General features: G+C 63.9%; 32 protein-coding genes (1 of these 32 running past the window's edge). 19 read left to right on the top strand and 13 right to left on the bottom strand.

Going from position 1 to position 57,671, the window contains the following annotated elements; genetic code table 11:
• The 5 genes from A5750_RS04985 to A5750_RS04970 form a co-directional block, all read left to right on the top strand.
• Positions 1 to 278, top strand: partial view of a glycosyltransferase gene (locus A5750_RS04985; RefSeq protein ID WP_067261456.1) — the 3' portion only. The gene continues 1,000 nt to the left of window position 1, outside the view; the window shows 278 of its 1,278 coding nt (coding positions 1,001-1,278); its start codon lies beyond the left edge, outside the window; the stop codon is at positions 276 to 278.
• A gap of 209 nt (positions 279 to 487) precedes the next feature.
• Positions 488 to 2,218 (top strand): glycosyltransferase family 2 protein, encoded by a 1,731-nt coding sequence (locus tag A5750_RS25185; RefSeq protein WP_082959046.1) that lies wholly within the window; start codon positions 488 to 490, stop codon positions 2,216 to 2,218.
• Positions 2,219 to 2,425: 207 nt separating this feature from the next.
• Entirely contained in the window at positions 2,426 to 3,373 is a 948-nt protein-coding gene (locus tag A5750_RS04980; RefSeq protein ID WP_067261421.1) for a daunorubicin/doxorubicin resistance ABC transporter ATP-binding protein DrrA, read from the top strand.
• Positions 3,370 to 4,110, top strand: coding sequence for an ABC transporter permease (locus A5750_RS04975; protein ID WP_067261418.1), 741 nt, complete (start codon positions 3,370 to 3,372; stop codon positions 4,108 to 4,110). Before A5750_RS04980 ends, A5750_RS04975 begins: the two co-directional genes overlap by 4 nt.
• 3 nt (positions 4,111 to 4,113) lie before the next feature.
• Positions 4,114 to 4,902, top strand: coding sequence for an ABC transporter permease (locus tag A5750_RS04970; protein WP_082959045.1), 789 nt, complete (start codon positions 4,114 to 4,116; stop codon positions 4,900 to 4,902).
• A gap of 96 nt (positions 4,903 to 4,998) precedes the next feature.
• Here the strand turns inward: A5750_RS04970 and A5750_RS04965 are convergent, their stop codons facing one another.
• Positions 4,999 to 5,754 (bottom strand): class I SAM-dependent methyltransferase, encoded by a 756-nt coding sequence (locus A5750_RS04965; RefSeq protein WP_231989137.1) that lies wholly within the window; start codon positions 5,752 to 5,754, stop codon positions 4,999 to 5,001.
• Positions 5,755 to 6,151: 397 nt separating this feature from the next.
• Here A5750_RS04965 and A5750_RS04960 point away from each other — a divergent pair, with 397 nt between their 5' ends.
• The 5 genes from A5750_RS04960 (at position 6,152) to A5750_RS04940 (ending at position 11,849) form a co-directional block, all read left to right on the top strand.
• Positions 6,152 to 7,354, top strand: a complete 1,203-nt coding sequence (locus A5750_RS04960; RefSeq protein ID WP_197505358.1) for a class I SAM-dependent methyltransferase — start codon at positions 6,152 to 6,154, stop codon at positions 7,352 to 7,354.
• A gap of 16 nt (positions 7,355 to 7,370) precedes the next feature.
• Positions 7,371 to 8,450, top strand: coding sequence for an NAD-dependent epimerase/dehydratase family protein (locus tag A5750_RS04955; protein ID WP_067261411.1), 1,080 nt, complete (start codon positions 7,371 to 7,373; stop codon positions 8,448 to 8,450).
• 47 nt (positions 8,451 to 8,497) lie between these two features.
• Positions 8,498 to 9,307 carry a Gfo/Idh/MocA family protein gene (locus tag A5750_RS25180; protein WP_197505357.1) on the top strand — a complete coding sequence of 270 codons (810 nt, stop codon included), beginning with the start codon at positions 8,498 to 8,500 and terminating at the stop codon, positions 9,305 to 9,307.
• A 191-nt stretch (positions 9,308 to 9,498) separates the two neighbouring features.
• Entirely contained in the window at positions 9,499 to 10,845 is a 1,347-nt protein-coding gene (locus tag A5750_RS04945; RefSeq protein ID WP_067261405.1) for a UDP-glucose/GDP-mannose dehydrogenase family protein, read from the top strand.
• Positions 10,846 to 10,901: 56 nt separating this feature from the next.
• The gene (locus A5750_RS04940) at positions 10,902 to 11,849 is read left to right on the top strand and encodes a methyltransferase type 11 (protein WP_197505356.1); all 948 of its coding nucleotides are present in this window, start codon (positions 10,902 to 10,904) and stop codon (positions 11,847 to 11,849) included.
• Positions 11,850 to 11,936: 87 nt separating this feature from the next.
• Here the strand turns inward: A5750_RS04940 and A5750_RS04935 are convergent, their stop codons facing one another.
• Positions 11,937 to 12,614: a bifunctional 2-polyprenyl-6-hydroxyphenol methylase/3-demethylubiquinol 3-O-methyltransferase UbiG gene (locus tag A5750_RS04935; protein ID WP_231989138.1), complete on the bottom strand. Its 678-nt coding sequence runs from the start codon at positions 12,612 to 12,614 to the stop codon at positions 11,937 to 11,939.
• Between the two features lie 342 nt (positions 12,615 to 12,956).
• Between A5750_RS04935 and A5750_RS04930 the strand changes: the two genes are divergently transcribed.
• Positions 12,957 to 13,718 (top strand): hypothetical protein, encoded by a 762-nt coding sequence (locus tag A5750_RS04930; RefSeq protein WP_067261402.1) that lies wholly within the window; start codon positions 12,957 to 12,959, stop codon positions 13,716 to 13,718.
• Positions 13,719 to 14,250: 532 nt separating this feature from the next.
• Positions 14,251 to 15,285, top strand: coding sequence for a sulfotransferase family protein (locus tag A5750_RS04925; protein WP_082959042.1), 1,035 nt, complete (start codon positions 14,251 to 14,253; stop codon positions 15,283 to 15,285).
• A 114-nt stretch (positions 15,286 to 15,399) separates the two neighbouring features.
• Here A5750_RS04925 and A5750_RS04920 read toward each other — a convergent pair whose 3' ends face one another.
• A complete protein-coding gene (locus tag A5750_RS04920) occupies positions 15,400 to 16,683 on the bottom strand; it encodes a glycosyltransferase (RefSeq protein ID WP_067261400.1) in 1,284 nt (427 codons plus the stop codon).
• A gap of 388 nt (positions 16,684 to 17,071) precedes the next feature.
• Between A5750_RS04920 and A5750_RS04915 the strand changes: the two genes are divergently transcribed.
• Together A5750_RS04915 and A5750_RS04910 are read left to right on the top strand one after the other, a co-directional pair.
• Positions 17,072 to 17,779, top strand: coding sequence for a class I SAM-dependent methyltransferase (locus A5750_RS04915; protein ID WP_082959041.1), 708 nt, complete (start codon positions 17,072 to 17,074; stop codon positions 17,777 to 17,779).
• A gap of 60 nt (positions 17,780 to 17,839) precedes the next feature.
• Complete coding sequence (locus A5750_RS04910; RefSeq protein ID WP_369829478.1) at positions 17,840 to 18,850, top strand: Gfo/Idh/MocA family protein; 1,011 nt, start codon at positions 17,840 to 17,842, stop codon at positions 18,848 to 18,850.
• A gap of 38 nt (positions 18,851 to 18,888) precedes the next feature.
• Here A5750_RS04910 and A5750_RS04905 read toward each other — a convergent pair whose 3' ends face one another.
• Positions 18,889 to 20,529: a GMC oxidoreductase gene (locus tag A5750_RS04905; RefSeq protein ID WP_082959040.1), complete on the bottom strand. Its 1,641-nt coding sequence runs from the start codon at positions 20,527 to 20,529 to the stop codon at positions 18,889 to 18,891.
• A 236-nt stretch (positions 20,530 to 20,765) separates the two neighbouring features.
• Here A5750_RS04905 and A5750_RS04900 point away from each other — a divergent pair, with 236 nt between their 5' ends.
• Positions 20,766 to 21,848, top strand: coding sequence for an acyltransferase (locus tag A5750_RS04900; RefSeq protein ID WP_067261398.1), 1,083 nt, complete (start codon positions 20,766 to 20,768; stop codon positions 21,846 to 21,848).
• A gap of 175 nt (positions 21,849 to 22,023) precedes the next feature.
• On the opposite strand, the gene A5750_RS04895 is transcribed toward A5750_RS04900, so the two are convergent.
• The 9 genes from A5750_RS04895 to A5750_RS04855 all read right to left on the bottom strand — a co-directional run bounded on the left by A5750_RS04895 (position 22,024) and on the right by A5750_RS04855 (position 35,974).
• A complete protein-coding gene (locus tag A5750_RS04895) occupies positions 22,024 to 22,926 on the bottom strand; it encodes a class I SAM-dependent methyltransferase (RefSeq protein ID WP_082959039.1) in 903 nt (300 codons plus the stop codon).
• A 159-nt stretch (positions 22,927 to 23,085) separates the two neighbouring features.
• On the bottom strand, positions 23,086 to 24,354 hold the full coding sequence (locus A5750_RS04890) for a glycosyltransferase (protein ID WP_067261395.1): 1,269 nt from the start codon (positions 24,352 to 24,354) through the stop codon (positions 23,086 to 23,088).
• A gap of 143 nt (positions 24,355 to 24,497) precedes the next feature.
• Entirely contained in the window at positions 24,498 to 25,331 is an 834-nt protein-coding gene (locus A5750_RS04885) for a TylF/MycF/NovP-related O-methyltransferase (RefSeq protein ID WP_197505355.1), read from the bottom strand.
• Between the two features lie 311 nt (positions 25,332 to 25,642).
• On the bottom strand, positions 25,643 to 26,746 hold the full coding sequence (locus A5750_RS04880; RefSeq protein ID WP_067261391.1) for an NAD(P)-dependent oxidoreductase: 1,104 nt from the start codon (positions 26,744 to 26,746) through the stop codon (positions 25,643 to 25,645).
• A gap of 158 nt (positions 26,747 to 26,904) precedes the next feature.
• Positions 26,905 to 28,128 carry a class I SAM-dependent methyltransferase gene (locus A5750_RS04875; RefSeq protein WP_067261389.1) on the bottom strand — a complete coding sequence of 408 codons (1,224 nt, stop codon included), beginning with the start codon at positions 28,126 to 28,128 and terminating at the stop codon, positions 26,905 to 26,907.
• A 220-nt stretch (positions 28,129 to 28,348) separates the two neighbouring features.
• Positions 28,349 to 29,623, bottom strand: coding sequence for a glycosyltransferase (locus A5750_RS04870; RefSeq protein ID WP_067261387.1), 1,275 nt, complete (start codon positions 29,621 to 29,623; stop codon positions 28,349 to 28,351).
• A 59-nt stretch (positions 29,624 to 29,682) separates the two neighbouring features.
• Positions 29,683 to 32,598: an RND family transporter gene (locus A5750_RS04865; RefSeq protein ID WP_067261385.1), complete on the bottom strand. Its 2,916-nt coding sequence runs from the start codon at positions 32,596 to 32,598 to the stop codon at positions 29,683 to 29,685.
• Between the two features lie 68 nt (positions 32,599 to 32,666).
• Complete coding sequence (locus A5750_RS04860; protein ID WP_067261382.1) at positions 32,667 to 35,558, bottom strand: RND family transporter; 2,892 nt, start codon at positions 35,556 to 35,558, stop codon at positions 32,667 to 32,669.
• Complete coding sequence (locus A5750_RS04855) at positions 35,555 to 35,974, bottom strand: MmpS family protein (protein ID WP_067261439.1); 420 nt, start codon at positions 35,972 to 35,974, stop codon at positions 35,555 to 35,557. The genes A5750_RS04860 and A5750_RS04855 overlap by 4 nt, the downstream gene beginning before the upstream one ends.
• A gap of 1,009 nt (positions 35,975 to 36,983) precedes the next feature.
• Here A5750_RS04855 and A5750_RS04850 point away from each other — a divergent pair.
• The 4 genes from A5750_RS04850 to A5750_RS04835 form a co-directional block, all read left to right on the top strand.
• Complete coding sequence (locus tag A5750_RS04850) at positions 36,984 to 37,214, top strand: MbtH family protein (RefSeq protein ID WP_066950804.1); 231 nt, start codon at positions 36,984 to 36,986, stop codon at positions 37,212 to 37,214.
• A gap of 40 nt (positions 37,215 to 37,254) precedes the next feature.
• Entirely contained in the window at positions 37,255 to 47,511 is a 10,257-nt protein-coding gene (locus A5750_RS04845; protein WP_067261437.1) for a non-ribosomal peptide synthetase, read from the top strand.
• Positions 47,508 to 55,154, top strand: a complete 7,647-nt coding sequence (locus A5750_RS04840) for a non-ribosomal peptide synthetase (protein ID WP_067261379.1) — start codon at positions 47,508 to 47,510, stop codon at positions 55,152 to 55,154. The genes A5750_RS04845 and A5750_RS04840 overlap by 4 nt, the downstream gene beginning before the upstream one ends.
• A gap of 390 nt (positions 55,155 to 55,544) precedes the next feature.
• Positions 55,545 to 57,671: AMP-binding protein (locus A5750_RS04835; protein WP_156664268.1), on the top strand; the 2,127-nt coding region annotated here is incomplete at its 3' end.

The following is a 57,671-nucleotide window of genomic DNA, read 5'->3' as shown; positions in this document are numbered from 1 at the left end:
CCGCTGGTCTCCGTGCCGGACTTCCGACGTTGATCTGGTGGACGTCGGGCGATCAGCCCTTTTGGGCAATGGCGGTGAGACGATTGAAGGTCGGGACCGCACGGCGGTTCGCGGCCACTACCCGTGAATCGTTGGTCCAGGACCTGCGCCGGATCCTGGCACCCGAATATGCCGCTCGCGCTCGTGATTTCGCCCACCACATGACGAAACCCGCCGAAAGCGCCGCCCGAGCCGCCGATCTTGTGGAAGAGTTCGCCCGTGTGAAGCGTCTTGTCTGATCGCGGCGGGGCACTACGCGATGGTCGCCGACGCCTCCGGAGTCAAGGCCATCGGCGCCAGACCGCCCCCTCAGGCCCAAGAGAGCGAGGCAGCCGTTATATTGCTCTTCGAGCATGAAAGTGGCCGCCACGATTCGGCCTGCTCGCCAGTGAAACATCCAATTCTCTGCTTTGTCTTGACGGAATGTGAACGTGAGTAGGCCACACGCATGATTGAAGCGCTGGGCATAGCGATGGTGAAAAACGAAGCCGACGTCATCGAAGCATTTGTTCGGCACAATCTGAGCTTGATGGATGCGTTGGTGATCATCGACAATGATTCGGTCGATGACACTCGTGGAATTCTCGTGCAGTTGCAACGAGAAGGACTTCCAATCCTCGTATTCGACGATCCAGTGGTAGGCCACTTTCAAGCGGAAATTGTAACCGCGGTGTACCGAAAGGTAGTGCCGATATTTGGGCCGCGCTTCGTGTTCCTGCTAGATGCTGACGAGTTTATTGTGGCGCCGTCACGAGAAACGTTATACACCCAATTGCGTGCCCTGCGTCCGGGTACTCAGGCGCAGTACTCTTGGCGCACCTATATACCTGCGCCAACTGGGCCCGAAGATGGCATATCGGATCCGTTGCGGAGTATTACTCATCGGAGGGTTGACGAGAAACCTTGGTATAAGCCAATAATCGTCACGAAGCCCAAACTCGATATGAAACTCAGCATCAAGCAGGGCAACCACGGGGCTAGCTACGCAGGCTTGCCGTTGCGCAAAGTGAAGCTGCACGATGTGACTATCGCTCACTTTCCTGTGCGAAGCGTCGAGCAGTTCACCAGCAAGATATTGGTCGGGTGGATCGCCAATTTAGAGCGGAATCGGTATCGGCTTGACGTCGCACATGGTATCCATTGGAAAGTGGTCTATGACCGCATCATTCGTGGCCCCGCCTTTACCGCCCAAGACTTGACGCTGGAAGCGCTCAAATATGCGCAGCTATCGAAGTCCGACTTCGAGTGGCCGCGCGACGTCGTCCACGACCCTGTTGCGCCGGCTTATGCAAGTTTGACTGCACAACCGGCGACCACCACCACATCACTACAAAAAGTTGTTAGGTCGATCGACAGAATCTTCAACCCGGAGGCCCATCTTTCTGGTCTCGCAGCGGACGTTCAATTCTTGCATGATTCGGATCGCAAAAAGCGGCCACAGCGGCATCGAAGATGGTTATTTACAAATAATAGTAGCCACCGGAGTGCCGAACTGTACATTGACCTGCCCCCATTCCGCTATCTCGCAGACCGCCATTGTCCCAGATCAGTACTGCAAATCGGTCCTACGTCCGGCGCCTACCTTAAGTACTTCGCTTTTCATGGAACCAGTCAGATAAAAGGAGTCGATTGTGTCGAAACACGGCCGACGTACCTCGAAGTTGACGAATACGTGGAGGCCGATCTCGGAAAACCCCTGGACCTAGGGCAAACCTTCGATCTTGTGATTTATGCGGGGCTAAACTATAAAGCTGCGAAGTTCGATAGCACGGTGGTCGAAAACATAACGCGGCATGCGCAGGACCGGATAGCTCTTTTACGTTCGCCGGACACACAGTCCGAGTCCGCCGAAACGCTTCCACACATGCTCGACTTGTTTGCCTCAGCTGGCTGGTACCCATGCTATTTCGAGTCTTTGGTGCTGCGGTCTCTTTCGACTTTGCCGTGGCTTCGCGGAGGTCTCGTGGTGCTCACGCGAGACAGCGCAGACGCCACGGCCGCGCGTAATCGCCTCATGGAGCTTGAGCCACGATCGATCAATCGGAAGAAGCATTGGCCGGCCGTGATCGCTCACCCACTCACGGAGACCGAAGCCAGGCTGTCGGCTCACCGAGATTCCCGCGCCGTGGCGATGGCGAACAAATTGCTGCGAGCAATCATTGCCCGGGCTTTTCATTGATTTGACACCCGCAGTCGACGATCGGCTGGTCACTGTGACCCGAAATACGTTGAGGCGCAGCGATTCTTGTAGGCTTGTGGGAATGCAGCGCATATTGGGACGCTCGGCCCCCGGCGGGGCGACGCCGACGAAGGCTTCCCCATCCGCGAAACGTCGGCAACTGGCCATACGGCAACATCGAGACATGCACCATGAAATACTCGGACGGTGAGCCCACTGGCGATCGAGGTTGTCGGCCTCACGAAGACATTTGGGGGGAAAACATCTGCGCTCAAGGGCGTGAACTTCTCGGTTCCGGCTGGGACGGTGTGCGGCCTGCTCGGCCACAATGGCGCCGGTAAGACCACCACCATAAATATCCTGTCCACTCTGATCCGCCCCACTTCGGGCCGTGCCTTCGTCAGTGGATACGACGTCGTCCGTCAGGCCGGCCAGGTGCGCGCCAGCATTGGGATGGCCGGACAGTTCACCGGGATGGACCCACTCCTTACTGGGCGAGAAAATCTGGTGCTGTTCGGCAGGCTGCGCGGCCTGCGTCGCCAGCAGGCCAAGACTCGCGCCGACGAGCTTCTCGAGCAGTTCGACCTCGTCGAGGCAGCCGATCGGCGGGTATCCACCTACTCCGGCGGGATGTGGCGGCGCGTCGATCTCGCCAGCGCCCTGGTGGTGCTGCCCAAAGTCCTTTTCCTCGACGAGCCAACCACCGGGCTTGACCCACGCAGCCGCCGAGCCATGTGGTCATTCGTCAGTTCGTTGGCTCTGCAGGGCGTCACCGTGCTGCTGACCACACAGTATTTGGAAGAGGCCGACGTGCTGAGCGACTCCATCGTGGTCATCGACCACGGACAGGTGATCGCCAGCGGCACCGCCGAGGATCTGAAGCGGAGGGTGGGCAGCAGCTACTGCCAGGTGACCCCGGCCAATCCCGCCGACCTGCCAAAGGTTGCGGCGGCGCTGAACGGGCTCGAAGGGATCGATATCGACACCGACATGAATTTCGTCTCCGTGCCGGCCCCCGACGGGGTAGCCACTCTGGGTGAGGTGCTTAGACGGGTCGACGCAATCGGCGTCGAACTCATCGACATCTCGCTGCGCAAACCTTCGCTCGACGAGGCGTTCCTGCACCTCACCGAGCGGCCCGTTGCCCAACCATGACCGCCCTGGGCGCCCTTACCGAACGCGCGCTACTCGCCGCGGCGCGAGACGGCGGCCTGATGTTCGAAATATTCTCGCCCGTCGGATATCTGGCCGGCTTCTCCCTGGCGCTGCACGGCCTGGTCGACACCGGACACGTCAGCTATTCGCAGTACCTGGTCCCGGCGGTCGCCATCCAGGCAGTGGTTCTGGTCGCGATGCTCACCGCGGATCGCGCAGCACGTGATCACCTGCATGGGATGGGGGAGCGGTTGCGGACGCTGCCGATCGCCGCGGCAGTTCCGGTGAGTGCCCGAATAATGGCGACCTTAGTCCGGGCCGCGCTCGCCCTGGCGGTGGCGATCGCCGCCGGCTACGCCTTCGGATTCCGGATCACCGGCGGACTGGTGTACGCGCTGGCCTTTATCGCCATCGCGTTGCTCCTGGGCTTAGCCGTTGCACTGGCCGCCGACGCACTCGGCTCCAGCACCAGTAGCCCCCAAGGCACCAGCCACGTACTGTTTGTCCCCCAACTGTTGCTGTTCATGCTGTCCACAGGGATCGCGCCCGAAAGCACCTTCCCCGCGTGGTTGCGCCCGTATGTACGCAACCAGCCGCTGTCAGTGGTCGCCGAAACTCTGCGCGGGTTGGGCTCGGGCCATGTGGCGCTCGACAATCTGGCGGCCAGCCTGGCTTGGTGTGGGGGAATGGTGCTGGTCTTCGGCGCGATCACGCTACGTCTGCAAAGGCGGAAATAGTAGATGCCGCGGCACCGAATACAGGGCTCGCTGCTGGCCGAAAGCTGGGTGCAGGCCGGTCGACTCCTCACCGAGTGGCGGCGTGAGCGAGCGGTGCTGGTGGGGTCCCTGATCGTCCCTGTCTGCCTCTTATTCGTCTACGTCGTTGTGCTGGACGAGCGCGTGCACAAGCTCACCGGTGTTGAGAGTGTCTACAGCCTGGTTCCGGTGTGTGCGATGCTGTCCGGGGTGTTCGGCGCCCTCAGTACTTCGCTCGGCATTGCGATGGAGCGCGATTCCGGACTGCTGACACGGATGTGGGTGCTGCCGGTGCACCGCGCAAGCGCGCTCGCCGGACGACTGACCGCCGAGGCCGTGCGCGCGCTGCTGGGAACCGTCTTGATCACCGCCCTCGGGGTCGCGATGGGACTGCGTTTCACGCACGGCTGGGCCACCGTACTGGTGTACGTCCTGATCCCCCCGATCATGGTGGTGGGGTTCACGGTGCTGGTCATGGCGTTCGCCATCCGCACCAATGGCGTCGCCCTCATGACCTGGCTGGCGGCCGGGACCGTTGCGCTGGCGTTCCTCAACCCCGGTACGACGCCGATCATGCTCTACCCCGACTGGCTGCGGCCTTTCGTTCGCATGCAACCGATGTCGACACCCATTGAGGCAATGTGGGGACTCGCCCACGGTGGTCCGCTGTTGTGGCCCCTTGGGCTAACGCTTGTCTGGGCCCTGGTGCTGTTCGCGGTGTTCATCCCGATCGCGGTCCGCGGCTACCGCAGCGCCGCGGAGTCCAGCGCCTAAGACTGCCGTAGGTTGCGGTGTGTTGCGCGTGTGTTCGGCCTCGTAGGTGAGGCGGCTGTCGCGCGTCGGATTTCTTGGACGAGAAAGCTTTGAACCTCAACTGACAACTGGGGCAACATGATCGTCGAACCCAGCAGTTTTTTGCAGAATTATCTGGTAGTAAGCACCCAAAATCCTGTATTCCCTGCTGTGATAGTGCAGGAAGCTGACGATTGCGTGCCTTGGGTTCGCCCGAGCACGCGGGTATGCCTCCCATAGGAAGTCATCGAAGATCACCACCCCGCCCGGTTTCAAGAGCCGCCACGTCAAAACTGCGTCTACGAGAACGTCATCTGCGAGATGTGAACCGTCCACATAGATGAGGTCGTACAGCTGCCCCTCCTCCACCAGTCTTGGTAGCACGTCAAGGGACATGCCCTTTCGTTTGGTCAACCGCCCGGTACACGCCGACAGGTTGTGGTCGAAACGGGCCTCCAAATCACTCAAATTTGCGGTCGCGGTATACGCATATTCTTCGCTCGCGGCCCAGGTATCGACTGCGGTCAATGTGGCATTTCGGAAGTAGGTCAGCAGGAACAAGGCGGAGCGGCCCTCCCACGACCCGATCTCCAGGATGGAGATGTCATCTGAGCGGTCGAATACCCGCCCTAACGCGGCACACCAAGGGACGATGTTGACGTCGAACCAGTGCTCTTTGAACTGTCCTTCGGCGGCGTACTTTTCATAGTCGGCCCGGACATCGGCTGTGCGTCTGTATGTGCGTAGATGTCGTAGGTAGGTCGCGGGATAGTGCCAGAGCAAGGAGGGGTGCTGTGTCCAAATGCGGGATCGCAACATGGGGAAGCGGTTCACGCCCGCCACTGTAGCGTCCTGGCCCTTGCGTCACGCCGGGATTTCTCCATCAACGTCAGGTCGCAACGAGCTTGACAGGGACGGTGGGAGAGCGGCGCCGTCCCAATGAATGGTCGGGCCGGCTGCTGGGCTGAAGCATGCGCCATCCAAAGGGGCTAGCACCCAGGGCGACAGACGCGATGAATCTCCGGGGTATGCGGTCGTGAGGGATCAGAGCTTGCGGCGCAGCGGCCAAAATTCGTGTCAAGTTTTCGGCGTGCGATCCCGAAAGTGACTGCGAAGTCTGCAAGTAACGTACTATCGCCCTACTACCTCGTCGTGGAGATGATCGTGATTCCGAGGACGAACACCACGTAATGGGTAGTGATCTGCACACGAGGCAAAGGGGAGCCTGTCTATGCCCGCACCGCCAACTGCGACGATGGAATGTCGATTGTGCGGCGAGCCCGCCGCGATCGAGTTCCTCAACCTGGGACAGCAACCGCTCGCGAACAAATACCCTACCGAGGCTGAATTTGCCGCAGAGGATTTCTTTCCGCTGCAGGTCTTCTTCTGTCCCACCTGCAAGAACGTCCAGCTGGGCACAATTGTCTCCCGCGAAAGGATGTTCGAAGATTACTACTATCTTTCCTCTGTAAACCAGGGACTGGTAGAGCATTTCGAGGATCTCGCCCAACAACTGGCGTCGGCCCGTTTTGTTGTCGATGTCGGCTCGAATGATGGGATCCTTCTTAGGCCCCTTCAGAAGCTGGGTGTCAAAGCGCTCGGCGTCGAGCCTTCAATCAATGTATCGAAAATCGCCAACGATCAAGGCCTCGAAACGCTGACGTCCTTCTTCGATCTGTCGGCCGCCGAGAGAATCGAGGAGTCGCATGGCAGGGCGGATGTTATCGTCGCGAGCAGCGTCTTCACCCATCTCGAGAACCCGAGCGGGTTCATCGACACCGTGAAGCGACTGCTGACGGACGACGGCACCTTCATCGTCGAGGTTGAATATATCGGCGCGATTTTAGCGTCTACACAATTCGAGCGTTTCTATCTGGATCGCATTTTCTACTACTCGCTCACCTCGCTCGCGAAGTTGTTCGACGCGCACGGCATGTCGATCACCCACGTGCGCGAGATTGCGCCGCATGGCGGCTCATTGCAGGTGTTCGTGCAGCGAGCGGGCCGGCAACCCGCCTCCGACGCCACGCGTCAGCTCATCGCGCGCGAGGAGAAGGGTTTGACGGAGGAGACCTTGCGCGAATTTCGACGTAATGTCGACCTTCAAGTATCCGCTTTCAAAGACCAGCTGGCCGAGTACCACCACGCCGGATTGCGAGTTGCTGGATACGGTTCGCCGGCGCGGGTGGCGACGATTTGTAATTACGGTGGAATCGGGCCCAGTGAAATTCCGTTTACCGTCGATGACAGCCCCTTGAAGCAGAATAAATTCACCCCGGGAACGCACATCCCGATAGTGCCCAAAAGCTACTTGGACGAACACAAGCCGGACGTACTCGTCGTCTTTGCATACGAGTACTTCGACGATATCAAGAAGAAGACCGACGGAGCGTACCGCTATCTGAAGCCCATTCCGCCCGCCGAGCTGACGTAACAGAAGGGTCATTTGCATGGCTGAACACTTCATTCTTCGCCGCGATACCGAGGCAATCGTCCAGGGGCTCGGGGACGACGCGCACTTGCTTTCAGGGAAAACCGTACTGTTGAGTGGTGGTGCGGGTTTTCTAGGCAAGCACTTTCTGCGAGTATTCAAGCGGCTCAACGATACGATCCTCGAGCGGCCCGTCCGCGTGCTCTCTGTCGATAATTTCATTACCGGCGATCCGAGCACCGCCGAGCGGGACGAGAATATTGCCGAGGTGTGGGCGGACGTGACCTATCCGCTGCCCGTACGGGAAGACATTCACTACATCATGCATGCGGCTGGCCTGGCTTCGCCCGTGTACTACATGAAGTATCCGCTCGAAACCATCGAAAGCGCAGTATCGGGCATCAAGAATCTGCTCGAGTTGGGACGCCGGAACCCGTCGCTGGAAGGTTTTTTGTTCTTCAGTTCGAGCGAGATCTACGGCGACCCCGATCCGCGATTTGTGCCTACTCCCGAGACCTACCACGGTCACGTCTCGAGCGTCGGCCCCCGGGCTTGCTACGACGAGTCGAAACGGCTGGCAGAGACGATAGCGACGGTCTATCACCAGAAGTACGGCTTGCCGGTAACGATCGTCAGGCCGTTCAACGTGTTCGGGCCCGGGATGAAGCACAACGATCGGCGCGTCGTTCCCATGTTCACCTATCAGGCGCTCACCGGCGAGCCCATCCCGGTCCATGGCGACGGACTGCAGACGCGAACGTTCTGCTATACGACGGACGCGATTACCGGATTCTTGAAAGTACTTCTCAAGGGTCGCGCCGGCGAGCCCTATAACATCGGCAATGCCGCCAACGAAATCTCGATGCTTGAGCTGGCCGAGTTGTACGCAAAGCTCGTGCCGGGAGCGACATTTCAGCAAATCGACTACCCGGACACCTACCCGGCGGGCGAGCCTCAGCGACGCTGTCCGGATCTCTCCAAAGCCTCTGAAGAGCTGAATTATCAACCGAAGGTCGATGTTAAAGATGGCCTCGCACGATTCATCGATTGGGCCAAAGACCAGGATTCTTACCGGAAGGGTGTATGCGACTCGCTGTAATCGGGCGGGGAAAGTGGGGCGCGAACATCGCCCGCACGCTCGCGGCGATGCACGACGTAGAGCTGATCGAGGAGTCGAAGAATTTCGCTGTCGTTGCTCGCCAACGACCCGATGGTGTTCTGATTGCAACGCCCTCCGTGACGCATGCCAGAATCGCGATCCCATTTATCGAAGCGGGCGTACCTACATTCATCGAAAAGCCAATGGCGACAACGGTGGACGATGCGATCCGCATCCACGAAGCGGTAGTAGCTTCTGGGGCGCCCGTTGTCGTGGGGCACGTGCATCTGTATAACCCCGCGTTTCAGGCTGCGGAGAATCTTCTAGCTGACGTTGCACCCATGCGGGCGGTGTTCTGGGAGGGAATGAATCACCATCCGCGTGCCGATTCGTCGGTGCTATGGGATTGGCTCCCTCACGGTCTCTCGATGGCCCGGGCGCTCTTCGGCGCTAATCCGATTTCGGTCCAGGCCCGCGGCGTCGGCGGAGCGTCGGGATTCCAGGCGGCAATCGCGAGATTTGTGATCGCCGGCGTCCCGTTCATCGGCAGCGTCAGCTGGATGTCGCCGCGGAAGCGTCATCGCATGACGATTCTGGGCGAAGAGAACTCGCTCACCTTCGACGACACCGCAGAGAGGAAGCTTTCGGTGAGCGTTTCCGGGCGTACGTCGTTCCCGACCTATGGCAAAGAACCTCCGCTGACGCGCGAGCTTCGGACGTTCATCGACGTGGTGCGCACTGGGAAGCCGGATACGACTGGGCTAGAAGACGAAGTTGCGATCGTGCGGGCGATCGCCGCAGCGGAAGAATCTGCTCAGAATACTGGTCGGTTGGTCGCGATCAAACTGTCGACATGACTGCTGATGTGATGTGCTCGGGGATAGTGTGCGCTTCGATCGATCTGGACGACTTGTGGCCTTCCGTGAGGCAACTGCCAGCAAGAGTGCTTGCGATCATCTAGGAATTCGAACATGCGAATCGCGCATGGACTTCGCGCGCATCCGGCAATATGGGCGTCGACCGTCCAGGACATGAAGGGGGGGCGATCGTGAAGATTTCGGTAATCGGGTCGGGTTACGTCGGCCTCGTTACGGGCGCCTGCCTCGCCGACAGCGGCAACGACGTCGTCTGCGTCGATATCGACAAGGCGAAGATCGACCTACTTCTTGCAGGAGGAACCCCGATCTTTGAGCCCGGCTTGGAGGAACTGATCGCCAGGAATCGGGAGAACGGCCTGATCGACTTCACCACCGACAAGCAACGCGGAATCGAGCACGGAGACGTGATCTTCATCGCGGTCCCAACTCCGATGTCCGAAAGCGGTGCTGCCGACCTCAGCCACGTTTACTCCGCAGCCGCCGACATCGGGTCTCACATGGATCGCTACAAGGTCGTCGTCGACAAGTCGACGGTCCCCGTCGGCACCGCCGACGAGGTTCGAGCGATCATCGGCAGCACGACCAAGCATGATTTCGACGTCGTCTCTAACCCGGAATTCTTGAAGCAAGGCAAGGCGATTGCTGACTTCATGCACCCCGACCGCATCGTGGTAGGAAGCGACTCGCAGCGTGCGCTCACCATCATGCGCGAGCTCTATGAACCCTTCCTACGCACCTTCCATCCGCTGATTGCCATCGACATCAGAAGCGCCGAGATGGCGAAATACGCGGCTAACTGCTTTCTCGCGACAAAAATTTCCTTTATCAATGAGATCTCGAATCTCTGCGAGAAGGCCGGCGCGGATATCTCGGCGGTGCGGGAAGCCATCGGAGCCGACAACCGCATTGGCTATGAGTTCCTGTTCCCCGGGATAGGTTACGGCGGGTCCTGCTTGCCGAAAGACGTTCAGGCCCTGCTACATACCGCCGACAGCTTGGGCTCAGATATGCACCTGCTGAATGCCGTCGAACATGTTAACGGCGAGCAGAAGTCTGTCCTCGTCTCCAAGATCGTTACCCGTTTCGCCGCAGGGGCGCCCGCGAAGAATCTTGAAGGCCGGCGAATCGGACTCTGGGGTCTTAGCTTCAAGCCACAGACCGACGACGTGCGTGCCGCGCCGTCTCTCGTCGTGGCGCGTAGGCTCGTCGAATTGGGAGCTACCGTGCGTGCCTTCGATCCCGAAGCGACCAAGCAGGCGAAAATGATGCTCGGTAGTTCGATCGAGTATGCCGGCAATATGTACGACGCTGTCGAGGACGCCGACGCGCTCTTGCTCCTCACGGAGTGGAAACAGTTTCAACGGCCGTCTTGGAAGCGCGTCAAAGCGGCCATGCGACAACATGTCGTGTTCGATGGGCGAAACATCTACGACCCTGAGCGTTTGCGAGGCGAGGGCTTTGAGTACTACGGCATGGGCAGGACGTATGGAGTAATGAATACAAAGGAGAACGAATAAGTGAGGGCCACCCGCATTACGCTGACTCCTCTTAGTGCGCTCGCAAAGGTAAGACGTTGACCTCGACGCCCCCGATTATCTTCGTCATCTTCAACCGGCCGGACTGCACGAGGCAGGTCTTCGAGACGATCAGGGCCGCTAGACCGAGCAAGCTCCTGGTAATCGCGGACGGTCCCCGTGTGAACAGGCCTGGAGAGCCCGAGAAGTGCGAAGCGGCGCGCGCGGTCATCGAGGAGGTTGACTGGGAATGTGAAGTGCAGAGGAATTACTCCGAGACTAATTTGGGGTGCCGGCTCCGGGTCTCATCAGGCCTAACCTGGGCCTTCGGACTCGTGGAGAAGGCGATAATCATCGAGGACGACTGTATACCCTCCGCCTCGTTCTTCCCCTATTGCACCGAGCTCCTCGATCGATATGAGAGCGACGAGCGCATCATGATGATTACTGGAGATAATCATCTTTTCGGGCGTGCCGAGACGGCGGATAGTTACTACTTCTCGAGATATCCGCACCTGTGGGGTTGGGCGACTTGGCGACGCGCCTGGGCGAAATACGATATCAACATGACGTACTGGCCGGAGATTAAAGAGAGGAAACTTTTCGATCAGTACTCGGCGAAGAGGAGCGAGCGCTTCTTCTGGGAATCCGTGATCCAGTGCGCTTATGATGGCAACGTCGACACCTGGGACTTCCAATGGGTCTACAGCATATGGGTGAATTCGGGCCTTTGCATCACTCCCGCTCGAAACTTGGTCCGGAACATCGGGTATCACTCGGAGGCGACACACACGGTGAAAGACGCTGTCTACTCTTCCCTGCGCGCGGAAGAGATCGAACTGCCCTTAACCCACCCGGCGACGGTCCTGGCGAGTTCAGATAAGGATGAACTAGAGGCGAGGCTCCGATTTGCTCATGACCAGGTCTTGCCGTACCCCTTGAATCGGTACGCGGCATCCGCGTTCGGCAGACTTGCGCGACTGCAGAAAGCTTTGATCGAGCGGTAATACACTCGGATCAGCCGGCCCGTCCGTAAAACCTGTCATGGGCAGAAAGCACACCTCAGGGCCTAATGCCCGGATAAAAAGGCGACTTTACGTTGACGGCGACGCCACGCACGCGTATTGAAGGTAGATGCTATCGCGGAAATATCCGAGGGTTATGAGAGTCAGCAAGAGTCCGAGGGGTCCATAATAAGCGTTGATCCCCTTCATGCGCTGCATGCCGAAGCCCGCCGATTCGAACAGTCGCACGATGCTTTTGCGTGTGAAAAAGCGTAGGTGGGTGCGGTCGAAAATGCCTTGGTCGTCTTGCGGGAAATCCTTCCGAAAAACGATCTTGCTCAGAGCAGGCGCATAGCGGATGTTAGGGATCGAGGCAACGACCACACCCCCGGGCCTAAGTTTCGCTCGAAGCTGTTTAAGGGTAGCGGTCGGATCGACGAGATGTTCGAGTACGTCGTTGCAGACGACCGCATCGAAGTAGCTATCGGGTAGCTCGGCAATCTGAGCATTTGCATCTCCAACGAGGACACGGTCGATGCGTTTCCTCGCGTGTTCGGCTGCCTGAGCGCTGAACTCGATGCCCCATACTTCCGCGCCAGTGCGCTCTTTGACTGCAGCTGCGAAAACCCCCTCCGCGCAGCCCAGTTCTAGTACACGTTGTGCATCTGTCGGCATGAAAGGCAGCATCTCCTGCCGCGTATAGCGGTAGTACATGCTGGCACTTGTTGGGTCTGTCGCATTTTGCATGGGTTTCCCATCCTGTGTCACCAACCGCCTCAGGATAGCCCCCCCCGCAACGGATCTGATCACATTGCACAGGAACAGGCAAACGGAATCGGGCAACAGGTGATGCTGCATGGGTGGACGACCCGGCCAGGCTGTACGCGGCGACGATGGCCACTGGCTGCATACGAACGTCATAGCGCGCGACACGCGGCTGGCGGCGTGTGTTCGGCATGGGCGCAAACTTCGTGGACCAAACGATCGACTCTAGCCCCGGTCATGAGCGATCCCTGTGCCCTGGACTAAGTGGGAGAATTGCGAACGCGCCCCGGCATCGCGCATCTCGGAGGCGGCTCACGGAAACTACTGCCGGTGTACGGTTAGCTCGTGTCTCTGCTGATTACGGTTCCGGTGTTCGGAGGACATGAGTACACCCACGCGCTTGTAGGGGACTTAGTGCGCGAGGGCGCCGAGTATCTGATTGTGGACAATAAGGGCGACTATCCCAAAATCGGAAACGAACGGGTCACGACGCCCGGCGAAAACCTCGGATGGGCTGGCGGCAGTCAGCTTGGATTCCAAATTGCGTTCTCCGAGGGCTACTCCCACGCAATGACACTCAACAACGACACCCGCATTTCGAAGGGATTCGTGGCTGCCCTTCTCGACACGCGCTTGCCCAGCGACGCAGGAATCGTTGGGCCGATGACCGACCTGGGGTTGCCATGGGCAGTAGCCGATCAACAGCCAGACGCTGCGGACTACATTCCTCGGCCTCGGTACCGGGTAGTGCCTGCTGTCGAGGGAACGGCGCTCATGCTGTCCCGCGAATGCTGGCGGGCTACGGGTGGAATGAACCTAGAATATTTTAAACGTTATGGGTGGGGAATCGACCTTGATCTCGCGTTACGTGCGCGTAAGGCTGGATATGGCGTGTACGTAACCGAAATGGCCTATATCAACCACTTCGGACGCAAGACCGCCAACATGCACTTCGGCCGTTGGCGGTATGACCTGGGCGGACGCCTGGCAATGGTGCAGGGATTGCGGCGAATCCACGGCTGGGGCCCGACTATGGGAATATTGGGCAGGATGTCGATAGTCCTTCATCGGGAGTGGCCCCAGCAATTCCCGCTGGACTCCGCCTAGAGTCGCCCGTTTACGAGGGTTCTTGTTTCTCGGAACGATGCGCTGCAGATTACTCTGCTTGGTAGGCTCCTCGCGAGGCGTGAGCGCCGATCGAGTGGGGCTGGATTCAGCAAAGTTATTGCTGCCCGGGGTGTTTGGTGCCGCCCCTGCCTGTGCTCGCTCCGTAGCGAAAGTAGCTGGGGTTCAGTTGACACCACGAATTGATGGTCGATTGCAAGTTTGAGCAACGCCCATCGAGCGAATGGTCCACAAGCCGGCCCAAGGGGCACCGCTGGCCGCCATGGGCATATCCATCCTGAGTCATCCCGGGGGCGGCGGTTGAACGGGAACTCACCAGTTGACGAATGTCCATGTCGATCATGTGGCCGTGCCGGTGGCTCTGCGCCAGCGATCCGGGGGAGCGAAGGGGAGGCCAGCGGGGGTTGCCATCGGGCTCGGGCTGCAGGAATCCCCGCAAAGCCCGCGAAATCACGACGATCCTGGGATACCATCGCGGCCTACGCAGAGGAGAACTGGAAGGCTTCGATTCGTTATGAGATCCAACCGGCGGGCCAGGCCCATCGAAAGCGTTGTCGATACCTACCACGAAGGCCTCAGCAATGCCGATGCCCCTGGGGCTGGTACCCGCCCGGTAGTTCTGTTTGTGCTGGGGACACAACGCTCGGGAACCTCAGCCATCACACGCGTCCTCTCGCTGTGCGGTGGAACGCTGCCGGCCGGAATGTTGGGCGCCGATTCCGGCAATCCACGGGGCAACTGGGAGCCGCGCAAAGTCATCGCCATCAACGAAGCAATCCTGCACCGCCACGGCAGCGCCTGGTTCGACCCGTCACTGCGATTACTTGAAGACGGCGCCTTGACCACCGAAGAGAAGGGCGCCTGCGTCGCCGAGATTGCGGCTTATCTCAACACGCTGCCGGCAGCACCGCTCGTAGTGATCAAGGACCCCAGGATCACGACGCTCTCGGACTTGTGGTTTGAGGCCTCGCGTCTGGCCGGCTTTGACGCAGCAGCCGTAATTGCCGTCCGCCACCCGGAAGAGGTGATCTCATCGGTCGCCGCTTCGTGGGGCATCGCGCCGGAGCTCTCAAGTGCCTTGTGGCTGAAATACAATCTGCTGGCCGAGCGGCACACGCGTGGCATCCCACGAGTCTTCGTCGAGTACCCCAACCTCCTCGACGATTGGCGCCGGGAGATTAAGCGGATTTCCATGGCGCTGCCAATCGATCTCGCTACCCAAGATGCCAGCGCGATCGAAGAGTTTCTCACACCGGATCTTCGTCGACAGAAAATCCGCGGGCCGGTGACAAACCGTTTTGGTACAGACTGGATTTCTGCGGTCTACGATGCGCAGTGCATGGCCGCGCGAGACGAGTGTCCCGACGAGGGAATGCTCAATCGCGTTTTCGAGTCCTATCGGGCGAGCGAGCACGACTTTCGTTCTGCCTTCGAGGGTTATCGCAAACTTTCCGGTGGTGTGCGTACCCGGATCTTCCGGCCGGCCGTCGTGAAACCGATGATCGAGATCGTGGCGATGGCTCACCGGCGAAAAGGCACCTGGGCTTAGCGATTTGTCTTTGGCGTTGTCCCGCAGCGGGTTTAGTTGCGCTTCAGCCTCGGGCTCATGCGGACCGCACTCGTGCAGGAGGCCGGTTCTCGTCCGACGGTTGGGTGTACGCGATCAGTCGACACGCCTGGAGCGGGCGAACTTCTCGACGAGATCAGCAGTGATGGAAACGCTTTCGGCCGGTTTGGTCACCCGGGCTGCGAGCTCGCGTGCGCGGACGGCATAATCAGGCGCGAGAATTTCGCGCAGATCCTTGACCAACGTTTCGCGGGTAGTGGTCGAAAACCGCCGAGACGCCCCGACCTTCAAGCGTTTGAACTGGGCCCCCCAGATCGGCTGATCGGGCATCGTCCAGAGAATCAGTGTGGGCACTCCGGCGCGAAGACTTGCGGCCGTGGTGCCGGCACCCCCGTGATGAACCACCGCGCGGCAAGCGGGAAAAGTCGCCGCGTAGTTGACTGCGCCCACCACCTTGACGTGGTCGAAGTGGGGGACATCGCTGAAGTCGGTCCAGCCCGAGCAAATCAACGCCCGTTCGCCCAACTCCGCGCAGGCACCGCTTATCATTTCGACAGTGGCGGCGGGGGATTCGACTGCGAAGCTGCCAAAGCCGAAGCAAATCGGCGGCGTTCCCGCGGCGATCCAAGACGCGACCTCGTCATCGGCGTCCGTGGTGAGCTCCATCGTGAGTGGGCCCACGAACGGCCGGCGGCCATTCCATTTCGCCCACTCGGCCGCCAACCCCGGGAAACAGACCTCGTCATAAGCCTGGATTTCCAGCGAGCCGCGGCTGGCAATCTGTCGCCACGAGGTGCCTTTTGCCTTCGGCAGGCCCAACTGGCGACGCTGCAGATCGTCGAGTTTCTTCGTCAGGAGGTGCCAAGACAACAAGCCCATCGCGGTCATGCCGAGCTTGACCAACGGCGCCGGCAGGGGCCCAACCAGTTGCCCGTTCGGCCGAATCGGGAAGAAGTGCAGCGTGGCGAACGGAATGTCGTAATACTCCGCGACGTTGAAAGCGGCCTGCTCGAAATTGAGGCCGGTCAGCAACAGGTCGGCGCCATCCGCCAACGACACCAACGTCGTGTTCATGTGCGCCCACATGTCGGCGACCGGATCCCAAAGTCCGTGCCATGCATCCCGCAGCTCGTTGACCTTCCAAAAATTATGGAACAGCAACGTCCAAAATTCGCGGTTGGCGTCGAGCCCCTCCTGGAGCCCGTCCACCGTGTCAATACCGTAGGCGACGGCCGTGAGGCCAGTCGTCTCGACGAAGTCAACCAGGTTGGCCGGGACGGCAATGCATACTTCGTGCCCCCTGCGCAGAAGCTCGCGACCGACAGCGACCGAGGGCTCGATGTCGCCGCGAGTTCCAAAGCTCGCCAAGGCAAACTTCATTGGTCCCCGCCTTTTCACTTCCGTGTGCTCGAAGTCTGCGCCATCATGACATCCAGGGCGTCTTGGGCGCAGCTTATTGACCAGTGTGGGTCGCTCTTTTCGCGGCGGGTCCCGGAAGCGGCCCGGTCAAGCTAGAGCGGGTCGCGAGACGATGTTCAGAACCCTCGAGCCGATTGGATCTTGTAGCTGTCCTGATTGAGATACGTTACTGATATGAATCCGCCCGATGGGGAGAAGGTTACCCGCGGTGGCACGCCCGGGGTCAAGGGTGGACCTCGCAGACGTCGACACGCCGTGTCCACGCTCCTGACGGGACGCAGATGACACGGTGCTTCTGCGCCCAGGCGTGTTCTATGTTGGGTGCACGCGTTTAGGGGAGGGTTGTCTTATGAACCGGATCAAGGCTGTGCAGCGGGCGCTCGACGGACGCTCAACCCCCGTCTACCTCGAGGTTGGCGTCTCACGTGGGTCGGCGTTTCGTCGCATCACCGCTCAGGAGAAAATCGCTGTCGACCCCGCGTTCAAACTGTCGGCACGTACCCGGCGGCGAGCCGACGCGAAGGCGAACGCCACCCACTACTTCGAGACCACCAGCGACGCCTTCTTCGCGGACGAGGCGGCGTTCCTCAAGCAACGTCGCATCGACGTCGCCCTGATCGACGGCCTGCACACCTATGGGCAGGTGGTGCAGGACGTCGAAAACACCCTGCGCTATCTGCGCGACGATGGCGTCATCTTCCTACATGACTGCAACCCCACGCGGGAATCTGTCGCCTGCCCGGCGGACTCGTACGCCGATTTTCGCAGGCAAAACCGCTGGTGGGAGATCGACTGGAGTGGCGACGTCTGGAAGGCGATCGTCTACCTGCGCAGCACCCGGCAGGATCTGCGCATTGCGGTGTTGAACTGTGACTGGGGTGTGGGGATCCTGCGGAAGGGAGTTCCCGAGTCACGGTTGTCGTACTCGCCGGCGCAGATTGAGGCACTTGGGTACGCGGACCTCGTCGCCGACCGTGAACGGTTGCTCAATCTGAAGCCACCGGCGTATCTCGACGAATTTCTTTCCTCGGAGCGCCGGATCTCATCAAATTCCTGAACAGATCTCGCGATCCCTCTCTGCGGTGCGTCTCCCCGGCTGGCCTGAGCCAGTGCTAGCATCCGGTCCGTGTCTGAACGTGGGGCCACCGTGAGGGTCGGCATCCTGGGTGCAGCCCGCATCGCGCCGTTGGCGCTCATCAACCCGGCCCGGGAGAACGCCGAAGTCGAAGTTTTCGCGGTCGCGGCCCGGGACGCGTCGCGCGCGCAGGCGTTTGCTGACAAACACGGCATCGCTCGAGTGCACAGCAGCTACCAGGCGCTCGTCGACGATCCAGAAGTGGATGCCATCTACAACCCGCTGCCAAACGGGTTGCACGGCAAGTGGACCCGAGCTGCGCTCGCGGCAGGGAAACATGTGCTGTGCGAAAAGCCGTTCACGGCCAATGCCGCCGAGGCCCGTGAAATCGCCGGACTAGCGGTGAAGTCCGATCGGGTTGTGATGGAGGCATTTCATTACCGCTACCACCCGTTGTGTCTGCGCGTCGAGGAGATCATTGCCTCGGGGGAGTTGGGCAAGCTGCAGCGGGTGGAAGCGGCCCTCTGCTTTCCCCTCCCGAAGTTCTCCGACATCCGCTACAACTACTCCCTTGCCGGTGGCGCGGCGATGGATGCCGGATGCTACGCCGTCGACATGGTTCGAACCTTTGGCGGCTCCACGCCGGAAGTCGTTTCGGCACAGGCCAAATTGCGTGACCCTCAAGTGGACAGGGCTATGACGGCCGAATTGCGGTTCGAAGGCGGCCATGCGGGACGGGTTCGGTGCTCGATGTGGTCGTCCAACCTGCTGCAGTTGAGCGCCAAGGTGATTGGCGACCGTGGAGAGCTGCGCGTGCTCAACCCGGTGATGCCGCAGTCTTTCCACCGGCTGGCGGTCCGATCAGCCGACGGCAAACGAGCCGAGCGCTTCCCGCACCGCCCGTCATACGCGTATCAACTCGATGCGTTCGCCGCGGCGGTGCTACGGGGCCAGCCGGTGAAGACGACGCCGGAATCCGCTGTCGAGAACATGACCGTCATCGACGCGATCTATCGCGCCGCGGGCCTTCCGCTTCGGCAGCCGGCCGAGTAATCCAAGGGGATTGGGGCTCGGGGGTGGTTCCACGGTGATCAGGTTGCGAAGTGTGCCTGGTTGACGTGGGCTGCCACCCGTAAGGCATTGGCCGCGATCGTCAGACTCGGATTCAACCCGGCGCTGGAAGGGAAGAACGAGCTGTCCACCACGTAGAGGTTTTCGACTTCATGTGCCCTGTTGTGCGGGTCCAGCACGCTGGATGCGGGATCGGTACCAAAGCGGCATGTGCCGCAGACGTGGGCCACGGCTTTGTTGTCCTCGGCGCCACGCAGGGTGATTTTGCGAAACGGCTCCATTACATCTTTCAACTGCTTCAAAAACACTGCACGGCGCTGGATCTCGTTGGGGTGAAGACTATACTGAATTCGCATGCGCTGGCGACCATCCGCATTCGGCCGGTCGGGTTGCAAGACGCGGTTGTCCAGATAGGGCAGGTCTTCCATGATCGCCGCAAGCACCAGTCCACCGTTGAAGAACCGCTCATAACCCCGACGCACCGCCGGGTTCATCAGGCGCAATGCCCTCGCCCGCCACCCGGGAGCGCTGGTCATGATTTCCAGGGGCGGCATCGAGCCGAATGACTGTACGGTGCCGTACTTTTGGCCCTCCCAGAAATAGAAATCGTTCAGCCCGATCTCTTTGTTCGCACCCGTCATCCTGACGCCGGGCTGCGGCCAGATTTCGACCATGTCGACAAGATGACGCATCAAGTTGCGGCCCACCCAATCTGAGCCGTTGGCCAAGCCGCGCGGCCAATCGGCCGAACGGGAATTGAGCAACAGCACGGGCGTCACCAGCGCACCGGCGGCCAGCACCACCACGTTGGCCTTCAATGCCACTGTCCCGGAAGGGCTCTCGCAAATCACTTGATTGACCTTGGTTCGGTCCGCTTCGAGGCGCACGACCCGACATTCGGGTAACAGGTGGGCCCCGTGATCGGCGACGGCGGGCAGCACGCAATTACGCGCAGCGTCATTCTTGCACGACTTGCTGCAGAGATAGCTTTGGCAGGTAGAGCATTCTTCGGTGTAATCACAGGCCATCGGCAGGTGGTAGGGATGCAGGCCGCGACCTGCCAGGTAGTCAACCAACGGCTGATTTTCTGCCGAAAATGGCGGTGCGGCAGGCAGACCCGCCTCGGCCGCCTCGGGGCGCAGTGGGTCGGGCTGGCCCCGCACTCCCAGCAGCTTCTCGGCCGCCGCATACCAGGGCCGCATCTCGTCGTAGGTGACCGGCCAGGCCTCCGGCACGGTGGAATCGCCCGGGTCGTGGAAGTGCTGGCGGGGGGTGAAATCCTGAGCGAAGAACCGCTCGCAGACCATGCCATAGAGGGATGACGACCCGCCCGTCCCGCTGCCCAAAAAGGGCACAAATCGCTGTGCGGAGCGGCCGCTGATGTCTTCAACCTCGTCGGTTGAGCGGCCCGACCGGGCCAACGCGTCATAGAAGGTCTCGGCGGAGCGGCAGGCCAGCGGGTCGGCGACTTCGGGCATCGAAGCGCGGATCGTCCCCGGTGCCCCCGGCAGGGTCGAACGCCCCTTCTCGACGAACAACACCCGTCGCCCCGAACGGGCGAGCGAGTAGCCGAGTGTCCCGCCGCCCATGCCGGTGCCGATGACGATGACGTCCCAGACGCCGCCTTCCGCCTCGTCTGCGGTCAGCTCCCCGTCGGCCAAATCGACTTCCTCAGCGGATGATTGCTTGATATTTGCCCCGTTTGGGCGACAGTATCATCTGCCAGGACGGACAGGCTGGCGTTTCCCGGCCCGCAGGGGTCGTGACCACCGGGACGGGGGGCCGACGGAGTGTTACCGTGATGGCCGACCGCCACTCGCGAATCTTTGGCAAACCTCCATGCGACGCCCGAGTAACTGCGGAACACTGGACGGGCAAACGGGATAGGTGGAGACGCATGAAACTGAGCCAGGTATTCGATCCGCGCATGAACGCCCTGAATGTGTGGCGACTGATAATGGCCAGTGCCGTCGTACTGCAACACTGCTGGCCGCTGACCGGCCACACGGCTCCTGGATTACACGGCCTCTATGACGTAGCGGTCGACGGCTTCTTCGTCCTCTCCGGGTTCCTCATCACCGCGAGTTGGCACCGCAATCCGCGCCCTCGCGAATACTTCGTGGCGCGCGCTCTTCGCATCTTTCCGGGGTTGTGGGTGTGCCTGATTGTGATCGCGTTCGTCATCGCCCCGATCGGAGTGGCCGTTCAGGGTGGGTCGCCGAAGAAACTGCTGATGTCCGCCGCGCCAATCGAATACGTCCTGAACAATGCCGTACTGAACGTGTACCACGGCAGTATCGCGGGGACACCGAACGGAGTTCCTTGGCCCCATGTGTGGGACGGCACCCTCTGGACTCTCATTTTCGAGCTGTTCTGCTACATCGGAGTCGCGACCGCCGGCGTCATCGGGTTGCTGGGCCGCCGTTGGGCCGTTCCTCTTGCGTTCGTGCTGGCGGTGTCCTTGGCCGCGGTGGTGTCCTACCCGGGCTTCGCAGTGCAAACCATTCCGCAGATGATCGGACGGTTCGCTGTTGTGTTCTTGGCCGGCATGCTGATCCACCAGTTCCGCGAGGTGTTGCCCGCTCGGTGGTCGCTCGTAGTAGTCTGCCTGGTTATCGCCATTGGTTCCGCCTTACTCGTAACCAACTATCGGGTGGTCGGCGCCATTCCACTTGCTTACGGGGTCATCGTTTCGGGCGCGCTGATTCATCACCCGCGCCTCAGGCTGCGGACGGATCTTTCGTATGGCATCTACATCTACGGATGGCCGGTGCAGCAGTTCCTCGTCATGTGCGGGCTTAGCTTTTTGAATCCGTTTGCTTTCGCAGCTGTCGCCGGCGCCGCGACCGTGCCCCTGGCCGCTCTGAGCTGGTTCGGGGTCGAGAAGCGGGCGATGGCGCTGAAGTCTCGTTTTGCGCAAAAGAGACTAGGTCGGCCGGCGCCGGCCGTCACCGTCCAGCAGGAGGCGACGTCAGGGTAGTGGAATGTGGCGTGCAACCCCATGCGCGCCGCCGTTGCCTGGGCATCAGCCACCAAAACGCCAATGACCCAGGAGGTCATTGAGGGCGTCGTGCCGACGACAGCAACCGGGGTGCGACCCGGACCGGTTACCGCGCGCTCAGCCTGCGCTCGACACGGTATAAATCATCCCGCGTCTAACCCAGCACCTGCTGATGGCTTTGTTCCGGCTGACGACCGTTACCCGACGGATCTGAAACCGCAGCGGGGGCAGGTGGCTTGCTGACCCAATCGGCAGTCTCATCAACAAATGCGTTCTTCTTCTGCAAGATAATTTGGTACTGGGCGTGCAGTACTTTGTATTCGCCTGCATGGTATTTCAGGAACTGGTGGATCGCCCACGCGGTGTTAGCCCGCGCTCGCGGGTAAGCCGGCCACATAACGTCGTCGAAAATTATTACGCCGTCCTGCTTGAGCAAACGCCATGCATTGAGCCCATCGACGATTGCGTCGTCGGAGAAGTGAGATCCATCTACATAGATCAAGTCGAACTCTTGTCGTTCGGCGATCAATTGTGGCAAAACAGTCAGCGACGATCCTTTGCGCTTCGTTACCCGCCCCGCACCAGACGAAACGTTGCTGTCAAACCTGGCTTCCAGGTCCCGCAGGTCTGGGGTCGCGTTGTAGTGCCATTCGTCACTACCAGCCCAGGTATCAACGGCGGTCAGCTCGCCGTGCGCAAAGTAGGTCAGGAAGAACAGGCTCGAGCGCCCTTCCCACGACCCGATTTCGAGAATGCGCACCGCATCGGTACGACCGAAGACTTTCGGAAAGGTGACACACCAGGGCACGATGTTCATGTCGAACCAGCGCTCTTGGAATTGTCCCTGGGCTGCTCTTGCTTCGAACTCCGCGCTCACCTCAGCGACGTGCTTTGCCGTGCGCGATGGCACCCCCGACTTCACCAGCCGACAACGCAAGGCGTCGGTAAGGTAATGCCTCACCAGAGCGGGGCGCATTCCTCCGAGCCACCAAAAAAATAGGATGGTAAGGGTTCGAGGCGTCCACCGAACTTTCGGTTTGGTCGTCAGGCTGGTCATGTTTTCCTTGGTCTTGTCTGAAAAGGTCGGTGCAGTAAAGTCTCGCAGCTCGAATCGTCGATTCAATCGTACCGTTTCGGCGAGATCGTTGATCGGCGTCGATGGATCCTAACAGGCAGCCACGCGGCAGCGCGGCGCTTTGGGGCCCCACCGCACCACTCAGGCACGATGCCTCGAACGGGCATAAGCCTCGACGACGTCGGCGGCGGTTGCGACGCTTTCGGCGGGTGTGGTCATCCGGGTGGCGAGATCGCGGGCCCGGGTCGCGTATTCCGGGGCGAGGATCCGGCGCAGGTCGGCAACCAACGATTTGCGCGTAGTACTCGAGAAACGCCGGGAGCTGCCCACTTTCAACCTTTTGACACAAGCACCCCACAACATCTGATTGACATCCATTGACAGGATCAGGGTGGGGACTCCGGCGCGCAGGCTTGCGGCCGTGGTACCCGAGCCACCGTGATGGACGACCGCCCGACAGGCCGGGAAGATCGCGGCGTAGTTCACGCCGCCGACCACCTTGACGTGGTCGCCGTGCGGGACGTCGCTGAAGTCACTCCAACCGGCACAGATCAACGCACGCTCGCCCAACTGCGCGCAGGCGGAGCCGATCATGTCAATAGCGGCGGCCGGCGATTCCACCGGCATGCTGCCGAATCCAAAGCAGATGGGAGGGGTGCCCTCGGCAATCCACGACACGACTTCGGCGTCGGCGCCGGTGGTCAACTCCATCGTCAGCGAACCGACGAACGGACGCTGGCCGTCCCAGTTGGCCCATTCCGCGGCCAGCCCGGGAAAGCACGCCTCGTCGTAGGCCTGAATTTCCAGTGCGCCGCTTTCGGCGATCCGTCGTGCCGCGGGGGCTTTCGCCTTCGGCAGTCCCAGGTCCCGACGCTGTGCTTGCTCGACTTTCCTATTCAGAAGCCAGCCCAACCAGTCAAATGCCGTCATCGCGAAACGAGCGAGCGGTGGCGGCAGAATCGGCAACAGCTCGCCGTTGGCCCGGACCGGAACGTGATGCAGCGTGGCCAATGGAATGTTCAGGTACTCCGCGACGCTGACTGCGGCCTCCTGATAGCTGAGGCCGACGAACAGCACGTCAGCTCCGTCGGCAACCGATGTCAAGGTTTTGCTCATCTGGGTCCAGGACTCGTCGCTGAGCTGCCACATCTCGCGCCAGAGTTTTCGAAGGTGCCCGATTTTCCAGAAGGCTCCGAAGAAAGATGTCCAGAAGTTGCGGTACACGTCCAACCAGGTCCGCGTGTCCAGCCCGTAGGCGACCGCCGGAACTCCCGCCTCCTCAACAAAAGCGACCGAGTCGGGCGGCACAGCCATGCGGACATCGTGCCCTCTGCGTACCAATTCACGACCGACGACCAGGGACGGCTCGATATCGCCGCGAGTTCCGTAACTCGCCAGCACAAACCTCATCGTCTAGTCCCCAAGTCTCAAAGTTCTGCCGAGGTTGGCGTTGCGCGCGCGTCCAGAAGAAACCTGTACTCCGATAGCGGCTTCAGCGTGGGCATAGTTCGGCGCCCGAGACGGCGAGCGCGGCGACTGCGCCTTGCCCTCCATCACTTACGCCAGAAGACACCACATTGATCGATCGTCACGATCTCCGAGGAGATCCCGTGCTTAGTGCGGTAGTCCGCGACGGCTTGGCGACATCCGGCGAGGTTGTAGTCGTCGATGATGCAGAAACCGCCCGGCGACAATCGCGGGTACAGCGCGTCGAGCGCCTGGATTGTCGATTCGTAGAGGTCGCCATCAAGCCGCAGCACGGCGATCTGGTCGATCGGCGCATCCTGCAGCGTGTCCTTGAACCAGCCCGGCAGAAAGCGGACCTGATCATCCAGCAGGTTGTAACGCTCGAAATTCGCTTTGACTTCGTCCTGTGACACTGCCAGGACCGGCGCGGCGTGATGCAGCCCGAGCGCGAAGCGCGGCAGCTTATCCGCTTCGTAGTTCGCGGCGTCCGGGGGTGGCACCCCCTCGAAGGAATCGGCCAGCCATACGTGCCGCGTCTTGTCCCCATAGGCGGCCAGGACGGCGCGCATCAGGATCGAGGCTCCGCCTCGCCACACTCCACATTCGACGAGGTCACCGGGAATGTCCTCAGTCAGCACGGTCTCGACGCATTGCTGCAGACTGGTGAGTCGGCGCATTCCGATCATGGTCTCGGCGTCGGCCGGCCAATCCATGCCCAAGTCGCGCGCACGCTGGTCGAATGGGCGTTTACGCACCAGCATCAGGTTGCGCTTCTTGAGGAAGGGAAGCCACGTCAACCACCCCACGCTGGCGCGCATCCGCAGTGGCCACCCCACAGGCACGAGTTGGTCCATGCCATATCTGGTGAGGTCGCGCCGGATCTGATCGAGGTAGAGAGATCGGACGTCGCTATCGGTCACGGTCAAAACCGCCCCCTGTCTCGCATGCCAGTAAGTGCCCGGTGGTGAGCCTAGACGCCCATCGACGCCGTCAATGGGCGTTTGAAATTTTGTGACCCGGGTCGCCAGGTTCGCTTGGTCACACCGGCGGGTTCGCGCCATTGGCGGGAATTCCCATCCGTAACCGTGTTCCGTCTGCGATAGCTCGACCATGAGCCCAGCGCGTGCATACATTAGCCCACTCGTCGCGCCAGCCTGGTCGCGGGAGCTCTCGCGTGCGCTGGTCTGCCGTCGCCCGAGCCGTCTTCCGACGAAGGCGCGGAACGGCACCCTTAGTGCTGCGACGAGACGCCCGAAACGGCATGATCGCCTGCCGCCGAAGGCACGTCGGATTGTTCGTCGATCCAGTCGAGCAGGGAGCGGAGCCCGTCGTCAAGCGACCACTTCGGGCGCCATTGGAGCTCGCCACTCGCCGGTTCGATGTCGCAGCTGGCGGCCCGAATATCACCGTCGCGGAATTTGGGCACGACGACGGGTTCGGGGGCATCAAAGATGGCGGCGATCTTCCGGGCTAGCTGATGGATGGTTATGCCGTTGCCCGAGCCGATGTCGAGGCAGCGTGATTCAGCCGCAGGTTGTTCCACGGCCGCGAACAGCGCGTCGACGACATCATCGATATAGACGAGGTCGCGCACAATCCGGCCGTCTTCGTATACCTCCGATGGGAGTTTCTCGCGCGACAACCGCGCGAAGAACGGAACTACCCCGGTGTACGGATTGGTCAGCGATTGGCCTGGCCCGTAGGCATTCTGCAGCCGGAGCACGCTGAGCTTCGTGTCATGCGCGGCCACCCACGCGGCCAACAGATGCTCCTGGGCAAGCTTCGTGGCGCCGTAAATATTGGTTGGTCGGGGTTCCGTTTCGCCCGCACGGTGGGGAAGTGGCACCGCGGGTTCGCCGGTAGGCCCCACGGGATCCCAAACGCCAGCCAACAGCTGCGCGTGGCTCCGGGGCCGCGGGTAGAAGACGTGAGTGCCGGATTGCCAGGCGCCTTCGCCGTACACGGCTCTTGACGATGCCAGCACGAGTTGGTCGGGCACCAGCTCCGCACGGCTCAGAGCGTCGAGAAGCTGGGTGGTGCCGACAACATTGACCGAGCCATGACGGGTGGCCTGGGACAGCGACTGCGCGGTGCCCGTTTCAGCCGCCAAATGGACGACCTGAGAGGGACGGAACAATCGAAGCACAGCATCCCAATCGGGTGCATGGGTCACGTCGCCGGTAAACAGTCGTACGGAGGGTGCCAGCTTCAGTGTTGGCCGCTCGCCGTGCACCTGGGGGAGCAGGACATCCATCACAGCGACGTCGTAACCGGCCTCTACGAGACGGCGTGAAAGCAGGGTGCCGATGAATCCGGCCCCACCGGTGATGAGCACAGACGCTGACAAGAGCCGACGCCTCCTATTCGAGTGCAGAGAAAATTGCGTGACCGGGCTGCTTGCCGAGAGTGAAAACCGGGTCGATCATATCGATGAGTTGCGGAACACCAGCCGCATTAGCGTTACAGCCCCTGCGTGGGCCCGGTCCACCGCCATCACACCAGATGGACCTTCGGTGAATAGAGGATCCACCGACCGCCGTTCTCCTGGAACCGGCGTTCCTTGGCCATGATCTCCTCGGCGTGGTTCCAGGCGAACAGCAACGCGTAGTCAGGGTATGGATTGGAGAAGTACTCAGGCGGGCATACCGGAATCTTCGTGCCCGGGGTGAGGCGGCCCTGCTTCTCCGGGGTCGAGTCACACACCATAGGAAGCAAGTCGGGGCCAATACCGCAATAGTTCATCACGGTAGCGCTCCTCGACGTCGCCCCGTAGCCGACAACGCGTCGGCCGCCGGAGCGCAATTCCTGGAGAAGGGTGACGAGGTCGGTCCGAATTCCGTCTATAGCGGTCGAGAACTCGACGTAAGTCGATATCTCGGCAAGTCCCTCGGCTTCCTCACGTGCCAAGAATTCGGCGACGGAGGCGGACGGCTTCGAGGTGCCCGGGCGGGCCACCGTGTAGCGAATGGAACCACCATGTAGTGGAAGGTGTTCGACATGGATCAGCTCGAAGCCGAAACGCGCCGCCATCGCCTGCACCGAACGAACAGCGAATAGATAGATGTGCTCGTCGTAGATTTGGTCGAAGTAGACGCACCGCAGGATGTCGCCGAGATAGCGATCCTCGAACACGAACAACCCGTCCGGCGCTAGCAAGATGTCGACCCCGAGGAATATCTCGTCGAGGTAGGAGATGTGACTGATCGCGTTGGCCGAGTAAATCAGTTGTGCCGGCCCGTGCTCGTCGCGGATCTTGGTGGCCGTTGACGTGTTGAAGAAGTCCTTCCACACATTGACGCCGTTGGTCTGCGCAACATCGGCCGCCACGGAGGCAGGGTCCACTCCCAGATGCCGGATACCGGCCTCACTCAGCGTCTTCAGCATCACGCCGTCGTTGCTGCCGATTTCGACGACGAAGCCGTCCCGACCGCCCGGGCAGGTCTGAATGATCTGCCGGGCCACCTCCTCGCCGTGTTTGCGGATCAGTGAGGAACCGGATGCGCGGTATGGATACTCCGCATGAAACATCTGATTTGGAGGAACCTCGTCGAGTTGCTGCACCATGGTGCACGACTCGCAAAGCCCGATGGCAAGTCGGAAGAACGGCACTTTGGCCGCCACCTCGGGTCTCAGAAATGCGTTCGAGACCGGTTGTGGACCGAGATCGAGCACTTCACGAACAACGCCGTTGCACAAACGACAAATTTGCTCTGTCAACCCCGGCCCCTATCGCGCATGTGAGTACCAGCAGTGACGACCGCAGCGCCAAAATTGACGCCGTCAGTACTTTCTGAGTTTGCTCACTTGATCGCCACTGTACCGATCATGGCATCTCATGTGCGACCTGAGTCACATGGGCCCCGGGCCCCGCACCTGATGAGGATTCTCGCGTTCGGGCCGGACAGTCGGGGAGCGGAAGATCAGCGGCGCACCCAGATCAATTCACACGTTTTCGCTGCGCCGCGTCGACTAACAACTCGGCTGCGCCGGCGACGCTTTCGGCGGGTTTGGTCATCCGCCGGGCGAGGTCGCGGGCTCGGATGGCGCATTCGGGGGAGAGGGTCCGGCGCAGGTCGGCGACTAGCGAGCCTTGCGTGGTGGCCGAAAAGCGCCGGGCAGTGCCGACGTTGAGTCGTTTGACCTGGTTTCCCCAATATGGCTGGTCGGCCGAACTCCAGAGGATCAACGTGGGTACTCCGGCGCGCAGGCTCGCGGCGGTCGTGCCCGAGCCGCCGTGGTGGACTACCGCACGGCAGGCGGGAAAGACCGCGGCGTAATTCACGACTCCCACCACTTTGACATGACCTGATTGCGGCACGTTGCTGAAGTCGTTTCCGCCGAAGCAAATCAACGCCCGCTCACCCAGCTCTGCACACGCCGCGCTGATCATTGCGACCGTGGCGGCCGGTGACTCCACCGGTATGCTGCCGAATCCGAAGCACACCGGCGGTGTCCCTTCGGCAATCCACGATGCGATTTCCTCGTCGGCCTCGGTCGTCAACTCCATCGCCAGCGCGCCGACGAAGGGGCGCCGGCTACCCCATTTCGCCCATTCGGCTGCCAATCCGGGGAAGCACACCTGGTCGTAGGCCTGAATCTCGAGCGATCCCCGCTCGGCGACCCGTCGCGACGAGCGACGTTTTGCTTCCGGCAGGCCGAGCTTGCGGCGCTGCGCATTCTCGACTTTTTTTGTCGAGCGCCAAAACAGCCACTCTGTCGCCGTCATCGTGGACCGGACCACCGCCGGCGGCGCGCTCGGAACCAGCTGACCGTTGACCCTCATCGGAAAGTGATGCAGCGTGGTCAGCGGGATGTCGTAATGTTCGGCGACGTTGGCGGCGGGCTGTTCGAAATTGATGCCGGTGGACAGTAGGTCGGCCCCGTCGGCCAGTGACATCAGAGTGGTACTGACGTCGCCCCAGTACTGGATGATCGGTTCCCATACCCTACGCACCACACGCAGCGGTCCGCGGATCGTCCAGGCACTTCGGAAGAAGTCTCGCCACATGTTGCGCAAGAACTCTTCGTCCAAGAAGTCTTCTAGTTTTGGCCCGTATGAGACGGCCGCCAGCCCGGCCGACTCGACGAAGCCGACAAGGTCGGGCGGGACGGCCATGCGGACCTCGTGTCCCCTGCGGAGTAGTTCGCGGCCCACGGCAGCTGACGGTTCGACGTCACCGCGAGTTCCGTAGCATGCCAGGGCGAATTTCATGATGGATCCTCAGCGTATCGGCCGCGAGCCCTACGACGCGCCGCTGCACAGGGAACGCCCTATCGAGCGGGCCTCGGGATCTCGGCCGTTGGGGCGTCATCTTCGTGCATGTTGCGCGACAGCAACGCCCGCACCACAGGACGGGGCGCCTCGGATCGCAGCATCTGGCTGGCCGGACGGGGACGAATCACCTGCGGCCACCAGAACCACCGTCCGAGCAGCGCAGCGATGGTGGGCGTCATAAACGATCGCACGATCAATGTGTCGAACATCAGGCCGAGACCGATGGTGGTACCGACCTGTCCGATGATGCGCAAGTCGCTGGCCGCCATGGCGGCCATGGTGAAAGCGAACACCAGTCCCGCGTTCGTCACGACCTTACCGGTACCGCCCATCGCCCGAATGATGCCCGTTTTGATGCCAGCCCCTATTTCTTCTTTCATGCGGGAAACCAGCAGCAGGTTGTAGTCAGACCCGACGGCCAGAAGGATGATCACGGCCATCGGAAGCACCATCCAGTGCAATTTGAAGCCCAGTAGGTATTGCCATATCAGCACCGACAACCCGAACGAGGCGCCCAGCGACAGCGCCACAGTGCCCACAATGACGAGCGCCGCCACGAAACTGCGGGTGATGACGAGCATGATGATGAAAATCAGGCAGAGGGCACCGACTCCCGCGATGAAGAGGTCGTATTCGGAACCTGTCTTGAAGTCCCGGAAGGTCGATGCCGTGCCGGCGATGTAGATTTTGGAGTTTTCCAGCGGTGTCGACTTGAGTGCCTCTTCGGCGGCCGTCCTTATCTGGTCGATCCGCGATACCCCTTCGGGCGTCGCCGGGTCGCCCCGATGCGAAATGATGAATCGAGCCGCCTTGCCGTCCGGGGACAGGAAATTGTTCATCGCGCGTTTGAAGTCGGCGTTCTCGAAGATATCCGGAGGCAGATAGAAGGAGTCGTCGTTCTTGGAGGCGTCGAACGCCTCGCCCATGGCGACGGCGTCCTTGTCGTTGCTGGTCATCTGCCCGAGGGTTCCGGCCATGGTGCTGTGCATCGTCAGGATCATCGATCGCATGCCCTCTGCTATCGCGATCATCGTCGGGTATTGCTCAAGCAGCTGAGGCATGAGCGCGTCCATTTTGTCGAGATCCGGAATGAGGTCTTGCTGTAATTTATCGGCCAGAATATCGACACCGTCGAAGGTCTCGAAAATGTTCCTCAGTGACCAGCATATCGGGATGTCGTAGCAGTGCCTTTCCCAGTAGAAGTAGCTTCGAAGCGGCCGGAAGAAATCCTCGAAGTCGGACAAATGTTGTCGGACTTCATTGAGGACTACCGTCATTTCCTTCGTTTTTGTAATGGTGTCATGGGTGATCTCAGTCATCCGCTTCTGCAACTCGTAGAGACGCTTAATCGTCGCGATCTGCTGAGCGATCAGGTCGGCCTGCTTGAGCATGTCGTCGGTTCGCGCCTGCATATACTTCATATCTTGCGACATGGTCGCCTGCTGCATGCTGAGCAAGAACGGTATCGACGTGTGTTGAATCGGCGTTCCCTCCGGCCGGGTTATGCCCTGCACCCGGGAGATGCCTTTCACCTGAAAGATCCCTTTGGCCAGTCTGTGCAGCACCAGAAAGTCAGCCGGGTTCCGCATATCGTGATCTGATTCGATCATCAGGATTTCCGGCATCATCCGGGATTGGCTGAAGTGACGATCGGCGGCCGCATATCCCACATTGGCCGGAACGTTTTTGGGGATGTAGGCGCGGTCGTTGTAGCTGGTTTGATAGCCCGGCAAGGTCACCAGGCCGACGAGAGCGATGGCGATCGTCGCGGCGAGGATGGGTGCGGGCCAGCGGACGATCGCCGTGCCGACCCGGCGCCAGCGCTGGAACCCGATCGTGCGCCTGGGGTCCAACAGCCCGAAACCGCTTCCGATGGTGAGGACGGCGGGAACCAGGGTCAAGGCGATCGCGACCGAAGCGAGCAGGCCGACGGCACACGGCACGCCGATGGTCTGGAAAATGGGCATTCGGGTGAAACTCAGGCACAGCATCGCTCCGGCGATCGTCAAGCCGGAGCCCAGGACGACGGGGGCGACCCCGCGGTAGGTGGTGTAGTAGGCGGTTTCGCGGTCCTCACCGGCCTGACGGGCCTCTTGGTATCGGCCGAAGAAGAAGATCCCGTAGTCCGTTCCGGCGGCCATCGCGAGCGCCACCAGGAGATTGATGGCGAACGTCGAGAGTTGCACCAGGCTGTGGTCGCCGAGGAACGCGATGATCCCGCGTGCCGCAAATACTTCGATGCCGACGGTGAGCAACAGCAGAATTACGGTGATGATCGACCGGTAGACGAATAGCAGGACCGTGAAGATGATCACGGCGCCTATCAGCGTCATCTTCAGAATGGATGAATCCCCGGCGTGCTGCATATCGGCGATGAGCGCCGCCGGACCGGTGACATAGGCGGTGAGGCCGGGGGGCGGCGGCGTCTGGGCGATGATGTGCCGCACCGCTGCAATGGAGTCCTGGCCCAGGGTGGTGCCCTGATTGCCGGCCAGATTCAACTGGACGTAGACGGCTTTGCTGTCCGGGCTTTGCGCGCCGGCCGCCGTGAGCCGATCAGACCACAGGTCCTGCACGTGCTCGATATGCTTCGTGTCGGCCTTCAACTTGCGGACGAGCTGGTCGTAGTAGTTGTGAGCGTCGTCGCCGAGTGGTTGTTGGCTCTCCAGCACGAGCATCGCGAAGCTGTCCGAATCGGATTCTTTGAAATCCCTTCCCATGCGCTGCATTGCCTGCACCGCCGGCGCGTCCTGGGGAGCCATCGGTACGGAATGCTCTCGGCCGACCGTCTCCAGCCACGGAACGCCGAAACTCACCAGGAGGGTCAGCGCCACCCACGCCAGGATGACGAGGATCGCGAGCTTGCGGACGGACCGCGCGAAGACGGGCGGCCGCCGTTGTCCGACGCTCATGCGGCCTGCCTCTGCGCCACGCTGCTCCCCACGCTTGTCGTCCCCATGCCGAAGTGGATTCCCGCCACTTATCGCGGCTGCTTCAACAACAGCGAACGCACCAGCGGCCGAGGCCCTGTCGGCCGCAGCATCGTGCTGGCGGGGCGGGGACGCACGGTCTGCGGCCACCAGAACCAGCGGCCCAGCAGGGCAGCGACAGACGGCGTCATGAACGCGCGCACGATCAACGTGTCGAACAGCAAGCCGATGCCGATCGTGGTGCCCACCTGGCCGATGCTGCGCAGGTCGCTGACGACCATGGATGCCATGGTGAACGCGAACACCAAGCCGGCGTTAGTCACCACTTTGCCGGTGCCCGCCATTGCGCGGATGATGCCGGTGTTGATACCCGCGGCGATTTCCTCTTTCATCCGGGAGACCAGCAGCAGGTTGTAGTCCGAACCCACCGCCAGCAGGACGATTACCGAGGTCGAAAGCACGGTCCAGTGCAGCTGAATGCCGAGCATGTATTGCCATATCAGCACCGACAGTCCGAAAGACGCACCCAACGAAAGCAATACCGTACCGACGATCACCATTGCGGCGATGAAACTCCGCGTCATGATCAGCATGATGATGAAAATCAGGCAGAGGGCCGAAACTCCGGCGATCAATAGGTCGAATTTCGACCCGTCCACCAAATCCTTGGTAATCGCCGCGGTACCGGTCAGGTAGATCTTCGAATTTTCCAGCGGAGTGCCCTTGAGCGACTCCTCGGCCGCCGTCTTGATCGCTTCGACCCGGGAGAGGCCTTCGGGCGTCGCGGGGTCGCCCCGTTGCGAAATGAGCAGCCGGACATCCTTGCCGTCCGGTGACATGAACACCTTCTCGACGCGCTTGAAGGACTCCGAGCCGTTGATGATCCCCGGCGGTAGGTAAAAGGAGTCGTCGTTCTTGGACGCGTCGAAAGCCTGCCCCATCGCGGCGGGATCCTTGGAGTTGGAATCCATCTGGCCCATGACGCCCGACATGGTGCTGTGCATGGTCAGCATCATGGTGCGCATGCTCTGCATGGTTTCGATCATCGGCGGGATCTGCATGACCAGCTGAGGCAGGATCATGTCCAGCTCATCGAGGTTTTGTACGAGCTCTTTCAGCTTGTCGTTGATCTCGTCGACGCCGTCGATGCCATCGAAGATGGATCTCAGCGAGAAGCAGACGGGAATGTCGTAGCAGTGCCTCTCCCAGTAGAAGTAGCTGCGGAGCGGCCTGAAGAAGTCCTCGAAATCCGCAAGGCGGTCACGCAATTCCGAGGTGATGTCCTGCATCTGATGTGTCACGCCGACCATGTGATGGGTCGTGGCGACGAGCTGCCTCATCAGGTCCAACATGTGCTGCATGATGGCGATCATTTTCGCCATCTCTTCGGCCTGCACGAGCATGTCGTCCATGCGGTCTTTTTGGAACGCCATGTTCTGCAGCTGGCTCGCCTGCCCCATGCTGACTATCCACGGGATAGTGGTGTGCTGAAGTGGGACTCCCTCCGGCCTGGTCACGGTCTGCACCGTCGAGATACCCGGGACCGCGAGCACGCCTTTGGCGAGTTTGTTGATCACCAGCATGTCCGTCGGGTTGCGCAGGTCGTGGTCGGTCTCGACTAAGAGAATCTCGGGCATCATCATTCGAGAACCGGGGAAATGCCGCTCGGCGGCCGCGTATCCGACGTTGGCGGGAATGCTTGATGGAATGAACTTTTGATCGTCGTAGCTAGGCCGGTAATTCGGCAACGTCAATAGTCCGATCAGAGCGACCGCCATGGTCGCGATGAGAATGGGCGCCGGCCACCGCACGATGGCCGTGCCTATCCTGCGCCAGCGGTGAACCGTGATCGCCCGCTTCGGGTCGAACAGCCCGAACCGGGCGCCGGCCGCGAGAAGTGCGGGGCCGAGTGTGAGCGCCACCAGGACCGCGATGGCAATGCCCACGGCGCAGGGAATGCCCAGCGGCTGGAAATACGGCAGTCGGGTGAAGCTGAGGCAGAGCACCGCACCGGCGATCGTCAAACCGGAAGCCAGCACGACTTTGGCGACGCTGTTGAAAGTGGTGTAGAAAGCCGCCTCTTTACTCTCGCCGTTGTAGCGCGCCTCTTGATATCGACCGACGAAAAAGATTCCGTAGTCGGTTCCGGTCGCGATCACCGCCGCTACCAAGAGGTTGACGGCAAAGGTCGTCAGGCCGACGACCCCCAAATGGCCGAGGAGCGCGACCATTCCCCGCGCCACCTGCAATTCCAGCCCGACAATCAACAGCAAAAGGATCACCGTGACGATGGAACGGTAGACGAGGAGCAGCGTGACGAAGATGACGGCAAGGGCCACCGCCGTCACCAAGAGGACGGTCTTCTGGCCGGCGACGTTCATATCCGCGACGATTGGCGCGGGCCCCGTGACGTAAACCTTGAGACCGGCGGGCGGGTTCGCGGCCTGCACGATCTTCCGGACCGCGGCCACCGATTCGTCGCCCGAGCTGCCGCCCGCGTTGCCGTTCAGGTTGATCTGCACGTAGGCGGCCTTGCCGTCCTGGCTCTGCGCGGCCCCGCGGGTGAGGGGATCGCCCCAGAAATTCTGGACGTGCTGCACGTGTTTGTGGTCGTTCTGCAGGTCACGAACCAAACGGTCGTAATAAGCGTGCGTATCGTCGTTCAGGGGTTGCTGGCTCTCCAGCAAAATCATTGCCAAAGCGCCGGTGTTGGTTTCCTTGAAGTCCGTCCCGAGGCGCTCCATCGCCTTGAACGACGGCGCACCGATCGGACTCAGCGAAACCGCATGCTCCGCCTCGACCTGCTCCAGTGACGGGACGCCGATGGTCATCACGACCGCAATGCCGAGCCAGCCCAAAATAATGGGCACGGAGAACCGATGGATCATCCGTGCGAAGAATGGCTGCCTGGCGCGCTCTTCCACCACTGGTTGGGTGCTCATGTGGCTGTCAGGACGCAGTAGGTGAACGCGTTCAACTCGTGTGAGATCCTCTCGGCTTTGACCGCACCGTCGACCACTATACGACAGCCGAGCGTATCGCTATTCCCTTGTGCCACAACGTTTGCCACGATCGACGGCAGGGTGGTCGCGATGTCGTACGTCCACGGCAGTGGAATGCCGTTGATGTGCTGCGGCTCGCCGTTGACGTCGAAATAGCTGATGTCGGCGGTAGTTCCCGGCGGTCCGAAGATCTGGTACTGCACACGCTTGGGATTGAAAGGCTTGGTGTCTTGTTGTCTGGTGTCGGCATAAGACGGCCGCTTCTCGGAACCGAATATCCCGTGCAACCGCGTCACTGTTATCCCGCCGGCTACAACGACCGCCAGAATGACCAGCGGGATCCACACGTGCTTCAGCGCTCTGAAAATCCCGACGCCCTGACTTCGGCGGTATTCCCGCGGCGCGCGCTGTTCCCCCGGCTCACCCGAAGCCCGGCGAGCAAACGGCAAAAAACGGCGTCGTCGACTTGACGGCTGGCTAATGTCGCTGCCTTTCGTGCTGGCGAAACCGGGCCGGGCCCGCAGGTCGGGTTCGGTCACCGCACCCCCTTCTACCCGTTTACACGTCTCTTGTTATTCCGCCGGCCCGATCAAGCTGTTACATCGTGGGCCGCGCCAGGTGAGGGCACTCCAATGCGGTGTACGTCGCAGACTAGTCGTGCTTCGGCACCCCATACGAGCCCCGCCCCCCGGGAGCGCGACCAGGTCTTCATGAGTAAACCACGCCAATGGTCTCCGTATCAGCCGCTTCGGCATTGAGATACGGGATCGTAATGCATACCGCGTGCATAACGGCACTTTGTAGATCGCCCGCCCGGATGGTTCACCCGGTTGGCGCCGGGTGCCCCACTCGGTCCGGAACGGCGCCCGCCCACCCCGCGGTCCGCCCTGCGGCCGAGGCCGCTGAGTGATCGGCGGCCGTAGCCAGCTAACGACGATCAAAGCCCGGAGTCAATGGGTTCGGCGGCGGCGTTTCCATGACGGGCCGATCGAGCCAGCACCCGCCCGGCGGGCGTCCCGGAGAGGCCACTCGTGACGCCGTTCGCTGCGCTGGAGCGGTGCCCGCCTCTTGGTGATTTTCGCGCCGGCTTCGGCGTCGGTACCCTAGGCGGTGACAACCACCCAAAATTCCATCGTCCTAGCAGGCAGACCACGCGCGATCGCGAACCTCCCCGGTGAGCCATTGTTGCAGGTCACAGCAGCCAACGGCGGCAGCTGTGCAGCCCCGCACCAGCCCAATTCTTAGGCTGCATTAAGAGCCTGTCAGGTCACACCGGGAACTTTGTCCAAACCTCGGACGCACGATGGTGCCTCCAGTAGGGTTTGGAACCGTTCCACTTGTGTCAACTAGACATCCTGGAGAACCGTGAGCATCAACCCATTCGACGACGACAACGGCAGTTTTTTCGTCTTAGTGAACGACGAAGAGCAGCACAGCCTGTGGCCGGCCTTCGCCGATGTTCCAGCTGGCTGGCGAGTGGTGTACGGCGAGGCGGACCGCGCTGCGTGCTTGGAGTACATCGAACAGAATTGGCCCGACATTCGGCCAAAGAGTCTGCGCGACAAGCTCGCAACGGGTCGGGGTTTTGACCAGTAACGAGTCGGGGTATGGGGCGGGTGGAGCTTTGGGGGAGTCGATGGGAGTTGGTGATCGCGCACTTCCGCTGACGCGCGGACAGCTGGACATCTGGCTTTCGCAGGAAACGGGCTACGTCGGCACGGAGTGGCAGCTCGGGCTCTTGATAAAAATCGAGGGCGCACTGGATCGGGAGGCCCTCGAGCGCGCCCTCCGTCAGGCCGTTGCCGAGGCCGAGGCCGGCAGGGTGTCGTTCTTCGAGGTCGACGGCCAGGTTTTGCAGAAGCCGATCGACTACCCGGACTTCGAGCTCGACTTCCATGACCTGACTTCCTCGCCCGACCCGGTGGGGGAAGCCCGTACGATGTCCTCGTCGATCCAGCGCACGCCGATGGCATTGAACGGCCAGCTGTTCAAATTCGTGTTATTCCAGACACAGGCCGCCGAGTTCTATTTGTTCGGCTGCTGCCACCACATCGCAGTCGATGGATTGGGCATGGCGCTGGTATGCCGTCGGGTTTCGACGATTTATTCGGCGATGGTCGCCGGAAAACCCATTCCCGATGCCTATTTCGGTTCGGCGCAGGATTTGGTCGACATCGAGTCGGAATACGAAGCGTCGCCCGATTATCTGGACGACCAGGCGTATTGGAGCAGCAACCTTCCGCCGGAAACCGCATGGGTCGATCGGCCCGCAGCCGACACCACGAGCGGCAAAGACCACTACTCGCCGTCAGCTTCCGTCCAGTTGGACCCGTCCGTCACCACCCGGATCAAGGAGCTGTCCAAGAAGCTGGGCATCCGCCGGTTCTCCGTCACCACCGCGGCGTGCGCGCTCTTGGTGCGGGCGTGGTCGGGGAGTGGTCCTGAGGTAGCGCTCGACTTCCCGGTGAGCCGGCGGGTGCGTCCGGAGTCGAAGACGCTTCCCGGGATGTTCGCCGGGGTGGTGCCGCTGGTGCTGAACACGTCACCGACGGCCACCGTCGCCGACTTCTGCAAACACGTCGACACGCGAATCCGGGAGTTGTTGCAGCACCAGCGATTCCCGGTGCACACCCTGGAGAGTGACGGTCTGCGGCAGGCGGCGAATCGGGTCGGGATCAATTTCCTTCCGATGAGGCTGACGCTGGACCTGGCCGGTTCCCCGGCCACGGCGTCGTACACGAATCACGGGCCCGTGGGGCACTTCAGTTTGTTCTTCATGGGCGCAGGTGACCAGCTCTTCCTCAGCACCGCGGGGCCGGGGCAACCGTTCGCGGACTTCGGCGTCGCCGACCTGGCGGCGCGCATGCAGCAGGTGCTGGAGGAGATGACCGCCGACCCGGAGCGGTGGCTGGCCTCGATCGATCTGCTGGCCGCCGACGAGCCGGCCCAAATCGACGAGTGGAGCAACCGGGCGGCCTTGACGGCGCCGGTGCCTACCCCGTCGTCAATCCCGGTGGCCTTCGCGGAACACGTGCAGCGCGCGCCCGAGGCCCTGGCGGTTACCTGTGCCGCCAAGTCGTTGACCTACGCCGAACTCGACGAGGCCTCCAACCGGCTGGCCCACCTGCTTGCCGGTCATGGCGTGGGTCCGGGTGACTGCGTCGCAGTCATGTTCCCCCGCTGCGTCGACGCGATCGTGGCCATGCTCGCGGTGCTGAAAACCGGTGCTGCCTACGTGCCGATCGATCCGGCGCACTCGGCGGCGCGCATGGAATTCGTGCTTGCCGACGCGGGACCGAGCGCGGTGATCACTACGGCGGACCTGCGCTCGCGGCTGGACGGGCGCGACCTGTTGGTCGTCGACGTGCACGACCCGGCGGTCGAGGTTCAGCCCAACACCGCGCTGCCCGCGCCCGCCGCGGACAACATCGCCTACATCATCTACACCTCCGGAACCACCGGGACCCCCAAAGGCGTTGCGATTCCTCATCTCAACGTCACGTGGCTGATCGAGTCGCTCGACGCCGGCCTGCCTAAGGGGCAGGTGTGGACGCAAAGCCATTCCTCGGCGTTCGACTTCTCGGTGTGGGAGATCTTCGGCGCCCTGCTGCGGGGCAGACGCCTGCTGGTGGTGCCCGAGTCGGTGGCGAGCTCGCCGGAAGACCTCCACGATCTGCTGGTCGCGGAGAAGGTCAGCGTGCTCACGCAGACCCCGTCCTCGGTTGCGATGCTGCCCGCGGACGGCCTGGAGTCCACCGCCTTGGTGGTGGCCGGCGAAGCCTGCCCGACCGACGTGGTGGATCGGTGGGCGGCGCCCGGGCGGGTGATGCTGGACGCCTACGGTCCGACGGAAACCACGGTGTGCGCGTCGATCAGCAAGCCGTTGACCCCCGGATCCGCTGTGGTGCCGATCGGTTCGCCGATCGCCGGCGCGGCAATGTTCGTGCTCGACAAGTGGTTACAGCCGGTGCCCGCCGGTGTGGTCGGTGAGCTGTACCTGGCCGGTCGCGGCGTCGGCTGCGGATACGTGCGCCGCGCCGGGTTGACTGCATCCCGGTTCGTGGCCAACCCCTTCGGTGGCCCCGGAGCCCGGATGTACCGCACCGGTGACCTGGTCTGCTGGGGCGAGGACGGGCAGCTGCAATACTTCGGCCGCTCCGACGAGCAGGTCAAGATCCGCGGCTACCGCATCGAGCTCGGCGAAATCCAATCGGTGCTCAAGGGCCTCGACGGGGTGGAAAACGCCGCCGTGATCGCGCGCGAGGACCGCCCCGGCGACAAGCGCCTGGTCGGATACATCACCGGCACGGCCGATCCGGCCGCGATCCGAGCCGCGCTGGCCGATCGCCTCCCGCCGTACATGGTGCCCGCCGCGGTGGTGGTGCTCGAGGCGCTGCCCCTGACGGGCAACGGCAAACTCGACAAGCGAGCCCTGCCGGCACCCGAATACGCCACCGCCGAATACCGCGCCCCCGGCGACGCAGTCGAGGAGATCCTCGCCGACATCTACGCCCAGGTGCTGGGCCTGGAGCGGGTCGGCGTCGACGCTTCCTTCTTCGACCTCGGTGGCGACAGCATCCTGTCCATGCAGGTGGTGGCCCGCGCCCGTGCGGCGGGGATCCTGTTCCGGCCGCGCGACGTGTTCGTCGAGCAGTCGGTGGCCCGGCTGGCCCGGGTGGCCGAGGTGGCGGCCGACGGCGCGGGCGGCGGCGCCGACGACGGCGTCGGGCCGGTGGTGGCCACCCCGATCATGCGCTGGCTGCAAACCATCGACGGGCCGATCGAGCAGTTCAACCAGACCATGGTGGTGCAGGCGCCGGCCGGGGCAGGCGAGGCCGACGTGGTGGCGGTGCTGCAGGCCCTGCTGGATCGCCACGCCGCGCTGCGGCTGCGCGCCGACGACGACGGTGCGGGCGGCTGGTCGCTGCACGTGCCCGAGGTCGGTGCGGTGGACGCGCGCGGCTGCGTGCACGCCGTCGAGACGCTGTCCGAAGAGACATTGGCGGAGGCGCGGTCGCGGTTGAACCCGGCCGCCGGGGTGATGGTCAGCGCGGCGTGGGCCGCGCCGACGGGCCAGCTGGCCCTGATCATCCACCACCTCGCAGTCGACGGTGTGTCGTGGCGAATCCTGTTGGAAGACTTCAACATCGCCTGGGCGCAGCATCACAGCGGGCAGCCGATAACCTTGCTGGCACCGGGCACGTCGTTCGCCCGGTGGTCGTCGCTTCTGGAGGAGTACGCCCAGCGCGCCGACGTGGTGGCCCGGGCGGACGAATGGCGACAGGTGGCGGCCACCCCGGCGGCGTTGCCCGCGGCGCAACCCGATGTCGACACCTATGTGACGGCAGGCCAGCTCTCCGTGTCGCTGGACGTCGACACGACCCGACTGCTGCTCGGCGAGGTGCCGGCCGCGTTCCACGCCGGCGTGGGCGACATCTTGTTGATCGCCTTCGGGCTGGCGTTCGCGGAATTCCTGGGTACGGGCGCGGCGCCGATCGCCATCGACGTGGAGGGCCATGGACGCCAGGAAGAACTGGCTCCCCGGGTGGATCTGTCGCGCACCGTCGGCTGGTTCACCACCAAATACCCGGTGGCGCTCAAGAGCCGCCGGCTGAGCTGGTCGCAGGTGGTGGCCGGCGAGGCCGCGCTGGGCGCGGTGATCAAGGACGCCAAGGAACAGCTGCGCGCCCTGCCCGACGGGCTGACCTACGGCTTGCTGCGCTACCTGAACGCCGAGGTGGACCTGGACGGGGCGGACCCGGTGATCGGGTTCAACTATCTGGGCCGGCTCGGCGCGGGCGCCGACCTGTCCGACGACTTTTGGCGGGTCAGCCACGACAGCCTGGCCGTTGCGGCCGTGGCCACCGCGGTGCCCATGCCGCTGGCGCACACGGTGGAAGTCAACGCCGGCACCATGGACACCGAGGCCGGCCCGCACCTGCAGGCCAACTGGACGTGGGCCCCGTCGGCGCTGGACCACGAGCGCGTTAACCGGTTGAGCCAGTTGTGGTTTGAGGCGCTGGCCGGGATCTGCGCGCACGTCAAGGCCGGCGGCGGTGGGTTGACCCCGTCGGACATCGCCCCCGCGCAGCTCAGCCAGCAGCAGATCGACGAGCTCTGCCGGCAAGGCAGCGTCGCCGACGTGCTGCCGCTGACCCCGGTGCAGCAGGGACTGCTGTTCCACACCGCCTTCGCGCAGGATATGGACGACCTGTATGCGGTGCAGCTCGGCATCACCGTCCGCGGCGCACTCGACGCGGCGCGCCTGCGCGAGGCGGTGCACACCGCCGTCAAGCGGCACCCCAACCTGGTCGCCCGGTTCTCGGAGGATTTCGGCGAGCCGGTGCAGGTCATCCCTGCCGATCCGCAGATGGCCTGGCGGTACGTGGAACTCGACGACGGCAACGTCGATGACGAGGTCGAGCGGCTGGCCGCCGACGAGCGCGCCGCGGTGTGTGACCTCGCTGAGAAGCCGTCGTTCCGGGCCGCGCTGATCCGTACGGCGCCCGACCGGCACCGGTTCGTGCTGACCATTCACCACATCGTGGTGGACGGCTGGTCGCTGCCGGTCCTGCTGCAGGAGGTCTTCGCCAGCTACTACGGGGAGCGGCTTCCCGCCGCCCCGTCGTACCGCAGCTTCGTCACCTGGCTGACCAATCAGGACCGCGCCGCCGCGCAAGCGGCATGGGCGCAGGTGCTGGCCGGCTTCGAGACCCCCACCCTCGTCGGCCCCCTCGGACACATCGGGCGGCGCGGCGTCGCCGCGTTCCATGTGCCCGCCGAGACCACGAAGGCGCTGGGCGAGCTGGCGCGCTCGTGCCGCACCACCATCAGCACCGTGTTGCAGGGCGCGTGGACCCAGCTGCTGACCTGGCTGACCGGGCAGCACGATGTGGCCTTCGGCACCGCGGTTTCGGGGCGGCCCCACGAATTGGCCGGCGCGGACGCGATGGTCGGCCTGCTGATCAACACGGTGCCGGTGCGCGCGACCGTCACCCCGACAACCACCGTCGCCGAACTGCTGGACCAGTTGCAACGCCTGCACAACGACACCGTCGACTACGAGCACCTGGCGCTGCCCGAGATTCACCGCGTCACCGGTCACGACCAGTTGTTCGACACCCTGTTCCTCTACGAGAACTATCCGATCGACGCGGGCGCGCTGTTGGGCGTCCACGAATTGGCCGTCACCGATTTCAGCAGCCGGGAGTACAACCACTACCCGCTGTCCGTTGTGGCCTCGCCGGGCCACGAACTGAGCCTTCGCGTCGAGTTCGACACCGAGGTGTTCAGCGCCGCCGCCATCGACACGCTGATCGAGCGCTTGCAGCAGGTGATGGTGGCCATGACCGCCGATCCCTCCCGCCGCCTGTCCTCGATCGACCTGCTCGACGCCGCCGAGCACGGCCGGCTCGACGAGTGGGGCAACCGGGCGGTGCTGACCGAGACGGCGCGGAAGCTGGCCTCGATTCCGGAGCTGTTCGCCGCCCAGGCCGCGCGCGCCCCGGAGGCAGTGGCCATCACCGACGGCGACCGTTCGTGGACGTACGGCGAGGTCGAAGAGTCCGCTAACCGGCTGGCGCACCTGCTGGTGAGCCGGGGCGCCGGGCCGGGGGAGCGCGTCGCGGTGCTGTTCCCGCGGACGGCCGAGGCCGTGGTGGCGATTTTGTCGGTGCTCAAGACCGGGGCGGCCTACCTGCCGGTCGACCCGACGGTGCCGGCGGCGCGGATCGAGTTCGTGCTTGGCGACGCCGCGCCGATCGCGGCCGTCACCACCGCGGACGTGCGATCGCGGCTGGACGGGTCGGGCCTGGAGATCATCGAATTCGACGACCCGGCCGTCGCGACCCAATCCAGCGATGGGCTGCCCGCGCCGTCCGCGGAGAACATCGCCTACATCATCTATACGTCCGGTACGACCGGCACCCCGAAGGGTGTGGCGGTGCCGCACCGCAACGTCACCCAGTTGTTGGAGTCGCTGGACGCGCAGCTGGCACTCGGGCAGGTGTGGACGCAGTGCCATTCGCTGGCGTTCGACTTCTCGGTGTGGGAGATCTTCGGGTCGCTGTTGTACGGCGGCCGGCTGGTCATGGTGCCCGACAGTGTGGTCCGTTCACCCGAAGAGTTGCACGCCATGCTGGTTCGCGAACAGGTCAGCGTGCTCAGCCAGACGCCGTCGGCGTTCTATGCGCTGCAGACCGCGGATTCGCTCGCCCCCGAGCTGGGTCAACAGCTCAAGCTGCAGACGGTGGTGTTCGGTGGTGAGGCGCTCGAGCCGCATCGGTTGGGCAAGTGGTTGCACAACCACCCGGGTCTGCCGCGGTTGATCAACATGTATGGGATCACCGAGACCACGGTGCACGCCTCGTTCCGCGAGATCGTCGATGGTGATGTCGACACCAACGCCAGCCCGATCGGCTTGCCGCTGGCGCATCTTGGCTTTTTCGTGCTGGACGGGTGGTTGCGGCCGGTGCCCGAGGGCGTGGTCGGTGAGCTGTACGTGGCCGGGCGCGGTCTGGCGCATGGGTATGTGGGCCGGCCGGGGCTCTCGGCGACGCGGTTCGTGGCGTGCCCGTTCGGCGGGGCCGGGGCGCCTGGACAACGCATGTACCGCACCGGCGACCTGGTCCGCTGGGGCGCCGATGGCCAGCTGCAGTACATGGGCCGCGCCGACGAGCAGGTCAAGATCCGCGGATACCGCATCGAGCTCGGCGAGGTGCATGCCGCGCTGGCGGCGCTGGACGGGGTCAACGAGGCGGCGGTGATCGCCCGCGAGGACCGCCCCGGCGACAAGCGCCTGGTGGGCTACGTGACCGGGACCGCCGATCCGGCCGAGATCCGCAACCAGCTCGGCGAGCGGCTGCCGACCTACATGGTGCCCACCGCGGTCGTGGTGCTCGAGGCGCTGCCGCTGACGGTCAACGGCAAACTCGACACCCGCGCCCTGCCGGCACCCGAATACTCCGATGCCGATCACTACCGCGCGCCGAGCACCGCCGTCGAGGAGATCTTGGCCGGCATCTACGCCCAGGTCTTGGGTGTGGAGCGCGTCGGGGTCGACGACTCGTTCTTCGACCTCGGCGGTGACAGCATCCTGTCGATGCAGGTCGTCGCCCGCGCCAGGGCGGCCGGCGTGGTCTGCCGCCCGCGCGACATCTTCGTCGAGCAGACGGTGGCCCGGCTGGCCCGGGTGGCCGGCGTGGCCACCGATGACGACGTCGTCGACGAGGGCATCGGCGAAGTGGTCGCGACCCCGATCATGCGCTGGCTGGAGAGCGTCGACGGTCCGGTCGAGCAGTTCAACCAGACCATGGTGGTGCAGGCCCCGGCGGGAGTGAGCGAAGCCGACGTGGTGCTGGTGCTGCAGGCTTTGCTGGACCGGCACGCCATGTTGCGGCTGCGGGTCGACGACGACGGCGCGGGGGACTGGTCGCTGCGGGTGCCCGAGGTCGGCGTGGTGGATGCCGCCGGGTGTTTGCACACCGTGGAGACGTTGTCCGACGCGGCGCTGTCGACGGCGGTCTCGCAGCTGAACCCGGCCAGCGGCGCGATGCTGCGCGCGGTGTGGGTGCCCTCCACGGGCCAGCTGGCGTTGATCATTCACCACCTGGCCGTCGACGGCGTGTCGTGGCGAATCCTGTTGGAAGACTTGAACATTGCGTGGGCTCAGCACCACAGCGGTCAGCCGGTGGCGTTGCCGGTGGGCGGGATGTCGTTCGCCCGGTGGTCGTCGCTGTTGGCGGAGCACGCGCGCCGGCCGGAGGTCGTGGACCAGGCGGAGGCCTGGCGGCAGATCGCGTCGACGCCGGCGCCCTTGCCGGCGGTGCGGCCCGACATCGACACCTACGTCAGCGCGGGTCAGCTCTCGGTGTCGCTCGACGCCGACACCACCCGGTTGTTGCTGGGCGAGGTGCCCGCGGCGTTCCACGCGGGCGTGCAGGACATCCTGTTGATCGCGTTCGGGCTGGCCTGGGCCCAGTTCGTCGGCACCGGCGCCCCAATCGGCATCGACGTCGAGGGCCACGGCCGCCACGAGGAACTGGGCCCGCACGTCGACCTGTCCCGCACGGTGGGCTGGTTCACCACCAAGTACCCCGTCGCGCTCACGGTCGGCGGCCTGTCCTGGGGACATGTCGTCGCCGGCGAGGCCGAGTTGGGCGCACTGGTCAAGGACGCCAAGGAACAGCTGCACGCCCTGCCGGACACGCTGACCTACGGGCTGCTGCGCTATCTGAACCCCGACGTCGACATGGACGGGTCGGACCCGGTGATCGGGTTCAACTACCTCGGGCGCCTCGGCGGCGCGGGCGACCTGTCCAGCGAGTTGTGGCGGCTCGACCAGGACAGCCTGGCGTCGGCCGGCGCGGCGACGGCGGTGCCCATGCCCTTGCCGCACACCGTCGAGCTCAACGCCGGCACGCTGGACACCGCCGCGGGTCCGCTGCTGCAGGCCAACTGGACCTGGGCGCGCTCGGCGCTCGATGAGGGCCAGGTCGGCCGGCTGAGCGAGCTGTGGTTCGACGCCCTGAGCGGCATCTGCAGCCACGTCCGCAACGGTGGCGGCGGGTTGACCCCGTCGGACCTCGCGCCCGCGCGGCTGACCCAGCGGGACATCGACGAGTTGTGCCAGCGCTACCCGGTCGCCGACGTGTTGCCGTTGACCCCGTTGCAGCAGGGGCTCCTCTTCCACACCGGCAGCGCGCACGGAAGCGAAGACCTGTACGCCGTGCAGCTCGACATCAGCGTGAACGGTGCCCTCGACCCGCACCGGCTGCGCGACGCGGTGCACACCATGATCAAGCGGCATCCCAATGTGGTGGCGCACTTCGTCGAAGACTTCGGTGAGCCGGTGCAGGTCCTGTCGGCCGAGCCGGCGCTGTCGTGGCATTACGTCGAACTCGACGCCCAAGATGCCGAACCCGAGGAGCAGATCCAGCAGGTCTGCGCCGCCGAACGTGCCGCGGTGTGCGACCTGGCGGACCGCCCGCCGTTCCGGGCCGCGCTGATCCGCACCGCCGACAACCGGCACCGGTTCGTGCTGACCAACCACCACATCGTGCTCGACGGCTGGTCCAAGCCGATTCTGCTGCAGGAGATCTTCGCCGCCTACTACGGCGTGCAGCTGCCCGCGCCGGTGCAATACCGCAAGTTCGTCGCGTGGCTGGCCGCGCAGGACCGCGGCGCCGCCCAGGCGGCGTGGCGGCGGGTGCTGGCCGGGTTCGACACCCCCACCCTGGTCGGTCCGGCTGGCCGGATGAGCCTCGGCCCGCGGGGCGTCTCCTCGTTCCAGGTGTCGGCGGAGACCACGCGCGCGCTGGGCGAGCTGGCCCGCTCGTGCCGCACCACCGTCAGCACCGTGCTGCAGGCCGCCTGGGCGCAGCTGCTCATGTGGCTGACCGGCCAGCACGACGTGACATTCGGGACCGCGGTCTCGGGGCGGCCGACGGAGCTGACCGGCGCCGACCAGATGGTGGGGCTGCTCATCAACACGGTGCCGGTGCGGGCGACGATCGGCGCCGAAACCACGATCGCGGACCTGCTAAATCAGCTGCAGAGCGCCTACAACGACACACTCGAGCACCAGCACTTGGCGCTGAATGAGATCCATCGTGTAACGGGACATGACCAATTATTCGACACCATGTTCGTGTACGAGAACTACCCGATCGACACCGCCGCGCTGTCGGCCGTCGATGAACTGGCCATTGAGGGCTTTACCAACCGCGAATTCAACCACTATCCGCTCTCGGTGCAAGCCGTGCCGGGTCACGAACTGGGTCTTCGCGTCGAATTCGATACAGAAGTCTTCGACCAAGGCAGAATCGAGAGGTTGATCGAGCGGTTCCGGCGCGTGCTGGAAGCCATGACCGCAGATGTGGAGGAGCAGTCATGACCGTCGGTGCAGGGCGGCGATTGTTGTCGATCGACTTGCTGGATGGCGGCGAGCACGACCGCCTCGACGAGTGGGGTAACCGGGCGGTGTTGACCGCGCCGGTGAAGGGGGCTGCGTCCATTCCGGCGTTGTTCGACAAGCAGGTCGCGCGTGTACCGGAGGCTCCGGCACTGACGTTCGAGGGCCGCACGCTCACCTATCAGGAGCTCGACCAGGCCGCGAACCGGCTGGCCCACCTGCTGGCCGACCACGGCGCGCGTCCGGGGGCATGCGTGGCGCTGCTTCTGCCGCGCTCGGCCGAGGCGATCGTGTCGATCCTGGCTGTCCTCAAGACCGGCGCGGCCTATCTGCCGATCGACCCCGCGGTCCCGGCGGCGCGGATGGAGTTCATGCTCGGCGATGCGGCGCCGGTCGCCGCGGTCACGACGGCGGAGTTGCGGGCGCGGCTGGACGGATTCGACTTGCTGGTCGTCGACGTCGACGATCCCGCGGTGGCCGAACAGCCCAGCTCGGGGCTGCAGGGGCCGGCCCCCGAGGACATCGCGTACATGATCTACACCTCGGGCACGACCGGAACCCCCAAGGGCGTGGCGGTCACTCACCAGAACGTCACCCAGTTGCTGAAGTCGCTGCCCGCCCACCTGCCGAAGGCGGGTGTGTGGTCGCAGTGGCATTCGCTGGTTTTCGACGTTTCGGTGTGGGAGATCTGGGGCCCGCTGTTGCACGGCGGACGCCTGGTGGTGGTGCCCGAGTCGGTGGCCGGATCGCCGGACGACCTGCACGCGTTGCTGGTCGCGGAGAAGGTCACGGTGTTGTGCCAGACCCCGTCGGCGGTGGGAATGCTCTCGCCGGACGGGCTGGATTCGACGGCACTGATCGTGGCGGGCGAGGCGTGCCCGTCCGAGGTGGTGGACCGGTGGGCGCCGCGTCGGGTGATGATCAACGCCTACGGCCCGACCGAAGGCACGGTGTACGCATCGATGAGCGCGCCGCTGAGCGCCGAGTCGGGGGCGCCGACGATCGGCTCGCCCGTGCCGGGCGCCGCGCTGTTCGTGCTCGACAAGTGGTTGCGTCCGGCGCCGGAGGGTGTCGTCGGCGAGCTCTACATCGCGGGCCGCGGTGTGGCCTCCGGCTATGTGCGCCGGGCGGGTCTGACGGCCTCGCGGTTTGTGGCATGCCCGTTCGGGGCGCCGGGGACGCGGATGTATCGCACCGGCGACCTGGTGCGATGGGGCATCGACGGCCAGCTGCAGTACCTCGGCCGCGCCGACGAGCAGGTCAAGATCCGCGGCTACCGCATCGAACTCGGCGAAATCCAGACCGCCCTCGCGGGGCTGGACGGCGTCGACCAGGCCGCGGTGATCGCCCGCGAGGACCGCCCCGGCGACAAGCGCCTGGTCGGTTACATCACCGGGACCGCCGACCCGGCCGTGATTCGCACCCAGCTCGGCGAGCGGCTGCCCAGCTACATGGTTCCGGCCGCCGTCGTGGTGCTGGACGCGCTGCCGCTGACGGTCAACGGCAAACTCGACAAGCGGGCGTTGCCTGCGCCCGAGTACCAGAAGACCAGCGGCGAATACCGCGCGCCGACCACGGCCGTCGAAGAGACGCTGACCGCCATCTACGCCCAGGTGCTCGGGCTGGAGCGGGTCGGCGTCGACGACTCGTTCTTCGACCTCGGCGGCGACAGCATCCTGTCGATGCAGGTGGTGGCACGCGCCCGCGCGGCCGGCGTGGTGTGCCGCCCGCGCGACGTTTTCGTCGAGCAGACCGTGGCCCGGCTGGCCCGGGTGGCCGGCGTGGCCTCCGACGACGACGTCGTCGACGAGGGCATCGGCCCGGTGGTCGGCACCCCGATCATGCGCTGGCTGCAGCAAGTCGACGGCCCGACCGACCAGTTCAACCAGACCATGGTGGTCCAGGCGCCGGCCGGCGTCACCGGCGATGACGTGCGGGTCGTGCTGCAATCACTGCTGGACCGGCACGCCACGCTGCGGATGCGCGTCGACGACGACGGCGCCGGCGGCTGGTCGATGCAGGTGCCCGACGTCGGCGCGGTCGATGCCGGCGCCTGCATGGACACCGTCCACGCGCTGTCCGACGCGACGCTGGTGGCGGCGCGCTCCCAGCTGAACCCCGCGGCGGGGACCATGCTCCGCGCCGTGTGGGCGGAATCGACGGCCCAGTTGGCGCTGATCATTCACCACCTGGCCGTTGACGGCGTTTCGTGGCGAATCCTGTTGGAAGACTTGAACATTGCCTGGGCTCAGCACCACAGCGGCCAGGCGGTGGCGCTGCCGGCCGCCGGGACGTCGTTCGCCAGGTGGACGGCGATGCTGGAAGAGCACGCCCAGCGGCCCGAGGTGATCGAGCAGGCCGAGGCGTGGCGGCAGGTCGCGGCGACCCCGGCGCTGTTGCCGGCCGTGCGCCCCGACGTGGACACCTACGAGACGGCCAAGCAGCTGTCGGTGTCGCTGGATGTCGAGACCACCCGGCAGCTGCTGGGTGAGGTGCCCTCGGCGTTCCACGCCGGCGTGCAGGACATCCTGTTGATCGCGTTCGGGTTGGCCTGGGCGCGGTTCGTGGGCACCGGCGCGCCGATCGGCATCGACGTCGAGGGCCACGGCCGCCACGAGGAACTGGGCCCGCACGTCGACCTGTCCCGCACGGTGGGCTGGTTCACCACCAAGTACCCCGTCGCGCTGACCGTCGGCGAACTGGACTGGGCGCAGGTGATGGCCGGCGACCCCGCGCTCGGAGTGCTCGTCAAGAAGGCCAAGGAGCAGCTGCGCGCACTCCCGAACCCGCTGACCTACGGGTTGCTGCGGTACATGAACAGCGAGGTGGACCTGGACGGGTCGGACCCCGTGATCGGCTTCAACTACCTGGGACGACTGGGCGCGGCGGCGGATCTGCCCGGCGAGATGTGGCGGATCAGCCAGGACAGCCTTTCGTTCACCGGCGCCGCCAGCGCGGCGCTGCCCATGCCCTTGATGCACACCGTCGACCTCAACGCCGGGACCATGGACACCGAGGCCGGCCCGCACCTGCAGGCCAACTGGACGTGGGCGCCCTCGGCGCTGGACCACGAGCAGGTCAGCCGGTTGAGCCAGCTGTGGTTCGAGGCCCTGGCCGGCATCTGCGCCCACGTGCGCAGCGGCGGTGGCGGTCTGACCCCGTCGGACATCGCCCCCGCTCGCCTGAACCAGCAGCAGCTCGACGACCTCTGCCAGCAATTCGCGGTCGCCGACGTGTTGCCGCTGACCCCGTTGCAGCAGGGCCTGCTCTTCCACGCCAGCTTTGCGCACGACCTCGGCGACGACGTCTATGCGGTGCAGCTCGGCATCACCGTCACCGGTGACCTCGACCCGCATCGATTGCGCGAGGCCGTCCACACCGTCGTCAACCGGCATCCCAACCTGGCGGCCCGCTTCTGCCCGCAGTTCGGCGAGCCGGTGCAGGTCATTCCGGCCGACCCCGTGATGGCGTGGCGGTACATCCAGCTCGGAGCGGAAGACTTGGACCCCGAGGAGAAGATCGAACAGCTCTGCGCCGCCGAGCGCGGCGCGGTCAGCGACCTCGCCAACCGACCGGCCTTCCGGGCCGCGTTGATCCGCACCGCCGACAACCGGCACCGGTTCGTGCTCACCAACCACCACATCGTGATGGATGGGTGGTCGCTGCCGATCATGCTGCGCGAGATCCTCACCAGCTACTACGGGGACAGGTTGCCCGCGCCCGCGTCCTTCCGCAGCTACCTGACGTGGCTCGCGGCTCAGGACCGCACGGCCGCCCGCGCGGCGTGGGCCGAGGTGCTGGGCGGGTTCGAAGCACCCACCCTGGTCGGTCCGCCGGCCCGGTTGGGACTCGGGCGGCGAGGGGTCGAGTCGTACCGGCTGCCCGCGGAGACCACGCGCGCGCTGGGCGAGCTGGCCCGCTCGTGCCACACCACGATCAACACCGTGCTGCAGAGCGCCTGGGCGCAGTTGCTGATGCGGCTGACCGGCCAGCACGACGTGGCCTTCGGCACCGCGGTGTCCGGTCGGCCCGCGGATTTGGCCGGCGCCGAGTCGATGGTGGGCTTGCTGATCAACACGGTGCCGGTGCGCGCGCACGTCACGGCGGGCACCACGGTTTCCGAGCTGCTGCAGCAGCTGCAGCGGGCCCACAACGACACGATCGAGCACGAGCACCTGGCGCTGAACGAGATTCACCGCGTCACCGGGCACGACCAGCTGTTCGACACGCTGTTCCTGTACGAGAACTACCCGATCGACACCAGCGTGCCGTTGGGCTTCCACGAGCTGGCGATCACCGACGTCACCAACCGCGAATACAACCACTACCCGCTTTCGGTCATGGCGCTGCCGGGCCGGGAATTGGGCCTGCGGGTCGAGTTCGACACCAGCGTGTTCGACACGGCCGCGATCGAGTCGATGATCGAGCGGTTCCGGCGCGTGCTGGGGGCGATGACCGCCGACTCGAGCCAGCGGCTCTCGTCGATGGACGTGTTGGATGCCGGCGAGCGCACCCGCCTCGACGACTGGGGCAACCGGGCGGTGTTGACCGCGCCGGTGGGGGCGACGGCGTCGATCCCGGCGCTGTTCGCCAAGCAGGTGGCCCGTGTTCCGGAGGCTCCGGCGCTGACGTTCGACGGCCACACGCTTACCTATCGGGAACTCGACGAGGCCGCGAACCGGCTGGCCCACCTGCTCGCCGAGCACGGCGCGGGCCCGGGCGAAAGCGTGGCGCTGCTGTTCTCCCGGTCGGCCGACGCGATCGTGTCGATCCTGGCGGTGCTGAAGACCGGGGCGGCGTATTTGCCGATCGATCCTGCGGTCCCGGCGTCGCGGATCGAGTTCGTGCTTGCCGATGCCGCGCCGGTCGCCGTGGTCACCACCGCCGAATTGCGGTCCCGGGTGGACGGCTCCGACCTGTTGGTCGTCGATGTCAACGACGCGCCGGTGGACGCCCAGCCCGCCACGGCGTTGCCGGCGCCATCGCCGGACGACATCGCGTACCTGATCTACACGTCCGGCACCACGGGTGTCCCGAAGGGCGTTGCGGTCACCCACCACAACGCCACCCAGCTGCTGGAGAAACTGCACGCCGACCTGCCGGACCCTGGTGTGTGGGCGCAGTGGCACTCGCTCGTCTTCGACGTGTCGGTGCACGAGATCTTCGGCGCACTGTTGCACGGCGGCCGGCTGGTCGTGGTGCCCGAGTCCGTGGCCGGTTCGCCGAAGGACCTGCACGATTTGCTGGTCGCGGAGAACGTCACCGTGCTCAGCCAGACCCCGTCGGCGGTGGGAATGCTCTCGCCGGAGGGCCTGGAATCGACGGCCCTGGTGGTCGCCGGTGAGGCCTGCCCGCCCGAGGTGGTGGACAGGTGGGCGCCGGGCCGGGTGATGATCAACGCCTACGGCCCGACCGAAGGCACGGTGTACGCGGCGATGAGCACGCCGTTGAGCGCCGACACGGGAGCGCCGATCGGTGCCCCGGTTCCGGGGGCGGCGCTGTTCGTTCTGGACAAGTGGCTGCGGCCGGCGCCCGAGGGCGTCGTCGGTGAGCTGTACATCGCGGGCCGCGGTGTGGCGTGCGGCTATGCGCGCCGCTCGGGCCTGACGGCCTCGCGGTTCGTGGCCTGCCCGTTCGGGGCCCCCGGTGCGCGCATGTATCGCACGGGCGACCTGGTGCGCTGGGGCGCCGATGGCCAGCTGCAATACCTGGGGCGCGTCGACGAGCAGGTCAAGATCCGCGGCTACCGCATCGAGCTCGGCGAAATCCAGGCGGCCCTGGCCGGTCTGGACGGGGTCGAGCAGGCGGCGGTGATCGCCCGTGAAGACCGCCCCGGGGACAAGCGCCTGGTCGGCTACATCACCGGGTCCGCGAATCCGGCCGAGATCCGGGCCCAATTGGGCGAGCGGCTCCCGGCCTACATGGTGCCGGTCGCCGTGGTGGTCCTGGACGCGCTGCCGTTGACCGTCAACGGCAAGCTCGACAAGCGGGCCCTGCCCGCCCCGGAGTACCAGAAGACCGGTGGTGAGTATCGGGCCCCGGCCACCCCCATCGAAGAGACCCTGGCCGAGATCTACGCCGGAGTCCTTGGGCTGCAGCGGGTTTCGGTCGAAGACTCCTTCTTCGACCTCGGTGGCGATTCGCTCTCCGCGATGCGGGTGATCGCCGAGATCAACACGGCCCTCGACGCGAACCTCTCGGTGCGCACCCTGTTCGAGGCGCCCTCGGTGCGACGCCTCGGGCAGCGGGCGGAACGCGATGCCAGCGGTGTGGACGACATCGAAGGCGGCGGTGCCAGCTTTGCGTCCGTGCACGGTCGTGACGCCACCCAGGTCTACGCCAGCGATCTCAAACTGGACAAGTTCATCGACGCCCCGACGCTGGGCAACGCGCCGTCGCTACCCGGCCCAAGCTCGGAGGTGCGGACGGTCCTATTGACCGGTGCCACGGGCTTCCTGGGGCGGTACCTGGCGCTGCAGTGGCTCGAACAGCTGGAGCTGGTCGACGGCAAGCTGATCTGCCTGGTGCGCGCCGGCTCGGACGAGGAGGCGTGGCAGCGGCTGGAGAAGACATTCGACAGCGGTGACCCGCAGTTGTTGCAGTACTTCAAGACGCTGGCCGCCGACCACTTGGAGGTCATCGCCGGTGACAAGGGCGCGGCGAACCTCGGCCTCGACGAGCAGACCTGGCAGCGGCTGGCCGACACCGTCGACCTGATCGTCGACTCGGCCGCCCTGGTCAACGGCGTGCTGCCGTACGGCGAGCTGTTCGGCCCCAACGTGGCGGGCACCGCGGAGCTGATCCGGGTGGCGCTGACCACCAAGCTGAAGCCGTATGCGTATGTATCGACCTCCGATGTGGGCCGTCAGATCGATCCGGCGGTGTTCACCGAAGACGCCGACATCCGGGTCATCAGCCCGATCCGCAAGGTCGACGGCAGCTACGCCAACGGTTACGGCAACAGCAAGTGGGCCGGCGAGGTGTTGCTGCGCGAGGCCCACGACCTGTGCGGGTTGCCCGTCTCGGTGTTCCGCTCCGACATGATCCTGTCCGACACCAGCTACGCCGGCCAGTTCAACCTGTCGGACATGTTCACCCGGATGGTGCTGAGCCTGGTGGCTACCGGCATCGCGCCGCGCTCGTTCTACCAGTTGGACGCCGACGGCAACCGGCAACGTGCGCACTTCGATGCGTTGCCGGTGGAGTTCGTCGCGGAGGCGGTCACCACGCTGGGCACTCAGGTGATGGACGGGTTCGAGACCTATCACGTGATGAACCCGCACGACGACGGCATCGGCATCGATGAGTATGTCGACTGGCTGATCGAGGCCGGCTATCCGATCGAACGGATCGACGACTTCGGGGAGTGGCTCCAGCGGTTCGAGGCCGCGCTGCGTGATCTGCCGGAGCGGCAGCGCAAGCACTCGGTGCTACAGATGTTGCAGGTGCCGGGCTACAACCAGCTGCAGGCGCCGGAGCCGGCCAGCGGGTCCTTCGCCCCGACCGACCGGTTCCGCGCCGCGGTGCAGGAAGCCAAGATCGGCGCCGACAACGACATCCCGCACGTCACGCCGCAGGTGATCGTCAAATACGTCACCGACCTGCAGCTGCTCGGTCTGCTCTAGCTGACACCCTTGGTTTCGGGACGGCCCCGCGCGGGCCGTCCCGAACCATGTCATCGGTTTGGCCGCCAGAAACATCCTTCCCGTATGTTTCAGCGGCACTTACAGGAGTGCTGATAGGTAGCTGGGACTTTTTCGAAACCACTAGCGCACATTCTCGTCCTCGATTAATCTTTCGGACTGTTGCACTCATGTTGACTAATTTGGTGGAAAAACTGATCGCAGCTCCGTCTCCTTAGTCGATATCGAGCCGCAACGGGCGGTGGTCCGACACGGACCACGCTCCGTGTTTGCGCTACATCAAGCGGAACCGAACGGGTATCGCGGAGGGTTCGGTCGAGCGGCTGCAGTCAACCGGGGGTTGAAGAGTGAACCCTATGGTTGGGAAGTTGGATGGAGCTTGGTGAGCCAGCACTTCCGCTTACGCGCGGACAACTAGACATATGGCTTGCACAGGAGACGGGACACTCCGGCACTGAGTGGCAGATCGGCCTCTTCGTCACGATCGACGGCAGGGTCCAACGGGATGCGCTGAAGTGGGCAATCCGCCAAGCGGTGCAAGAGGCCGAACCGACCAGGGCCTCCTTCCAGGAGGCCGATGGCCAGGTCTACCAAAAGGCGATCGACTACCCCGACGTCGAACTGGTCTTCCATGACCTGACCGGCTCGCAGGACGCCGTCCAAGAAGCCCGGCGGATAGCATCATCGATCCAACGAACGCCCATGCCGTTCACGGGCCCGCTGTTCAGATTCGCCCTCTTCCAGACGCGCGCCGACCAATTTCACCTGTTCGCGTGCTGCCACCACATCATCGTCGACGGAACCGGTGTCGCGCTCGTCGGTCACCGCATCGCTTCCATCTACTCGGCCATCGTCTCCGCCGCCCCCATCCCTTCGGCCGTCTTCGGCTCCCTGCGGGACTTGATCGACTGTGAGACGAAGTACGAAGCGTCCGGCGATTACCGCAACGACGAGGCCTACTGGGCTCGGAACCTTCCGGCAAACCCCGAAGTCCCGCTTTGCGCGCCGCGCGCCGCGGGCGAGCGCGACCCTTGGCCCTCCGCCCCGGTCGCGCTGGACGTCGGCGTCCTTCGCCGGGTCGACAAGGTGGCCCACGTGTGGGGGGTGTCCCAGACATCGGTGGTCACGGCCGCGTGCGCGCTTTTGGTGCGCGGGTGGAGCGGAGACGGTGCAGAGGTGGTCCTCGACTTCCCGGTCAACAGGCGGGTGCGCCCGGAGTCGAAAACCCTGCCCGGCATGGTCGCCGGCGTGGTGCCGCTGGTATTGCGAGTCTCACCCGAACTCGCGGTCGCCGAGTTCTGCCAACACGTCGACACCCGGATTCGGGAAGCCATTGAGCACCAACGGTTTCCGGTGCAGGCGCTGGAGCGCAGAACCCGCGGCCCGGCAGGACGGGCCGAGCGGGTAAGCGTCAATTTCATCCCGTCGGCCTTCACCCTGCCCTTTGGCGGTGTCACCGCCTCCGCGTCGTACACCAACTCCGGCCAGGCAAGTGGCTTCGGCTTGATCTTCTCCACCGACGGGGACCACCTCTATCTCAGCACGGCGGGCGCGTGGCAGCCGTTCTCCGGCCTCGACACCTCCGATCTGGCGCGACACCTGGAGCGGGTGCTGGTGGCGTTGACCACGGACACGACGCGGCGATTGCTGTCCATCGATGTGCTCGAAGAATCCGAGCGTGCCCGGCTGGCCGGCTGGGGGAACTGGGCGGCCGGCGAGCGGAGCGGGCCGTCGGGGCGGTCGATTCCGGAGTTGTTCGCCGTTCAGGTGGGTCGCGCGCCCGGGGCGGTCGCGATCAGTTGTGCGGGGCGGTCGTGGTCGTACCGGGAGATGGATGAGGCCTCGAATCGGTTGGCGCGCTGGCTTATTGGGCACGGCGTGGGCCCGGGGACGTGTGTGGGGTTGTTGGTGGAGCGGTCGGGAGAGGCGGTGATCGCGCTGCTGGGGGTGATGAAGGCGGGGGCGGCGTATGTGCCGATCGATCCGGGGCTGCCGGTGGGGCGGGTGGAGTTCATGCTCGCCGACGCTTCGCCGGTGGTGGTCGTTACGGGTGCGGGGTTGCGGTCGCGGCTGGGCGGGTTTTCGGGGACGGTGCTGGGGATCGACGATCCCGCGATCGACTTGCAGTCGGCTGCGGGATTCGCGGGGCCGGGTGCCGACGATGTGGCACACGTGATTTACACGTCGGGCACGACGGGCACGCCCAAGGGCGTGGCGGTCACCCACCGCAACGTGACCCAGCTGTTTGAGGCGTTGGCTGGCGATGGGCTGCTGGGGGCGGGGCAGGTGTGGAGTCAGTGCCATTCGTTGGCATTCGACTTTTCGGTGTGGGAGATCTGGGGTGCGTTGTTGCATGGGGACCACTTGGTGGTGGTGCCGGATGCGGTGGCGCGGTGTGGCGATGATCTGCGGGCGCTGTTGGTGGGCGAGCGGGTGTCGGTCTTGACGCAGACCCCGTCTGCGCTGGGGGTGTTGTCTCCGCAGGGGGTGGGGGCTTAT

The organism is Mycobacterium sp. 852002-51613_SCH5001154 (assembly GCF_001667425.1).
In the GTDB taxonomy this organism is placed as follows: domain Bacteria; phylum Actinomycetota; class Actinomycetes; order Mycobacteriales; family Mycobacteriaceae; genus Mycobacterium.
Note: the sequence above shows the minus strand (reverse complement) of the source record. Positions and strands in the feature narration are given on the sequence as shown.

What these genes read in the sequence shown, in the direction of transcription:
- A5750_RS25185 (WP_082959046.1), top strand. Translation starts at nt 488, where the DNA reads ATGATTGAAGCGCTGGGCATAGCGATGGTGAAAAACGAAGCCGACGTC.
- A5750_RS04975 (WP_067261418.1), top strand. Translation starts at nt 3,370, where the DNA reads ATGACCGCCCTGGGCGCCCTTACCGAACGCGCGCTACTCGCCGCGGCG.
- A5750_RS04970 (WP_082959045.1), top strand. Translation starts at nt 4,114, where the DNA reads ATGCCGCGGCACCGAATACAGGGCTCGCTGCTGGCCGAAAGCTGGGTG.
- A5750_RS04960 (WP_197505358.1), top strand. Translation starts at nt 6,152, where the DNA reads ATGCCCGCACCGCCAACTGCGACGATGGAATGTCGATTGTGCGGCGAG.
- A5750_RS04955 (WP_067261411.1), top strand. Translation starts at nt 7,371, where the DNA reads ATGGCTGAACACTTCATTCTTCGCCGCGATACCGAGGCAATCGTCCAG.
- A5750_RS25180 (WP_197505357.1), top strand. Translation starts at nt 8,498, where the DNA reads ATGCACGACGTAGAGCTGATCGAGGAGTCGAAGAATTTCGCTGTCGTT.
- A5750_RS04925 (WP_082959042.1), top strand. Translation starts at nt 14,251, where the DNA reads ATGAGATCCAACCGGCGGGCCAGGCCCATCGAAAGCGTTGTCGATACC.
- A5750_RS04920 (WP_067261400.1), bottom strand. Translation starts at nt 16,683, where the DNA reads ATGAAGTTTGCCTTGGCGAGCTTTGGAACTCGCGGCGACATCGAGCCC.
- A5750_RS04915 (WP_082959041.1), top strand. Translation starts at nt 17,072, where the DNA reads ATGAACCGGATCAAGGCTGTGCAGCGGGCGCTCGACGGACGCTCAACC.
- A5750_RS04900 (WP_067261398.1), top strand. Translation starts at nt 20,766, where the DNA reads ATGAAACTGAGCCAGGTATTCGATCCGCGCATGAACGCCCTGAATGTG.
- A5750_RS04895 (WP_082959039.1), bottom strand. Translation starts at nt 22,926, where the DNA reads ATGACCAGCCTGACGACCAAACCGAAAGTTCGGTGGACGCCTCGAACC.
- A5750_RS04890 (WP_067261395.1), bottom strand. Translation starts at nt 24,354, where the DNA reads ATGAGGTTTGTGCTGGCGAGTTACGGAACTCGCGGCGATATCGAGCCG.
- A5750_RS04870 (WP_067261387.1), bottom strand. Translation starts at nt 29,623, where the DNA reads ATGAAATTCGCCCTGGCATGCTACGGAACTCGCGGTGACGTCGAACCG.
- A5750_RS04865 (WP_067261385.1), bottom strand. Translation starts at nt 32,598, where the DNA reads ATGAGCGTCGGACAACGGCGGCCGCCCGTCTTCGCGCGGTCCGTCCGC.
- A5750_RS04860 (WP_067261382.1), bottom strand. Translation starts at nt 35,558, where the DNA reads ATGAGCACCCAACCAGTGGTGGAAGAGCGCGCCAGGCAGCCATTCTTC.
- A5750_RS04845 (WP_067261437.1), top strand. Translation starts at nt 37,255, where the DNA reads ATGGGAGTTGGTGATCGCGCACTTCCGCTGACGCGCGGACAGCTGGAC.
- A5750_RS04840 (WP_067261379.1), top strand. Translation starts at nt 47,508, where the DNA reads ATGACCGTCGGTGCAGGGCGGCGATTGTTGTCGATCGACTTGCTGGAT.